60 protein-coding genes (1 of these 60 running past the window's edge) are annotated in these 57,671 nt (G+C 39.6%); 20 read left to right on the top strand and 40 right to left on the bottom strand.

Going from position 1 to position 57,671, the window contains the following annotated elements; translation table 11 throughout:
• From KIT27_06110 to KIT27_06075, 8 genes are all read left to right on the top strand, one after another.
• A protein-coding gene (locus KIT27_06110; protein ID MCW5589222.1) for an ABC transporter ATP-binding protein crosses the window boundary here: on the top strand, positions 1 to 317 show its final stretch. It extends 601 nt beyond the left edge of the window; the window shows 317 of its 918 coding nt (coding positions 602-918); its start codon lies off the left edge, out of view; it ends in the stop codon at positions 315 to 317.
• Positions 307 to 1,089 carry an ABC transporter permease gene (locus KIT27_06105; protein ID MCW5589221.1) on the top strand — a complete coding sequence of 261 codons (783 nt, stop codon included), beginning with the start codon at positions 307 to 309 and terminating at the stop codon, positions 1,087 to 1,089. Before KIT27_06110 ends, KIT27_06105 begins: the two co-directional genes overlap by 11 nt.
• 72 nt (positions 1,090 to 1,161) lie before the next feature.
• Positions 1,162 to 1,491 carry a hypothetical protein gene (locus tag KIT27_06100; protein MCW5589220.1) on the top strand — a complete coding sequence of 110 codons (330 nt, stop codon included), beginning with the start codon at positions 1,162 to 1,164 and terminating at the stop codon, positions 1,489 to 1,491.
• A 123-nt stretch (positions 1,492 to 1,614) separates the two neighbouring features.
• Positions 1,615 to 2,382: a glycosyltransferase family 2 protein gene (locus tag KIT27_06095; GenBank protein MCW5589219.1), complete on the top strand. Its 768-nt coding sequence runs from the start codon at positions 1,615 to 1,617 to the stop codon at positions 2,380 to 2,382.
• 1 nt (position 2,383) lies between these two features.
• On the top strand, positions 2,384 to 3,028 hold the full coding sequence (locus tag KIT27_06090; protein MCW5589218.1) for a 2OG-Fe(II) oxygenase: 645 nt from the start codon (positions 2,384 to 2,386) through the stop codon (positions 3,026 to 3,028).
• On the top strand, positions 3,028 to 4,056 hold the full coding sequence (gene waaC / locus KIT27_06085; GenBank protein ID MCW5589217.1) for a lipopolysaccharide heptosyltransferase I: 1,029 nt from the start codon (positions 3,028 to 3,030) through the stop codon (positions 4,054 to 4,056). Before KIT27_06090 ends, waaC begins: the two co-directional genes overlap by 1 nt.
• A gap of 112 nt (positions 4,057 to 4,168) precedes the next feature.
• Positions 4,169 to 4,402: a DUF1778 domain-containing protein gene (locus KIT27_06080; GenBank protein MCW5589216.1), complete on the top strand. Its 234-nt coding sequence runs from the start codon at positions 4,169 to 4,171 to the stop codon at positions 4,400 to 4,402.
• A gap of 59 nt (positions 4,403 to 4,461) precedes the next feature.
• A complete protein-coding gene (locus tag KIT27_06075; protein ID MCW5589215.1) occupies positions 4,462 to 4,575 on the top strand; it encodes a DUF4277 domain-containing protein in 114 nt (37 codons plus the stop codon).
• Between the two features lie 205 nt (positions 4,576 to 4,780).
• On the opposite strand, the gene KIT27_06070 is transcribed toward KIT27_06075, so the two are convergent.
• From KIT27_06070 to rsfS, 11 genes are all read right to left on the bottom strand, one after another.
• Positions 4,781 to 5,254 (bottom strand): IS1634 family transposase, encoded by a 474-nt coding sequence (locus tag KIT27_06070; protein MCW5589214.1) that lies wholly within the window; start codon positions 5,252 to 5,254, stop codon positions 4,781 to 4,783.
• 15 nt (positions 5,255 to 5,269) lie between these two features.
• Entirely contained in the window at positions 5,270 to 6,478 is a 1,209-nt protein-coding gene (locus KIT27_06065) for an IS1634 family transposase (GenBank protein ID MCW5589213.1), read from the bottom strand.
• Positions 6,479 to 6,841: 363 nt separating this feature from the next.
• Positions 6,842 to 9,886 carry an efflux RND transporter permease subunit gene (locus KIT27_06060; GenBank protein ID MCW5589212.1) on the bottom strand — a complete coding sequence of 1,015 codons (3,045 nt, stop codon included), beginning with the start codon at positions 9,884 to 9,886 and terminating at the stop codon, positions 6,842 to 6,844.
• Positions 9,870 to 10,997 (bottom strand): efflux RND transporter periplasmic adaptor subunit, encoded by a 1,128-nt coding sequence (locus KIT27_06055; protein MCW5589211.1) that lies wholly within the window; start codon positions 10,995 to 10,997, stop codon positions 9,870 to 9,872. Before KIT27_06055 ends, KIT27_06060 begins: the two co-directional genes overlap by 17 nt.
• 73 nt (positions 10,998 to 11,070) lie before the next feature.
• The gene (locus tag KIT27_06050) at positions 11,071 to 11,466 is read right to left on the bottom strand and encodes a DUF2177 family protein (protein ID MCW5589210.1); all 396 of its coding nucleotides are present in this window, start codon (positions 11,464 to 11,466) and stop codon (positions 11,071 to 11,073) included.
• Positions 11,453 to 12,226, bottom strand: coding sequence for a DUF1295 domain-containing protein (locus KIT27_06045; protein MCW5589209.1), 774 nt, complete (start codon positions 12,224 to 12,226; stop codon positions 11,453 to 11,455). Before KIT27_06045 ends, KIT27_06050 begins: the two co-directional genes overlap by 14 nt.
• Positions 12,223 to 13,968, bottom strand: a complete 1,746-nt coding sequence (locus KIT27_06040; GenBank protein MCW5589208.1) for a DegV family EDD domain-containing protein — start codon at positions 13,966 to 13,968, stop codon at positions 12,223 to 12,225. The genes KIT27_06045 and KIT27_06040 overlap by 4 nt, the downstream gene beginning before the upstream one ends.
• A 60-nt stretch (positions 13,969 to 14,028) precedes the next feature.
• Complete coding sequence (glpD, locus tag KIT27_06035) at positions 14,029 to 15,519, bottom strand: glycerol-3-phosphate dehydrogenase (protein MCW5589207.1); 1,491 nt, start codon at positions 15,517 to 15,519, stop codon at positions 14,029 to 14,031.
• Positions 15,520 to 15,835: 316 nt separating this feature from the next.
• On the bottom strand, positions 15,836 to 19,726 hold the full coding sequence (locus tag KIT27_06030) for a hypothetical protein (protein MCW5589206.1): 3,891 nt from the start codon (positions 19,724 to 19,726) through the stop codon (positions 15,836 to 15,838).
• A gap of 308 nt (positions 19,727 to 20,034) precedes the next feature.
• Complete coding sequence (gene rlmH, locus KIT27_06025; protein MCW5589205.1) at positions 20,035 to 20,499, bottom strand: 23S rRNA (pseudouridine(1915)-N(3))-methyltransferase RlmH; 465 nt, start codon at positions 20,497 to 20,499, stop codon at positions 20,035 to 20,037.
• Between the two features lie 3 nt (positions 20,500 to 20,502).
• Positions 20,503 to 20,856 (bottom strand): ribosome silencing factor, encoded by a 354-nt coding sequence (gene rsfS, locus KIT27_06020; GenBank protein MCW5589204.1) that lies wholly within the window; start codon positions 20,854 to 20,856, stop codon positions 20,503 to 20,505.
• 134 nt (positions 20,857 to 20,990) lie between these two features.
• Between rsfS and KIT27_06015 the strand changes: the two genes are divergently transcribed.
• On the top strand, positions 20,991 to 21,173 hold the full coding sequence (locus KIT27_06015; protein MCW5589203.1) for a hypothetical protein: 183 nt from the start codon (positions 20,991 to 20,993) through the stop codon (positions 21,171 to 21,173).
• A 39-nt stretch (positions 21,174 to 21,212) separates the two neighbouring features.
• On the opposite strand, the gene nadD is transcribed toward KIT27_06015, so the two are convergent.
• The 10 genes from nadD to KIT27_05965 form a co-directional block, all read right to left on the bottom strand.
• Positions 21,213 to 21,908: a nicotinate-nucleotide adenylyltransferase gene (nadD, locus tag KIT27_06010; protein MCW5589202.1), complete on the bottom strand. Its 696-nt coding sequence runs from the start codon at positions 21,906 to 21,908 to the stop codon at positions 21,213 to 21,215.
• Positions 21,905 to 22,924, bottom strand: coding sequence for a DNA polymerase III subunit delta (gene holA / locus KIT27_06005; protein ID MCW5589201.1), 1,020 nt, complete (start codon positions 22,922 to 22,924; stop codon positions 21,905 to 21,907). The genes nadD and holA overlap by 4 nt, the downstream gene beginning before the upstream one ends.
• A complete protein-coding gene (locus KIT27_06000; GenBank protein MCW5589200.1) occupies positions 22,921 to 23,469 on the bottom strand; it encodes a hypothetical protein in 549 nt (182 codons plus the stop codon). Before KIT27_06000 ends, holA begins: the two co-directional genes overlap by 4 nt.
• A 2-nt stretch (positions 23,470 to 23,471) precedes the next feature.
• The gene (gene leuS / locus KIT27_05995; protein MCW5589199.1) at positions 23,472 to 26,012 is read right to left on the bottom strand and encodes a leucine--tRNA ligase; all 2,541 of its coding nucleotides are present in this window, start codon (positions 26,010 to 26,012) and stop codon (positions 23,472 to 23,474) included.
• Between the two features lie 204 nt (positions 26,013 to 26,216).
• Entirely contained in the window at positions 26,217 to 27,854 is a 1,638-nt protein-coding gene (gene lnt / locus KIT27_05990) for an apolipoprotein N-acyltransferase (protein ID MCW5589198.1), read from the bottom strand.
• Entirely contained in the window at positions 27,835 to 28,680 is an 846-nt protein-coding gene (locus KIT27_05985) for a CBS domain-containing protein (GenBank protein ID MCW5589197.1), read from the bottom strand. Before KIT27_05985 ends, lnt begins: the two co-directional genes overlap by 20 nt.
• Positions 28,677 to 29,147, bottom strand: a complete 471-nt coding sequence (ybeY, locus tag KIT27_05980; protein MCW5589196.1) for an rRNA maturation RNase YbeY — start codon at positions 29,145 to 29,147, stop codon at positions 28,677 to 28,679. Before ybeY ends, KIT27_05985 begins: the two co-directional genes overlap by 4 nt.
• Positions 29,148 to 30,128, bottom strand: a complete 981-nt coding sequence (locus tag KIT27_05975) for a PhoH family protein (protein MCW5589195.1) — start codon at positions 30,126 to 30,128, stop codon at positions 29,148 to 29,150.
• 98 nt (positions 30,129 to 30,226) lie between these two features.
• Positions 30,227 to 31,555 (bottom strand): tRNA (N6-isopentenyl adenosine(37)-C2)-methylthiotransferase MiaB, encoded by a 1,329-nt coding sequence (miaB, locus tag KIT27_05970; protein MCW5589194.1) that lies wholly within the window; start codon positions 31,553 to 31,555, stop codon positions 30,227 to 30,229.
• Positions 31,556 to 31,764: 209 nt separating this feature from the next.
• On the bottom strand, positions 31,765 to 32,346 hold the full coding sequence (locus tag KIT27_05965) for a hypothetical protein (GenBank protein ID MCW5589193.1): 582 nt from the start codon (positions 32,344 to 32,346) through the stop codon (positions 31,765 to 31,767).
• A 120-nt stretch (positions 32,347 to 32,466) separates the two neighbouring features.
• Here KIT27_05965 and KIT27_05960 point away from each other — a divergent pair, with 120 nt between their 5' ends.
• The 3 genes from KIT27_05960 (at position 32,467) to KIT27_05950 (ending at position 33,796) form a co-directional block, all read left to right on the top strand.
• The gene (locus tag KIT27_05960) at positions 32,467 to 32,661 is read left to right on the top strand and encodes a transposase (protein ID MCW5589192.1); all 195 of its coding nucleotides are present in this window, start codon (positions 32,467 to 32,469) and stop codon (positions 32,659 to 32,661) included.
• Positions 32,662 to 32,726: 65 nt separating this feature from the next.
• On the top strand, positions 32,727 to 33,419 hold the full coding sequence (locus tag KIT27_05955; GenBank protein MCW5589191.1) for a class I SAM-dependent methyltransferase: 693 nt from the start codon (positions 32,727 to 32,729) through the stop codon (positions 33,417 to 33,419).
• 74 nt (positions 33,420 to 33,493) lie between these two features.
• Positions 33,494 to 33,796 carry a GIY-YIG nuclease family protein gene (locus KIT27_05950; GenBank protein ID MCW5589190.1) on the top strand — a complete coding sequence of 101 codons (303 nt, stop codon included), beginning with the start codon at positions 33,494 to 33,496 and terminating at the stop codon, positions 33,794 to 33,796.
• Here the strand turns inward: KIT27_05950 and KIT27_05945 are convergent.
• The 5 genes from KIT27_05945 to gatC form a co-directional block, all read right to left on the bottom strand.
• Entirely contained in the window at positions 33,742 to 35,061 is a 1,320-nt protein-coding gene (locus KIT27_05945) for an MFS transporter (protein MCW5589189.1), read from the bottom strand. The genes KIT27_05950 and KIT27_05945 overlap by 55 nt on opposite strands.
• A 144-nt stretch (positions 35,062 to 35,205) precedes the next feature.
• Positions 35,206 to 36,171 (bottom strand): threonylcarbamoyl-AMP synthase, encoded by a 966-nt coding sequence (locus tag KIT27_05940; protein ID MCW5589188.1) that lies wholly within the window; start codon positions 36,169 to 36,171, stop codon positions 35,206 to 35,208.
• A 4-nt stretch (positions 36,172 to 36,175) separates the two neighbouring features.
• Complete coding sequence (gene gatB, locus KIT27_05935; protein MCW5589187.1) at positions 36,176 to 37,609, bottom strand: Asp-tRNA(Asn)/Glu-tRNA(Gln) amidotransferase subunit GatB; 1,434 nt, start codon at positions 37,607 to 37,609, stop codon at positions 36,176 to 36,178.
• Between the two features lie 8 nt (positions 37,610 to 37,617).
• A complete protein-coding gene (gene gatA, locus KIT27_05930) occupies positions 37,618 to 39,072 on the bottom strand; it encodes an Asp-tRNA(Asn)/Glu-tRNA(Gln) amidotransferase subunit GatA (GenBank protein MCW5589186.1) in 1,455 nt (484 codons plus the stop codon).
• A 1-nt stretch (position 39,073) separates the two neighbouring features.
• The gene (gene gatC / locus KIT27_05925; protein MCW5589185.1) at positions 39,074 to 39,370 is read right to left on the bottom strand and encodes an Asp-tRNA(Asn)/Glu-tRNA(Gln) amidotransferase subunit GatC; all 297 of its coding nucleotides are present in this window, start codon (positions 39,368 to 39,370) and stop codon (positions 39,074 to 39,076) included.
• A gap of 286 nt (positions 39,371 to 39,656) precedes the next feature.
• Between gatC and KIT27_05920 the strand changes: the two genes are divergently transcribed.
• The 7 genes from KIT27_05920 to KIT27_05890 all read left to right on the top strand — a co-directional run bounded on the left by KIT27_05920 (position 39,657) and on the right by KIT27_05890 (position 45,978).
• Entirely contained in the window at positions 39,657 to 40,694 is a 1,038-nt protein-coding gene (locus tag KIT27_05920) for a rod shape-determining protein (GenBank protein ID MCW5589184.1), read from the top strand.
• A gap of 6 nt (positions 40,695 to 40,700) precedes the next feature.
• Positions 40,701 to 41,615 (top strand): rod shape-determining protein MreC, encoded by a 915-nt coding sequence (gene mreC, locus KIT27_05915; GenBank protein ID MCW5589183.1) that lies wholly within the window; start codon positions 40,701 to 40,703, stop codon positions 41,613 to 41,615.
• A complete protein-coding gene (gene mreD, locus KIT27_05910) occupies positions 41,612 to 42,100 on the top strand; it encodes a rod shape-determining protein MreD (protein ID MCW5589182.1) in 489 nt (162 codons plus the stop codon). Before mreC ends, mreD begins: the two co-directional genes overlap by 4 nt.
• A gap of 25 nt (positions 42,101 to 42,125) precedes the next feature.
• Positions 42,126 to 43,280, top strand: coding sequence for a hypothetical protein (locus KIT27_05905; protein MCW5589181.1), 1,155 nt, complete (start codon positions 42,126 to 42,128; stop codon positions 43,278 to 43,280).
• A 60-nt stretch (positions 43,281 to 43,340) separates the two neighbouring features.
• Positions 43,341 to 44,789: a metalloprotease TldD gene (tldD, locus tag KIT27_05900; protein ID MCW5589180.1), complete on the top strand. Its 1,449-nt coding sequence runs from the start codon at positions 43,341 to 43,343 to the stop codon at positions 44,787 to 44,789.
• A gap of 5 nt (positions 44,790 to 44,794) precedes the next feature.
• Positions 44,795 to 45,409: a hypothetical protein gene (locus KIT27_05895; protein MCW5589179.1), complete on the top strand. Its 615-nt coding sequence runs from the start codon at positions 44,795 to 44,797 to the stop codon at positions 45,407 to 45,409.
• 194 nt (positions 45,410 to 45,603) lie between these two features.
• Positions 45,604 to 45,978: a hypothetical protein gene (locus tag KIT27_05890; protein MCW5589178.1), complete on the top strand. Its 375-nt coding sequence runs from the start codon at positions 45,604 to 45,606 to the stop codon at positions 45,976 to 45,978.
• Positions 45,979 to 46,119: 141 nt separating this feature from the next.
• Here the strand turns inward: KIT27_05890 and KIT27_05885 are convergent, their stop codons facing one another.
• From KIT27_05885 to KIT27_05875, 3 genes are all read right to left on the bottom strand, one after another.
• Entirely contained in the window at positions 46,120 to 47,295 is a 1,176-nt protein-coding gene (locus KIT27_05885) for an MFS transporter (protein MCW5589177.1), read from the bottom strand.
• A gap of 9 nt (positions 47,296 to 47,304) precedes the next feature.
• The gene (locus tag KIT27_05880) at positions 47,305 to 47,736 is read right to left on the bottom strand and encodes an SseB family protein (GenBank protein MCW5589176.1); all 432 of its coding nucleotides are present in this window, start codon (positions 47,734 to 47,736) and stop codon (positions 47,305 to 47,307) included.
• Positions 47,737 to 47,953: 217 nt separating this feature from the next.
• Positions 47,954 to 48,208, bottom strand: a complete 255-nt coding sequence (locus KIT27_05875) for a hypothetical protein (GenBank protein MCW5589175.1) — start codon at positions 48,206 to 48,208, stop codon at positions 47,954 to 47,956.
• A gap of 254 nt (positions 48,209 to 48,462) precedes the next feature.
• Between KIT27_05875 and pmbA the strand changes: the two genes are divergently transcribed.
• Positions 48,463 to 49,809: a metalloprotease PmbA gene (gene pmbA / locus KIT27_05870; protein ID MCW5589174.1), complete on the top strand. Its 1,347-nt coding sequence runs from the start codon at positions 48,463 to 48,465 to the stop codon at positions 49,807 to 49,809.
• A 59-nt stretch (positions 49,810 to 49,868) separates the two neighbouring features.
• On the opposite strand, the gene KIT27_05865 is transcribed toward pmbA, so the two are convergent.
• From KIT27_05865 to KIT27_05815, 11 genes are all read right to left on the bottom strand, one after another.
• Positions 49,869 to 50,138 (bottom strand): HPr family phosphocarrier protein, encoded by a 270-nt coding sequence (locus KIT27_05865; GenBank protein ID MCW5589173.1) that lies wholly within the window; start codon positions 50,136 to 50,138, stop codon positions 49,869 to 49,871.
• Between the two features lie 10 nt (positions 50,139 to 50,148).
• Complete coding sequence (locus KIT27_05860) at positions 50,149 to 50,547, bottom strand: hypothetical protein (GenBank protein ID MCW5589172.1); 399 nt, start codon at positions 50,545 to 50,547, stop codon at positions 50,149 to 50,151.
• Positions 50,548 to 50,615: 68 nt separating this feature from the next.
• On the bottom strand, positions 50,616 to 51,164 hold the full coding sequence (locus tag KIT27_05855; GenBank protein ID MCW5589171.1) for a hypothetical protein: 549 nt from the start codon (positions 51,162 to 51,164) through the stop codon (positions 50,616 to 50,618).
• A gap of 84 nt (positions 51,165 to 51,248) precedes the next feature.
• The gene (raiA, locus tag KIT27_05850; protein MCW5589170.1) at positions 51,249 to 51,542 is read right to left on the bottom strand and encodes a ribosome-associated translation inhibitor RaiA; all 294 of its coding nucleotides are present in this window, start codon (positions 51,540 to 51,542) and stop codon (positions 51,249 to 51,251) included.
• A 236-nt stretch (positions 51,543 to 51,778) separates the two neighbouring features.
• Positions 51,779 to 53,155: an RNA polymerase factor sigma-54 gene (locus tag KIT27_05845; GenBank protein ID MCW5589169.1), complete on the bottom strand. Its 1,377-nt coding sequence runs from the start codon at positions 53,153 to 53,155 to the stop codon at positions 51,779 to 51,781.
• 159 nt (positions 53,156 to 53,314) lie between these two features.
• Complete coding sequence (lptB, locus tag KIT27_05840; GenBank protein ID MCW5589168.1) at positions 53,315 to 54,040, bottom strand: LPS export ABC transporter ATP-binding protein; 726 nt, start codon at positions 54,038 to 54,040, stop codon at positions 53,315 to 53,317.
• 17 nt (positions 54,041 to 54,057) lie between these two features.
• On the bottom strand, positions 54,058 to 54,588 hold the full coding sequence (gene lptA / locus KIT27_05835; GenBank protein ID MCW5589167.1) for a lipopolysaccharide transport periplasmic protein LptA: 531 nt from the start codon (positions 54,586 to 54,588) through the stop codon (positions 54,058 to 54,060).
• The gene (lptC, locus tag KIT27_05830) at positions 54,566 to 55,132 is read right to left on the bottom strand and encodes an LPS export ABC transporter periplasmic protein LptC (GenBank protein MCW5589166.1); all 567 of its coding nucleotides are present in this window, start codon (positions 55,130 to 55,132) and stop codon (positions 54,566 to 54,568) included. Before lptC ends, lptA begins: the two co-directional genes overlap by 23 nt.
• The gene (locus KIT27_05825) at positions 55,125 to 55,640 is read right to left on the bottom strand and encodes an HAD-IIIA family hydrolase (protein ID MCW5589165.1); all 516 of its coding nucleotides are present in this window, start codon (positions 55,638 to 55,640) and stop codon (positions 55,125 to 55,127) included. The genes lptC and KIT27_05825 overlap by 8 nt, the downstream gene beginning before the upstream one ends.
• Positions 55,640 to 56,632 (bottom strand): KpsF/GutQ family sugar-phosphate isomerase, encoded by a 993-nt coding sequence (locus KIT27_05820; GenBank protein ID MCW5589164.1) that lies wholly within the window; start codon positions 56,630 to 56,632, stop codon positions 55,640 to 55,642. Before KIT27_05820 ends, KIT27_05825 begins: the two co-directional genes overlap by 1 nt.
• A gap of 100 nt (positions 56,633 to 56,732) precedes the next feature.
• Positions 56,733 to 57,671: hypothetical protein (locus KIT27_05815; GenBank protein MCW5589163.1), on the bottom strand; the 939-nt coding region annotated here is incomplete at its 5' end.

Here is a 57,671-nt window from a genome sequence, read left to right as displayed (position 1 = left end):
TGTGTAAACGTCTTGCGATTATTGATCACGGCGAAATTATCGAGCAGGGTCTTACAAAAGATTTATTGCAAAAATTGAACGTTGAAAGTTTTATTTTTGACGTGGCAAAACCCATTCACACTTTGCCCACTATCCCGCACTGTGAAGTTGAGCTGCCCGATCCTCATACTTTGATTATTACCATGCCCAAAAGCGTCACATTAAATGAAATTTTTGCTTATTTCCAAACGCAACAGGTCGATGTGATTAGCATGCGCAATAAATCAAATCGTTTAGAAGAATTATTCGTGAATTTGGTGAACAAACATGCAGCGTGATTTTTTATTTCGTCAATGGATAGCTTTTTGCACCTTAACCATTGCACAAATCAAACGTATTTTTCGTTTATGGTCGCAAACCGTTTTGCCGCCAGTGGTTACCATGACCTTATATTTTTTAATTTTTGGTCATTTGATCGGTTCACAATTACAATCCATCCAGGGTTACACCTATATGCAATATATCACACCTGGATTATTAATGATGGCTGTTATCACCAATGCCTACGGACATGTCACCGCTGTTGTTTTTAGCGCGCGTTTCCAACACTCAATTGAAGAAATTGTAGTTTCTTCGACCACCAACTTAACGTATTTACTGGCTAATCTGTTCGGTGCGGTATTACGCGGATTATTATCGGGTATTTTAGTGTTTATCGTAGCACTATTCTTTACTCATCTGCCGATTAAACATTATCTTATGGTTTTTTTAATCGCAAGTCTTGCCAGTATTTTACTTGGCCTGCTGGCATTTATTAACGCCTTATACGCGCGCCGTTTTGATGACATTGCCATTGTTCCCACCTTTGTGTTAACCCCGTTAACCTATTTAGGCGGAGTTTTTTATTCCATTCATTTACTGCCATCCTTCTGGCAAAAATTATCGTATTTCAATCCGATTTTATATTTAATCAATGCCTTTCGTTATGCGTTTTTTGGTTTTTCTGATGTGCCAGTTGATATTACCTTACTAGTCATCATCATTTGTATTGTCGTGCTGTTTTGGCTGTGCTGTCATTTGCTGAAAAAAGGCGTTGGTTTACGGAGTTAATATCGCAGCAGAGTAGAATGGTCAACACCGTAATTATCTCGCATCACCCATGTTTCACCATTTCGTCTACTTGTGAGTAAGAATTTTGTTAATCAAACAAATAATTCTGGCTTTACACCTATAAATGCCTGTGCCTTTAATTCGGAACTTGATAAAAATATAAAAAATAGCATTATTAATATGCTGCTTAAGGCAGGGGCAGCCCCAGATATTGTCAATAACAAGGGTTACTCTGCGCGAGATAATTATAAGGATTATTCATGGTCAACAGCATCACAATTGAATAATAATAAAGCTAGACGTTATTCATTATTCCATCAAAACAAGACATGCCACCCACCAACAACATCAACTACTACAATTTCATTTACTAATACTCATGACTCACCACAAGTAAAATGATTACCATCACCAAGTAATCAGTAGTTTAGAGTCAACATTGAAGGGTTTTAACCAGTGCTTAGCGATTGCCTGCTCAGCGCTAACTTGTTAGTATACAGCTCTTAACAACGACGCCTTGCAATCATGGAAACACCACATAAACCGCACTTAAGCGCAATTATCATTACCTATAACGAAGCGCATAATCTTCGCGAGTGCTTACGCTCAATTGCTTTTGTCGATGAAATCATTCTAGTGGATTCTGGTAGCACCGATGATACGCTGCTGATTGCTAAAGAGTTTAATGCGAGTATTTTTGTCATGGATTGGCTGGGTTACGGTGTGCAAAAACAACGTGCGTTAGAAAAAGCGCGAGGTGACTGGGTGTTATCACTCGATGCGGATGAGCGTGTTACTCCAGAACTGGCTCAAGAAATTCAATATACGATCCGCAACACCTCTTGTAGCGCCTATGAAATTCCCTTTCAATCGTATTTTTTACAACAAGCGATTCGTTTTGGCGATTGGGGCGGGGAAACTCATGTGCGCTTGTTTAAACGCGAGCACACGCGTTTTGACCAGGCCATTTTACACGAAAATCTTCAAGTTGATGGAAAAATTGGGCGTTTAACGCAAAAAATTCATCATCATCCCTATCAAGATTTACATGAATTGGTTGATAAAATTAATCGTTACTCCACGGCAGGGGCAAAAAAATTATTCGATCAAGGAAAAAAGGCGAATTTTCTTAAGGCTGAATTAAAAGGAGTCTGGGCATTTTTACGCAACTATCTATGGCGCGGCGGTTTTTTAGATGGCAAAGCTGGATTTATGCTCGCAAAATCGATTGCGGAATACACGTACTATCGTTATTTAAAATTGCAAGAATTACACAACCATTCGGGAAAATAACATGAGTTTAAATTTAATTAATATCGCTGCAATTACTCAAAACCCGGTTATTCAAACTCCGTTTCCTCATTTAATTATCGATCAAATATTTTATTCTGAAAAAGTCGATGCTATTGCTTTAAGTTTTCCTGCCATTCAAGATGGTGGCTCAATCCCTTTAAGCCAAAATCACTATTCACCACTCTTTAATCAATTAATTCAAGAATTAGAAAGTGATGACTTGCGTGAAGTGATTGCTAGACAATTTAAAATAGATTTAACCGATCGTCCGTGCATGACCACGCTTCGCGGTTATTCGCGCGCTAAAGATGGGCGTATTCATACCGACTCAAAAGATAAAAAAATGACGTTGTTAGTGTATTTAAATCAACAATGGCATGGCGATGCCGGTTGTTTGCGAATTTTAAAGAATAATCACGATTTGCATGATTATGTGGCGCAAATTAAACCGACAACGGGTTCATGCCTTATTTTTGAAGTGACCCATAATTGTTGGCATGGTTATTTACCCTTCGAAGGTGCGCGCCATTCTATTCAAATGAATTATATGACCGATAAACAGGCATTGCAAAGTCATAGTAATAAACACAGTTTTAGCGCTAAAATAAAAAATTTAAAAAAGTTGTTTGTAAAAGCGGAATATTAATGCGTGTACTCTTAGTCAAATTAACTTCCATGGGTGATTTAATTCATGCGCTGCCAGCATTAACCGATGCTAAAAATGCAATCCCGACGATCGAATTTGATTGGGTGATTGACGAGGGATTTCAAGATGTTGCTAAATGGCATCCTGCGATAAATAAAATTATACCCAGCGCGCACCGACGCTGGCGTAAAAGCTGGTTGAAAAGTATCAGCAATGGCGAAATAAAAAAATTCATCAACAATGTAAGAGAGCACAATTACGATTTAGTCATCGATGGTCAAAACAATTTAAAAAGCGCAATTATTACAGCATTCTCCCGTGGCACCCGCTGTGGTTTGGATAAACATAGCGCGCGCGAATTTGGTGCGCAGTGGTTTTATCAAAAAAAATATCAGGTCGATAAAAATTTGCATGCCATTACACGTTTGCGCCAATTATTTTCGCAAATATTAAATTATCCGTTGCCAACCCAGCAACCTGACTTTGGCATTGAGCGGACTCGCTTACCACAAATTACATTTACATTACCCGATCATTATTTATTATTTATTCATAATGCTAGCTGGGAAACCAAATGGTGGCCAGAATCTTATTGGCAAGAATTATTAAATTTCGCAGGTATTCAACAACAAACCGTATTATTAACTTGGGGAAATCGTCTTGAGCAAGAGCGCGCGCAACGCTTAGCAAATTTATTTCCTCACGCGCACGTATTACCTTTTTTAGGTGTCGCAGAAATGGCGAGTGTCATCGCCAAAGCAACTGCAGCCGTGTGTGTGGATACGGGATTAAGTCATTTAACCGCAGCGTTAAATATTCCGGCAGTAGTAATTTATGGCTCCACTGATTCAGGATTAATTGGATCAACAGGCGATCAACAAATTCACTTACAAGCCAATTTTCCCTGCGCGCCTTGTTATCGTCAACACTGTAATTACCCTGAAATAACCAGCGTTTCTCCAGCCTGTTACACCGATATTCCCCCGCAACGTGTGTGGGAAGTATTAACCCAACTTTTAAATGGCTGAATGATTTTGAGCTATTATCAAATAATATCGGATTTGTGGCTATTTTGTCGTAAAAATTTTAAAAAAATAATTGCTGGTTAACTATTTAATTTTACCAAAGGAGCGCCTATAAATGCCTCAAATACCCGTAGAAACCAATGGCCGAATGTCATTGCGTATCGCGTCAAATGAAAAAGCCCTACTGATACGCGCAACTACTTTGCAGCATACTAATTTGACAGAGTTTGTCATACGAAACGTTGTATCAGCAGCGCAAAAGGTGATTGACGAAAACGAACATATAGCGTTGTCTGAAAATGATAGTCCCCACATTGAGCTACCCCCCACCCATAAAAAATGGATTTAATTTTGTGAAAAGATAGCCTAATCAATACGGCATTTAAGTGAGTAGAGTAAGCTGAGGGGATGGAAATCAAGCGAGTGGATCATTTAGGAGTGTTAGCGGGAGTTATTAAAGACTTGCGGCTCGTTGAAACCATCGATGAAAGGCTTAAGAAAGAACCAAGTGAACAGAAATAAGGCGAGCGAGAAAAACTAGACCCAATTTATAATAAATTAAGATACAAAATATCACCTAATTACTGTTAAAATTTGGACGCGGAACAACCCGGGAAAGCGATAGCGGGAATGAGATAGAATGTGCAGGGTTTTTCAGATAGTTCGCGGAGTTTAATGCTGAGTTTTTTGAAAAAACATTAAAAATCATTCGCGCCATCCAATAGGTTTAATGACTTAATTTCTTAATTGTTTCAAGCGAGTAAACGTTTTCAATGTGGCATTCTAATAATGTGTTGTTTTGTACAAAGCCATAAATAGTGGCAACCGACTCTCCCATCAATAGAATAATTTTTTTCTTTAAATCGGTCATTCCGTGTATCATTATTTTTGTTACTCCCTCTATTTTTATTTTTACATAATCAATCCCATCCAGCATCTGAAAGATCCAGCGCATGGTGGGATTCTTAATGGGTTGATTAATTTGATTCGGTAGCGTTTCATTATTTTCTTCTAAACTATTTCTTATTCTCCGTTGAGCAATAGAATAAACTAAAAGCGATAATGTCATCACCATTAATAATCCCATTATTCTACTTGGCTTTTTCAAAAATAATGAACTGGCAAAAAAAATTGGATCTTTTAAAAATCGAAAACCCAAATTTTCAATACTTCCATTTTGGCGTTTGTACCCAGCAATCACTTCAGACGCAGTTAATTACTCGCTATTAATATTTGTTCCAATCACAAAACAGGAACGTTGTTCTAAGAGCGATTGTATTGTCTGCGTATCTTCAATCACACTCGCTGTGACCAAATATTCAATTGTACTCGGCTCGCTACCCTTTTTCGGCCTACCTAACCCATGATATTTCAACTTCTGATTGATGGTCGTTTTATCAATTTTATGATAACGAAATTTCTGACTCATTTTCGTTAACGCCTTCTCCGCATCTTCTACACAGTGATAAGCCTGATTTGAAAAATGCCATAATTCTTTTTCTATTTTCTCATACTCTTTCTTAATCGCTTTTTCTAACGTCTTTCTAGCCCGTTGCTCAGCTTCACTTGACCTGACCACAATCCAACGCTGTGCCATATTATAATGAATGATATCCTTGACAAAGTATTTGTTTTTCTTATCCAGCACCGTCCACTGATTACAGGCAATGGCTTCTGTTATCGCACGGCCTTCCTCGGCAATATTCCCTGGTATGCGCGTTATAAACGATAATCGAATTAAATTAATTGCATTAGACTCCGTATATAATTTAGAGTCCGCAATTAAGTAGTGCGGTAAATCCGATTTTTTAAATAGTTCTATCAACATTTCTGCTCGCTGCTGAAAAATCATATTATCTGAGGCATTCCCATCCCAGCTTTTCATCATCAATGGAACTCCTCCATCCTGACTCACTAATAACTCTTGTATAACCTGTTTTAAATCCGGTCGACAATCTTTTGAATACCCATGCGTTATTTTAATCGTATGTTCATCACTCCCTTCTGTGTATTCTCCATCCAATGAAAATGACGTCGTATCTAAACTGGTATACGTCAAATCAAGTTTTTCTTGAATGCAACACCTCGATGCTAATTCAATATAGAGTTGCTCACACCCATAATCATGTGCGCTATCCAATACCTTACCCAACTTGTGACGATTAAAATAGGAAGCTTCTACTCCAGGGCGAAATAATAGTTCTAATGCTTTGGTTTCAAAAAAATTTGGCGTTAAGCTCAGGGGTTTATCCGAAAACCCAAGACCATTCAAAATCATGCCCGCTATCGCTTCACCTGCCGTAATATTTTCCTGCTCGTTCAAGTCTTTCTTAAGCCTCTCATCGATGGCTTCAACGAGCCGCAAGTCTTTAATAACTCCCGCTAACACTCCTAAATGATCCACTCGCTTGATTTCCATCTCCACGGCTTACTCTCCTCACTTAAATGCCGTATAGATTAGGCTATCTTTTCACAAAATTAAATCCATTTTTTATGGGTGGGGGGTAGCTCAATGTGGGATAGTCTGCATGTCTTGGAGCTTTTAGATAATCCACCTGCACCTAATAAAAAACTGATGGCAGCAGCCTTTGCATTACCAAAGCAATCATGAGCTTACCCATTTGGCGTGAAGAGGCTATTAACAAACGTCACGATTCAAGGAAAAGGACTTGGTGGTCAATTACTGCTTACAGCAGGAAAACGCTCGCTAAACCCTTTATTTTGAATCAAAGCGCCTTGAATGTTCGTATTCACAAGGACGTGTAACAAAACGCGTTGTTTGGTGATCTCACCCTTTTTCGACAACATGCCGATTGGCTAAAAAAGTATAGACGGTAGGAACAACAAATAAAGTGAATAAAGTACCAATTAACATACCGGTGGAAATCACTAAACCAATATCAAAGCGACTGACAGCGCCTGCGCCTTTGGCGAGTAATAAGGGCAGTCCGCCTAAAATCATTGCCGCCGTGGTCATGAGAATGGGGCGCAGGCGAATGCTGGCGGCTTTTTCAATGGCGTCGCGGATGGATAAACCTTCATCGCGTTGCAACTCGTTGGCAAATTGCACCATGAGAATCCCATGTTTGCAGATTAAGCCAATTAATGTAATTAATCCAACTTGAGTATAAATATTAATACTGGCTAAACCTAAGTTTAAGGGAATGAGCGCGCCACAAATGGACATGGGCACACTGATTAAAATAATTAACGGATCACGGAAACTTTCAAATTGTGCGCTTAACACTAAGAAAATTACGATAATCGCAAAAATAAAGGCACTGACTAAGGTATTGCCTTCGGTAACATACGATCGTGATTCGCCCGCAAAATTATAGGTCATGCCTTTGGGTAAAATTTCTTGTGCTTGTTGTTGTAACCATTCTAACACATCGCCCATGGATAAGCCGAGCATTGGCAAGCCCTGAATCGTCGCAGAATTTAATTGTTGGAAATGACTTAAGGTGTTAGGTTGTACCGTAAAATTTAATTTTATTAATGTCGAGAGCGGAATTAATTGTTTATTTTGAGTGGTAATATAGACTTGGTTTAATTGTTGCGGATTTAAACGATATTGGCGCGCTAATTGCGGAATTACTTTATAACTGCGTCCTTCTAAGCTGAAATAATTTAAATAATTGCCACCCAGTAAGGTTGCTAAACTATTGCCAATATCTTGCATATTAATTCCCAGATCACCCGCTTTATCGCGATTAATCGTGAGATTTAATTCGGGTTTATCGAATTGCAAAGTGCTTTGCACAAATAAAAATCGTCCACTTTGTTGCGCGCGTGCTAATAATTTTTCGGTGATTTGGTATAACAGGCTATAGCTGCCGGTGGTGGTTATCACAAATTGCACAGGCAAACCATTACTTCCCGTGGGCAGGGAGGGCAGGGGAAATACGCCAACTTGGACACCAGCAATAGAATTAATTTGTTTTTGAATGGCGGCTGAAACTTGTTTTTGTGATTCTTTGCGTTCATCCCAGGGTTTTAAAATCATTCCCGCAAAAAAACTATTCACTCCTTGCATGCCATTAATCACAAAATAATCTTGCATGGCGGATATTTTTTTAAACAAAGGATTTAATTGCGAAGTAAATGCTTTGACATAATCGCTATTAGCATATTCCGGTGCGGTCCCGCCCATGAATAATACGCTTTGATCTTCTTCGGGAGCTAATTCTTTTTGCGTATGCGTGTATAAAAATACAATACTAAAAAATACCACAACACAAAGTACTACTATCACAGATCGATTATCCAAAGTATTGTGTAAGCGTGCTTGATAAAATACGCGCAAGCGATCAAATTTTTGATCGATGTATTGAACAAATTTCCCATTATTTTGTTCTTTGTTTAATAATTTTGCGCAAAGCATGGGTGATAGGGTGAGAGCAACCACGCCGGAAATGATCACAGTACCTGCTAGAGTAAATGCGAATTCTTTAAAGAGTGCGCCTGTTAAACCGCTGGTAAATCCAATGGGTAAATAAACTGCGGCTAAGGTAATTGACATGGCGATAACGGGTAGCGCAATTTCGCGCGCGCCATGCAGTGCTGCTTGTAAGGGCGATTCGCCATGTTCAATATGGCGATGAATATTTTCTACCACCACAATGGCATCATCCACCACCATGCCAATCGCTAATACCATCGCTAGCAAGGTTAATAAATTAATGGAGTAACCCATGAATAACATGAAAGTGCAAACACCGACTAAAGATAAAGGAATGGTGACCACAGGAATAATGACTGATCGCAATGATCCTAAAAATAAAAAAATCACTAAAATTACGATGATCGTGGCTTCTAAAATCGTCGTGATCACTTCATGAATGGAACTGCTAATATATTTTGTCGCATCATAAACAATTTTGACGTGCAGCGAGGGTGGAAAAGATTTGGCAATTTCTGGTAACGTTGCGCGAACTTGATTAATCACCGTCAGTGGATTGGATTCAGGTGTGCCTTGAATGCCAATAAAAATGGCTTGTTTGCCATTAAAAGTTACGTTCGATTCATAATCTTCAGAACCCAAGGAAATGGTTGCGATATCTTTTAAACGAATCAGGGAATTATTCGTTTCACGCACTACAATATTTCCAAATTCTTTTTCCGTGGTTAAATTAGTTTGGGCATTAATGCTATAAGCAATTAATTGCGCTTTTGTGCTGCCGGCTGCAGATTGGAAATTATTATTAAGTAGCGCATTACTGACATCGCTTGCAGTCACATTGAGTGCGGCCATTTGTTTGGGGTTCAACCAAATACGCATGGCAAAGGTTTTTCCGCCTAAGATCTGCGCCTCAGCCACGCCTGGAATCGTTTCAATTTCTGGTTGCACCACGCGAGAAATGTAGTCGGTGATTTGCATGGCAGACATTTGATCGCTATTAAAACTCACATACATTAACGCCACTTGCGATCCCGTGTCTTTGCTGATGACGGGATCTTGCGCTTCGCGCGGTAAGATATTTTTAACTTGCGCGACTTTACTCATAATTTCGGTAAAGGCTTGGTTCGGATCAGCATTTAAACGAATATAGGCTTTAATCGTGCTGATGCCTTGATCGCTATCGGAGGTAATGTAGTCGACACCATTGGCACTGGCGACGGATTTTTCAATTGGGGTGGTAATGAACCCTTGGATTAATTTGGCATCCGCACCAGGATACGCGGTGGTAATGGTAATCACCGTATTTTCGACTTGCGGAAATTGCCGCAAGGTTAAACTATCCATAGCGCGTAAGCCAAATAAAAAAATTAATAAACTGACGACGCAGGCAAGAACAGGACGTTCGATATACAAATCAGTAAAGCGTTTCATGGAATTTTAAAGTCTCGGGGTTAACAGAATTATTAATGGTGACGGGCGTGCCGTTGGCTAATTTTAATTGTCCTGAGGTCACAACTTCATCGCCTGCTTTAATGCCTTCTGTAATCACGACGCGATTATCACGTTCATCACCCGTGGAAACATAAACTTGTTCTGCAATTTTTTGTTTTTCTTGCGTTTTAGGATCGACTTTTTCTTTAATTACATAGACAGAGCTGCCATATAAACTATAGGTGACCGCGGTTTGTGGAATGGTGATGACATTATTTTGGGTGGGCAACACCACATTTACGTTGGCAAACATGCCTGGATATAATAAATTATCGTCGTTGGCAATTTCGCCGCGAATTAAAATATTGCGCGTATTAATATCCACCTGCGAATTGATGGCGGTGATTTTACCGGTAAATATTTTATTAGGATAAGCATCGCTAACGACTTTAATCGCTTGACCGGTGTGAATATTTCTTAAGGCTTGTTCGGGTAAATTAAAGTCGACAAATAAGGGATTAAGCGATTGCAAGGAAATTAACGTTTCTCCTGCAGTAACATATTGCCCTAAATTAACATGGCGTATTCCCACTTTTCCCGCAAACGGGGCTTTAATATTTTTATAATTAATTAAGATTTGCGTTTTATCGACTTGCGCTTGCGCTTGTTTTAATTGCGAACTCGCCTGATCGAGATCGGATTTTGAAGAAGCATTTTTGTAAACCAAGGTTTTTAGGCGATCAAAACTAATTTTGGCGAGTTGTAATTGTGCTTGAAAATTATTGAGTGTTTGCACATCTTCGCTATCGTCGAGTTGAATGAGCGATTGTCCAGCAGTCACTACATCGCCAGAATGAAAATGAATGGCAGTGACTTGTCCTGCGGCTTGCGAGCTAACATCGACACCGTTTACCGCCAGCAGCGTGCCGACAGCCGGAATTTCATGTGGCCAATCTTGAACTTTGGCCACACTCGCAGAAATACTCACAGCAGGCATTTTCATCGTCGCAAAAAAATGTTTAATCATGGCGGAGCGAATAAAGTTGTAGGCGACTATTCCGCCGAAAACAATCACTAGAACAATGATCATAATAGTCATGCGTTTTGACATAGCGATGAACTTTCGTTTGGTAAACCAACCGGCATTATCCCATATCAATTTATGAATGCAAATAGTATTATTATTATCGAGTTAAGGCATAGCAGACACCACTGGTAACTGCGCAAATAGTCATACCCCACAGCACATCAATGATAGAAATTTTTAGTGGCCAGTTGGAGAGTACGGCAAGATTCGTAAAATCATAGGTGGCATAAGTGACAAAGCCAAATAATGCACCCCATAACAATGCAAAAGGGATGCTGGTGGATTTCGGTAAAACAAAAATCACTAGGCCTGCAATCAATGCAATATAAACCACTAATGCACCCAACCAATCCGGTTTAATCGAACCATTTTCTAAACGTAATAAATGCCCTATCGAATCGATATAGAGTTGTTTGGCCACAAAACCTAACCAAATTCCATCGAGTAATAAAAAAACTATGGTAGCAATGAGTATCGTTTTAAGATCTTTCATGTTCTTTCCTTTTAAATGGATTAGGTAGCATACAAGACGTGCTGCGTTTATAACGCTGGAATTCTATATTATGCTGATATTTTTGTTCTAGCAAGGGCACACCCGATACAAATCGTAAAAGCACAGTGATAATGATGGGGCTTAACAAACTTAAATACCAATAGTCATTGCTTAAATTCATGATGCCGATCCCCCACCAAAAACAGGCTTCCCCAAAATAATTCGGATGTCTTGAATATGCCCATAAACCTGTGGTGATAATTTTTTGCGTAGTTTTGTTGTGGCGTTTAAACATGACGAGTTGATAATCGGCTAATGCTTCGTAAATTAAACCGATTACACTGAGTGTTATTCCAAACCCAGCGCTTAAGGTGAGTGATTGCGGGAATAAATAGCTAACCGTACAAGGCAGCGCAATAAAAAACAGAATGAACATTTGCAACATAAAAATTTTTAAATACGTTTTTAATTTAAAAAAATGTTGCCATTGTTTTCGCCATTCTTGGTAGCGAAAATCTTCCCCCTGACCGCGCTTGCGCCACAAAATATGCAGGGATAATCGCATGCCCCATAGTCCAATTAATACGGTGATAGTGAGTAATGTTGGATTGGGTGTGTCGCTTTGCCAATACAATACGCTTGAAAATAGAATGAAGCCCAATCCCCAGGCAATATCGGCAATACTATTATCCTGGAGTTTGAGCGCTAAAAAAAATACTACATGAAAAAATAATACCACGGAAAAAATGGCAATAATCATACACCTTCCTCAATTAAACCCACGGCAATACAACCGGGGCCTGCATGAATGCCGATGGCACTGGATACGGGCATGATGTATTCCGGTGGCTGATTTAATGAGTGAGTTAATTCCATAGCTAATTGTTGAGCTGCGGAATCGTTGTTCGCATGAACAATAGCATAGCGTTGCGGTTTGGATTGGATGGCAATTTTTTTTATTTTATTAAAAGCGCGTTTAAAGCCAATCGCTTTTCCATAAACCCTGCCGTTACCTTCGGGAGATAAACTAATAATTGGTTTTAACCGCAATAAATTAATTATCTTACCAGCCGTATGACTGATACGACCGAGTTGTATCATATAATTAATATCTTCGACTGCAACATAAATACGGGTTTTTTTAATTAAAGTTTCAAGCTGTTTAAGAATAGTGGGCAGTGGTTGTTGTTGTGCTATCCATTCCGCCGCTTTTAATACTAATAATCCTTGGGCAATGGAACTTAAGCGACTATCGACAATATGATAATTTAAGCCCAAATTCTCGGCAACGCCTTTAATGCGATCGTACGTGCCACTTAATTGTTTGGCGATGGGAATAATTAAAATTTGTTCATAATGTTTAGCCAGTAAGCTTAATTGTTTTTCAATCACCAGAGTACTTGGGCTTGAGGTTTGTAAACGTTTTTTTTGCAGTAATGCTTGATATACCCGATCGCTTTGTAAGGTGAGACGATCTAAATAGGCTTGATCGTCAATAAATACTTCTAAGGGTAATACATGAATATGATATTTATCGAGTAATTCGCGGGGAATATCGGCATTGGAGTCGGTAACGAGCGCAATTTTTTGTGGAGGCATTGTTTGCAATTCAAATTGCTTGAGCATGTCGTCGACTTTTTGCTGTTTAATATCTGCATGATTCTCGAGTATTTCTATGAATACATGAGGATCGTTGGTGTGAAAATGAAAACGCGCTTGCTGAGAATCGCCAGCGATCGCCAATGAATCGCCAAACGGGCGTAACAGAGTTTTTATTTCATCGATGGAGCAAGTTAAATGATTTACGATCACTTCACTGCAATAACGAAATTGAGGTTTTGTCGTGACTTCATGAAGTTTTTCACTGACTTGGTATTGTTGTGCTTGGCTTTTTTGAAAATAAAAATTTTGATTAAAATAATCGGTGATCCCTTGAATAAAAAATACGATGCCTTGCGCGCCAGCATCTACCACACCAGCACGAGATAAAATATCCAGTTGATATTGAGTATTGTTTAGTGCTTTTTGGACTAAATCCATGGTGTGATTAAAAAAATCTTGGAAATTTTTACAATGGCGTAATTTTTGTTTACAACCGTTAGCCCAGGCATCAAAAATACTGAGCATGGTACCATCGGTTGGATTTTCTATGGCTTGTCTTGCAGATTGAGCGGCATTAATTACGCTATCACAAAATTCAGTAATGCTAATCACCGCAGGTTTTTGTTGAGGATTAAGTAAGCCAAAATAAAATTGGCAGAGCAGGGTGCCAGAATTGCCGCGAGCGCCAATTAACGCCGCTTTAGCCAGCGATTCCGCCGTGAGATAAAACGATTCATTGGCCTGCCCATAATCTAAGAGGCTACGCATCAGCGATTGTAAATTATTTCCAGTATCGCCATCGGCAATGGGAAATATATTAATTTTATTTAGATATTCAATATGATCACAAAGATTCATTGCGCCTTGACAAACGGCGCTATACCATGTGTGCCCATTCATTACTAAAGTTACTACCTTACTAATTAACAAAGCGCTAGTTATACGCTACCAATTTTGATTTTACAAGTTTGCCAAGTAGTTTTGTAATTGTGCTTTTTGCTCTGGGGTATAATGCAAACCGAGTTTGGTACGGCGCCATAAAATATCCTCAGCGGTTTGTGCCCATTCGTGCTGGATTAAATAGTCAATTTCTTGCGCGCATAACGAGTGGCCAAAATCACGGCCTAAATCTTTTAATTGTGTAGCCTTCTTTAACACAGTTGAAATATTTGTACCATACTGCTGCAAGAGGCGCAGGATAAAATGCGGTGGAAATGCGGAGTAAGTTTTAAGACACGACTGAATAAACCCTTGGCGATCGAAGTAATTAAATTCTCCACCAGGCAACGGAAGATTTTCGGAAGAGGTTAGCTTGGCTTCGGGAAAAAAAGTGTGAATTTTATGGAAAGCTTCTTCAGCAAGTCGACGATACGTCGTGATTTTTCCGCCCAATACCGATAATAAAGGTGCTTGTTCGGTATTAAGCTCTAAGGCATATTCCCGAGTTAATTGCGCTAAATTTTCTGCTTGATTTTGCAGGAGTGGGCGTACTCCCGCATAGCTAAAACGCACATCTTGTGATGTTAAGCGTGTCCGTAAATATTGATTGGTGATCGCACATAAATAATCAATTTCGTCTGGAGTGATCGCAGCGTTGCGTGGATCACCCGTATAAGCCACGTCGGTCGTGCCAATCAGAGTAAAATGCTGTTGATAAGGGATCACAAAGACAATGCGCTTATCGTCATGTTGTAAAATAAAAGCAAACTCTTCGTTAAATAATTTATTAACGATAATATGACTGCCTTTACTCAGTGTCGTGGTATGGTGAGTGGGTAAATGCAATAAATCGTGTTGTACCTGAGAAATCCAGGGACCACTGGCATTAATTAATAGTTTTGCCGAATATTGGGTGCGTACTTGCTGGGATGAAACACAGGTGAGTTGCCAATGATGGTTAAAGCGTTCGATCTTTTCAAACTGTGTGTAGGTGTGAATGGAAGCGCCTAAATCGCGCGCTTGCATGGCATTCGCAATCACTAATCTCGCATCATCCACCCAGCAATCCGTATATTGAAAAGCGCTGGTAAAGCTTGGCTGCAATAAAGTTCCTGCAGGATGATGTTTTAGCGAAAGCATGGCACTTTTATTTAAAAATTTGCGCTTACCCAGATGATCATATAAAAATAAACCCGCGCGAATCAGCCATTTCGATCGTAAATGCTGGGCATGCGGTAAAATAAAGGTTAATGGGTAAATTAAATGGGGCGCTTTACGTAATAAAACTTCACGCTCGCTGAGGGCTTCGCGCACTAAACGAAATTCATAGTGTTCTAAATAGCGCAAACCACCATGAATTAATTTCGTACTCGCTGAAGAAGTGCCACTGGCTAAATCGCTTTGCTCACATAACAATACCGATAATCCCCGCAAAGCCGCTTCCACCGCTATCCCCGTACCATTAATGCCACCACCGATAATGGCAATATCGAATTGAGGTTTGGTTGTCATGACTTAACCTGTGACAGGATGAGATTGGTGAAAATTGTAATGGGTTGGAAGGGTTTTGCCAACGAGAAGATGAGGCATTTTTACTTTTTGTGGTGATAGCGTCTTCAAGCATGTTGAGTATCACGTTGCTTAATCTATACTCTTCACGCTTGAATTTTAGGCTTTGTTGCCGAGTTAAAGCTACGGAGGGATTGTATTCAGTATACACTTCTTCGTATCTTTAACTCGGCGCCTCGCCTAAAATCCAATCGTTTTGAGTATAACCTACAATTTATTACTGCTTCCAACTTCAATTCATGGGTGTTAAAGTGTAAGTTTATTTTCTGAATTGCTTTATTAAACGATGTTCATTGCAATAACTTTGAGTGTTAGGAGTATCGGAAGGAGGCGCTGAGATATTGGCGTTGCTCCATGAGTTGCATAAGAAGTTGCGATGATAAATCTGTAAGGAAGAACTTTTTAAACAAAATTCATATTGTTCGCGGATCAGTGCTATTAGTTGTTCATTTTGATTCAATGGGGATTTGAAAAAATAGCTAAGCTGAAATATATATTTTTTAATAATATGATCTTTTGTACTATTTAGGGAGTGAGAGTTGGGGTTTTGATTAATGTGTTCCTGAATGGATGCGGTAATTTTTTCTCGCACATTGATACATGTTATGTTAATTGATTTATTCAGTATTTCCTCTGAAAAAATATGGAAAGTAGTATTTGGTTTCAGTGATACAAGATAATATGTATCGGTAGTTTTTAGATGATCAGCATTTTTTCTGAGGGTTAATCCACCTCCCACTTTATCATTAAGAGTAGTAGTGATTTCAGTGGAATACGCATTTAAATCACCGTTGTTCCAACCATAGGTTAATTTATTCATATAAAAATTTTTAATTTTGGGATTATCCTTTAAATATTGTTCGGTAAACTTTAATAAACCATCTAAAATCCCCAAGCGTAATGATTTTTTACTTCCATATTTGGCATTGACCTCAAAAAAATTAGCCACTAAAACGATTTGATTATTAGAGGTAGTAGCAAGATAAAGCCAAATGAGTGCACATGGCTTTTGAGTGCCTAGGTCGATAACGACATGAAATAACATCGCATCATCCATTCTACGTTGTATCATAGCTGGGAATTGCGGGGCGTCAGTCGCAAGACAGCATCCAACATAGTCACCCAGGAATAATGTATCAGGATCGGATTTTTTCCATTGTAATGCTCTAAAATAATGAAAATTTGTCGAGTTTCTGTTTTTTTTAGAGGTGGTTGTATGTTGAAAATTTTCCTCCATAAGAATTATTTGCTGGTTATAATGCTGCATGAACTCACGTAGAGATGTTGTGGGATTTTCCTCTAAAAAACCAGTTATTTTTTTATTGGCTTTTATTAATAATTGCTTATTATTTTCCCTAGTAAGTGTCGAGAAAATGTGTTCGCTAGTTGGTGTTACTCCAGAGTGCTGAGAAGAAATCTGTTTAGACAGGCTCTGATAATATTCTTGTATTTTTTTAAGTATTTTGTCATTTTTTTGTCCTGATAATTGACTTTGATTATTGCTTAAGCTCTGTGAAATAGCTAAATCAATTTGTCTAAAATAATTCCATAATACTATCCATGGCGTTTTTTGATTATCTTCATTTTCAAGACTGCTAGTTGGAGCTTCAGAAACAATGAATTCAAAACATGGTTCATAATTTAAAGCAACTGTGGGATCGATGTCGTTTTCAAGAAGTATTTTTCTGATATTTTCATTATGCTGCTGTAAGGTTATCATTGCTTGAGATTGAGGAATATCTTGAGCTTGGTGAACACTATTTCCCAGCAAATCGCGCTTTAAGAAGCTAAAAAAAACATCACGAAATTGATCGTTTTGCATTTTTTGTGAAGCTGAAAATAGTTTAACCAATCTTTTTTCATCGATATTTTCAAATATTTGGGTGATTTGAACATCAGTTAAATTTTCTTCTGGAAGTAAAATCGTGATTATGTCTCTCATTAAATTTTGACTAAAATGTTTGAGACTGGAACTGTTCTCCGCTAGCTCAAGTAAGTATGTTTTTAATATTATGCTGCTGGGTGGATAGCCTGCTGAGGATGTATATAATAGTAACAAACGATACAAGCTCAAAAATTCGGATAATATTTTATTATGATCTGTAGATTCCATAATTTTTGCCATTATGTTTTTTAATACTGTGTCTAAAGAGTTATTTAAAAAATAAATTGTAAAACGGATATGTTTAAAATATCTCTCTAAAGGCAATAAAGAATGTGTCCCGCGCTCGTTACTTAATAAACTAATGGCTTTTTGGATATCTTTAACACCGTGTTTAATGGTTAATAACTTGCTGATGAAAAGAATTTTCCACAAGCTGTTTTCAAAAAATATTATGAAGTTGGTTCGATTATGAGGCTCTGTTTCTTGATTAATCATGTAACATTCATTATAGAATTGAATTATTTTTATGCGATCATTTGTGTCATTATCTATTGTGCTCATGCCCATATGGCGTATAATTATTTCTTCCATTAGCATGTCAGTAAATTGGTTCTTATTAGGCACGTCAGCAAGAGAAACTAAATTTTTCAATAAAGACTCTTGATCGTAATCGATATTTTTTAGATATAAATGCAATAAGGAAAATATGTGCAAGATATCATTTAATAACTCATCGCCGTTTAAATTATTTAATATATTTTGAATAGTGGCTTTTAGGCTGGGTGTTAAAGAGTCTTGAAAAACTGGAAGATGACTTAAATATATATTTAAAGATAACAGATTGTCTTTTAATTTTTTATTCAAGCAATAAATAGCATTTTCATCACCCAATAAATCCATGATAAAACAAATTTTTCTGTAGTTTTCTATAAAAAAATAGTCTACATCAATTTTCTGGTAATCTTCTACTTGTTGATTGATTTTCCCACATTGATAATAAAATTCAATTATTTCTTTAGGGTTTGATCTAAGCAGTATTAGTGAAAAAATACTTGACGGAATTGACTCTGGCGCAAGAGAATTGAGTGTTTTAATAAGTGATTTATTTAGATTGATAAACTGTTTACCCAAAAATTTAGATGAAAATATAATATCATTTGGCTCATGGATCATACCATCAGTTTTATTTAAACTTGGCAATTCAAAGCTTTTATCACAGGTAATACGTAATAAATAATAGGATAATTTAATGTCTGGCACTTGGTTTTCGATACAGAACAATTCTATATCTATGGTGCTCATGATGGTGTTAAAGTCATTTATACTGATATTTGGCGATATTAAATTCAGTAGTTTAAAGGTGATATCAAAGAGAACTATCATTGAGTTTGGTAGCTGGTTCCAATTGGTTTCCGATAGTTTTTCTTTATAAGTTTTCACAAAAGAAGAAAAATAATCAGTTAATAGTTTTTTAAAAGATTCTTTTTTATCGGTCGAATTGGCAATATTTTTTTGTATAATTAAAAATAGAATATGCTGTATAATTAAATGAGTTTCACTATCGTTTTTGGAGATAAGTATTTTTAGAAGTTCGGTAATTTGCTCTTCATCTATTTCTATACTGTGGTTAGAGCTTTCAAGTAGAGGTTGTATCCAAGTGAGTGTAGATAGTTGAGTTATTTCATGTATATGTTTAATTAAACATTCAAAATAGTTTGGATTATTTAAATCATAGGACATTTTTAGAAAAGTTTTGTGGTGATTTATTGCTTGTGAAAGTTCATTTCGATGGGAGGGGTTTTTTATAGAAAGTAAACTTGGCGCCAGCCTGTATTCTATGTGATAGTCATTAGGAATGTTCTGATGAATAAGGGTAGCTATTTTAGCAAGATAGTAATCTTTATTGCTCGGATCCACATTAAGTAAGTGAATGAAAGCAGTAATCAGCAATAAATAATGATCAAACGTTGTTCTGGCGATTTCTTCTTGTGGAATGAGGTTGCTTACTTCTTCAAGAAACTTTTTCATTAAATTGAGATATTGGATTGGAGGTGTATCACCTTTCTCTGTAAAGGCATCGATAATTCCTTCTAAAATCATTAAAGATATTTTTATCTCAAAATATTTAAACCACCTTATCAATTGATTTTCTTGCTCAGGCAAAATCTCTTCATCATAGGCAAAATTTTCTTTGATATTGAGAAGGTAAAAAATAAATGCTTTATGGTAGTTATTCAAAGATTGGTAAAATTCTTCTAAATTCATAATAGGGCTTTTATTGAAGTTGAAAAAGAAAATGTCACAGTGATTTTTTTATTATTGTTGTTCTGTTGTTGTTATTTTATTGTTTTTGTTATTTTCAATAATTTATTGTTATTATCTTTAAATCACTGTGACAGTTCCTACTATACCAAACGAAGCTTAAGAGAAACTTAAGCCAAGCCTTAAATTGAAAAAAAATTTTACAATGTGAATTTTTGGGGTGTTTCCCCTATTCACAGGCAACTCTACCGAATGCATTTCAAGATCCAAAGCGCTGCTTTAAGTGCGTTGGTATATTCAAGATCAATAGGTTAAGCTCGGTGATAGGGATGATTCGAGAGAATCGACCAGGCGCGGTAGAGTTGTTCGACAAGCACCAAACGGGCAAGGGGATGTGGGAGGGTGAGGTTCGACAGCGATAACTGTTCATTGGCGCGTGCAAGGCTTTGTGGGTGTAATCCTTCTGGCCCGCCAATTAAAAACACCAGTTCATGATACTGCCAATGTTGAAGTTTGTGTGCAAATTCTTCGGTAGAATATTGTCTGCCTTCCACACATAATGCCACCACCTGATCGCTGGGTTTAATGTGTTTCAGCATATGCTGGGTTTCGCGCTCCATTTGTTGAGTAATTTGTTGCTTGTCTTGGCGCTTTTGTAAGGGAATTTCAATCAGTTCGACAGGGTAATCCCGTGGCATGCGCTTGGCGTAGTCGTTAAACCCTTGATTTACCCAATCTGGCATGCGATTGCCAATGGCGATAATTTTTAATTTCATGATTTATACGGCAGATTCTTGTTGCGACGATAATTCTGGCGCGCCCCATAATTTTTCTAAATTATAAAATTCACGGGTGTCGGGCAACATGATATGAACCACCACATCGCCTAAATCGACTAATACCCATTGCGCATTGTCTTGGCCTTCGGTGCCTAGTGGGCTAAATCCTTGTTCTTTGGCATTGCGGATCACTTCATCACTTAAGGCTTTAACATGGCGCGTCGAGGTGCCACTGCAAATCACCATGGTATCGGTGATGGTGGTGAGCTTAGCAACATTGAGTTTAATAATATCATTGGCTTTGAGATCGTCTAATGATTGCATCACAATATCAATTAAAAGCGGGGTGGTCATGGGTGTCCTCTGGGATAAATTTTGCGGGTAGTGTAACCAGATTATCCCAAGATGTCATTATAACTTTTAGTGGACTGAGTTAAGCGGTCTGCTAACGTATTAATAAATATTAAGTACTAAATTAAGGTTTAGTGATGACAACTTCAATTAAACTCGATAGTGAAGTAAAAAGAGCAAGCTTTAAACAAGAAGCCTTACGATCTTGGGAATCTTATCAAGCAACAGGGCTGCATGTGACCAATCATGATCTTAGCACTTGGCTGCGAACTTGGGGTAAAGAGAGCAAAAAAGGTATTCTACCGAAATGTTACAAGTGATTATTTTCGACATCAAAAAGAATCTGGCTACGCCTAAAATTATTTTTGTAGTTGCTCTCGATCCAAACCATCAATTACCGACCGTGGTAGATAAGCCGCTAAAGTTGTTTTTTCTTCAGCAGATAGATATGAGTGTTGAACTGCAGTATTTTTTTTGGCAAGCGCAAGCTTAGCCAAGCACTGACGGATTTCTGTGGAAGAAATGGTCATTTGTGGACAATCGAGAAAAAAAATAGCGCCTGCTGGTTGCTGAATTAGATAGTGAGGATCAGCAATGATTCTCGGTTTTAATGGCGGTTGTTTTTCAAGAGCATCGCTAAAATTATAACTCATACGAGGGATAATAATTAAATGCGCTAGGCTTAAAATGGTTTCCCATTCATGCCAGCGAGAAAAATCAGCAAAAGCATCACTCCCTAAAATAAAAGCAAGACTTTGTTCAACGCCGATTTCGTGGCGAATTTCTTTTAAGGTGAGCACGGTATACGAAGGTGTCGCACGCTGTAATTCGCGTTCATCGATTTTGCAGTAAGGAAAATCATGCAGGGCGAGTTGCAGTAGGGTTAGCCGTTGCTCTGGGCTAAACTGCGCTGGGGATTTTAATACCGGAATTTTACAGGGAATGAAACGAATTTCTTCAATAGGGAGCTGTTGATAAACTTGTTGTGCCATGTGTAAATGACCTAAATGAACAGGATCAAATGTACCCCCTAAAATAGCAATAATTTTTTTCATGCGTGATTCACCCACAATTTTTTTCCTGCTAAGCGCAAACTCACATCGGTTAAAGCGATCCAGACATTTTCTTGTAACATTCCTTTGCAAAGTTGATCGATGCGCGCGCATTCGCTCAATAACGCTAAACAGCTAGCTAAGTTATGGCGTCGTAAAGCGGCTTGAAAATAAGGACGTCGTTGTGGCCAAAGGCTAAGCTGCGTGCAAAGACGCGTAAATTCAGCAGCAGAATGCTGGTGAAGCGTAACGCATTTACGAATATCTTGCGTCAGCGCCCAAAGACATAAAATAGGCTCTACTTGAAGTTGTTGGAGGGTTTCCATAATGTGGATGACACGTTCCACTTCACCTGCAATCGCAGCATCGCTTAAGGCAAAAATATCAAATTGAGCTTGATGTTGAATAATGGTATTAAGCATGGGCAGAGTAATAGTTTGTTGGCTGTATAATAATTTTAAGTGTTGTAAACACTGATCGAGCGCTAATAAATTGCCCTCAAACGTATAAGCCAGTTTTTCTAGACCAGCTGCTGCAATATTTAATTGATAATGTTGAGTTTGGTTAGCAATAAAATACGGCCATTGTTTCGGGGTAAGCGGCCAAATTTGAATAATAACACCGTGCTTTTCCAATTGTTTAATCCAAGCGCTACGAGACGTGGCGCTATCGAGTTTGCTCAATACGATGACGATAATTTTATTGGGGTTAGGGTGTAACGCATAATTTTTTAAAAAATCTGCTCCTGCTGTTCCGGGTTTATTGTTTGGCATGCGGATTTCAATCAGTGATCGCGGGTTAAATAAGGAAGCATGGGCGACACTATTTTCTAAATGCGACCAATTAAAATGAGCATCAATAAAAAAGACTTCGCGCTCACTGAACCCTTGCGCAGATGCCGCACCGCGAAGTTGTTCTAGAGTTTGTTCAACAAAAAAAATTTCATCACCCGTGATGCAGTACACGGGTGAGAGTGTGCGTGTGAGTGTGCTTGTTAACTCCTCACATTTTATTTTCATGAGGATGGTGTGGTTGTGGCGTTGGATTTTTCTAATTGTGCAATGGTATTTTTTGCCATAAGTTGGTTAATAATTTGATTACAAATATCACGGACTAATTCTGCTTTAATGGTGCGTTCTTGCTCGTTTGATCCTAACACTTGATTGGCGTTAGCAGTGAAGGTTTGAGAGGCTGAAACTTGACGCACAGGAATAATTTCTTTATCGCGATAATCGGTGACCCGGAACGTGGCGTAATAGGTGCCGGTGATGGAACTCGTTTGGCTGGGCGAATTAAAGGCGATAGAGGGTTGTGATTTAACATAGTATTCGGATAATACGGTTAACGTCACGCGGGATTGTTGCGGTAAATCGACTAATTGAATGCCTGAGCCTAATAAGGTTTGGCGTAATTCTTTGGTGACATCGCCTATAGGGCTGCGCGAGGTTAAATAGATGCGTTGCAAGGGCGCAGCTAATTGCGATTTTTCGCGTAATTGAAAATCACAGCCGGATAACATGACTAAGTTTGACACTAAAAAAAGACTTAAAATAAATTTTTTCATGGTTATTTCACTACTATGTTAATTAATTTTCCAGGGACGATAATCACTTTTTCACAGTGTTTACCACTTACAAAGCGTTGCACATTTTCTTCGGATAGGGCTAATTTTTCAATATTGGTATTATCCATATCGGTTGGCACACTGATTTTAGCGCGCAATTTGCCATTGACTTGCACGATCATATCGACTTCTTCTGATTTTAACGCGCTTTTAATAATTTTGGGCCAACTGGCTTTTAAAATATCGCTACCGTAATCGAGTTCTTGCCATAAGGTATGAGTGATGTGTGGGGTAATTGGATGCAATAATCGCAATAAAATACTCATGCCACCAGCAATTAAACGGTTATACAAGGCGCTATACGCATCACTGCTCTGACCATTGGCACCATCTGAATTTGGAATATCGTTTAAGATATTTAATAATTTCATGGCAGCCGATACCACGGTATTAAATTGACAAATTTCCATGTCATAACAGGCTTTTTTTAATATAGCGTGCGTTTCTTTGTGAATATTACGCAAGGTTTTTAACGTGGTGTCATTGATTTGTTGAGTGAGAGCAATCTCATCCCAATCAATGGGATTAAATTTACCTTTGTATTGATCATTATATTGCTGAATTAAAGTTTGATATTTATAGGCAAATTGCCATAACCGTTTTAAAAAGCGGTAAGAACCCTCAACGCCACTGTCTGACCATTCTAAAGATTGTTCAGGAGGTGCTGCAAACATCATGAATAAACGTAAGGTATCGGCACCATAACGATCAATTAATTCTTGGGGGTCAACCGTATTGCCTTTGGATTTTGACATTTTGGCACCATCTTTTAAGACCATGCCTTGAGTTAATAAACGTTTAAAGGGTTCATCGGAATTTAATAAATTTTCATCACGTAAGACTTTATGAATAAAGCGGGAATAAAGTAAATGCATGACAGCGTGTTCAATGCCACCAATATAATGATCAACCGGTACCCAATAATTAGCTCTGGCATCCAGCATGGCTTTATCTTGATTAAAACTGGCGTAGCGCGCGTAATACCAGGAGGATTCCATGAAAGTATCGAAGGTGTCGGTTTCCCTTCGCGCATTATTACCACATTCGGGGCAAATGGTTTGGTAAAATTCGGGCATGTTGTTTAAGGGAGATATTGCGCCAGTAAAAGAAACATTTTCTGGGAGTAATACCGGTAAATCTTTTTCCGAGACAGGAACATCACCACAATTATTACAGTGGATCATGGGGATTGGTGTGCCCCAATAGCGTTGGCGCGAGATACCCCAATCGCGTAAACGATAAGTAATTTTTTTGCGACCTTGTTTGTGTTGGTTGAGTTTTTCGGTAATAGCTTCACAGGCTTCAGTAAAATTAAGGCCATTGAATTCACCAGAATTAATCGTGCGACCTTTGTGAGTAAAAGCTTCTTCTTCTAAAATAATGGGAGAGTTATCGATGGGTTCAATGACTTGTTGAATCGGTAACTGATATTTTTGGGCAAATTCATAATCTCGTTGATCATGCGCAGGCACACACATCACTGCACCACTGCCATAATCCATCACCACAAAATTGGCGATCCAAATGGGCAATTTTTTTTGAGTGAGCGGATGGATAGCGTTAAAGGGAGTGACGATACCCCGTTTTTCCAGCGTCGCCATATCGGCTTCCGCGACTTTGATTTTATTACACTCATCGATAAATTGTTCTATGGCAGGATTATTTTTGGCTGCTAATTTTGCTAGAGGATGTTGAGCGGCAATCGCTAAATAGGTGGCGCCCATGAAGGTATCGGGGCGCGTAGTAAATACTTCTAGTGTTTGATCAGAATTTTCAACTTGAAAAATAATTTCAGTGCCTTCAGAGCGTCCAATCCAATTACGTTGCATGGTGCGAACTTGCTCTGGCCATTCGGTTAAATCGTCTAAACCTTTTAATAATTCTTCGGCGTAATCGGTGATTTTTAAAAACCACTGCGAAATTTCACGGCGTTCAATTAACGCGCCCGAGCGCCAACCACGACCATTCACCACTTGTTCATTGGCGAGCACCGTATTATCGACAGGGTCCCAATTGACAAACGAATTTTTGCGATAGACTAAACCTTTTTTGAATAATTGAATAAACAGCCATTGTTCCCATTGATAATAGTCTGGTTTGCATGTGGTAATTTCGCGCGACCAATCGTAACCAAAACCGAGACGTTGAAATTGAGTGCGCATTTTATGGATATTATCGTATGTCCACTGCGCCGGCGGAACGTTATGCTTAATGGCCGCATTTTCGGCCGGCAATCCAAATGCATCCCAGCCCATGGGTTGCAAGACATTTTTGCCTAGCATAAGTTGATAGCGAGTGATCACATCGCCTAAGGTGTAATTGCGGGTATGACCCACGTGTAAATGCCCGCTGGGATAAGGGAACATGCACAGGCAATAGAATTTTTCTTTACTTAAATCTTCTTTAACGGTAAACGTTTGTTTTTGTTGCCAATAGTCCTGGACACGTGTTTCCACTTCGGCTGGGTTATAGTGTTCTTCCATTGTGCTCATCTTCTTCATTTTACAGAAAGTAGCTAGGATACCGCAGTGGCTGAATTGTGCAATGGGTTTTTTGGGACGAGCTGTAAGTTTTGCAGGATTTTCGCACAAGTGCGAAAATCTTATTTTGTTAAATTTGGCTGATGGGGAAAACGAAACTACTATGACAGGGCGTAAAGCACCATTGAATGGTGAGTGATATAAAGCTCACCACGACTTATCTTTTTCTAATCCATCTTGCAAAGTAATATCCCATTTTTTCATTTCCTCCTGGAGTGATGGATCATGTTCAACGGCAAGCGCACAATCGTATAATATTTTTTCACTCTTTTTAACTTTTTGTTTAAAGAAGCATCTCAAACAATAACCACCAAAAAGAAACCATAATAAAAGCAGCACGCCATTCGGGGTGAGGTGAGTGATCGGGGTGGTGCCCTTCATGGCATAGACATGGCTTTGTAACACTGCTGGTTGAAATAGAGGGAGTGCGCTGATGACATTGCCTTTGGCATTGATAATGGCAGTGACACCACTATTGCTGGTGGCAATCACAAAGCGTCCTATCTCTAAGGCCCGAAAACGCGCCATTTGAAATTGTTGAATCGCCGCAAAGGATTTGCCAAACCAACTGTCATCGCTGATGTTAACAATGAGATCGGCATGATTAAATGTACTGATCACTTCATTGGGATAGGCAATTTCATAACATAAATAAGCAGCAATATTAAGATTCGCTAATTTAATTAAGGGTTGATGAAATTTTCCTGCGGTAAAATTTGACATGGGTAAATTAAAAATACCCGCAAAGGGACGTAAATAGTTTTCAAACGGAACGAATTCTCCAAAGGGTACTAAATGACGTTTAAAATAAATGCCATGTGCCGTGCCCACCGCTATTAAGGCATTATGATAATCAGGGCTATTAGGAATAGCAGTGGCAATGCCGGTTAATAAGGTTGAGTGATTTTTTAAGGCTAATTCTCGTAAATTATTTAAATATTCAGTTGCCGCGGTGTCGACCAAGGGAATAGCACCTTCAGGCCAAATAATCATGCGATCGTGCCAATAGGGCAGGCTTAATGAAAAATAGGTATTTAAAATATGAAAAACGCGCGATGCTTGCCATTTTACCGATTGTGGAATATTGCCTTGCACTAATGCCACTGAAATGGCTGAGGAATTTGGGCGAGTCCATGCAATGCGATTAAGCAATCCGCCACTTACAAAAATACCCATAAAAATAATTAATATCAACAGCGATCGTTTTAAAGCAGAATGCCATAAAAGATTGAGTAGCCCCGCGCAAAACACGCATAAAAAACTTAAGCCATAGACGCCGATCACAGGAATAAATCCACGCAAGCTCGAATTAATTTGACTATAGCCCAATAATAACCAGGGAAAACCGGTGAAAATCCAACTGCGCAACCACTCAACACTTACCCACAGCATAGGAAATAATAATAAATGATTGCTCAGCGCGTTGGCTTGACGGAAGCGCGCAAACAGACTTGAGATTATGGCAAAGAAGAGCGCAAGCACAACAATAAATAACACGGTTAATAAAAAAGATAAAAAAAATCCCGAGCCACTAAAACGATAAATGCTGATAAATACCCATGAGCAGCCTACAGCAAAGACACCACAACCAAATAAAAATCCTCGCCAAAAAAATCTGCGGGGAGACTGTGTGAGAATAAATAATAATAGGGCAGGGCTTAAAATGGCCAGAAAGCTTAAATAAAATGGTGCAAAGGCCAAAGGTAATATTGCCCCACTGAGTAAAGCAACCCCATCGCATTTTAATTGTGTGAGTGAGTGAATCCTAAGCAGTGATTTTTTCATGAATGATCATTTTTAATAAATGGACGCGACGTTTATCGGCATGAATGACTTCAAAATCAAAATCACCAATGCGCACGGTTTCACCTCGGCGCGGCAAGTGTCCTAAGGAGTTAATCACTAACCCGCCAATGGTATCAAATTCTTCATCTGAAAATTGTGTGGAAAAATATTCATTGAAATTTTCAATCGGCGTGCGAGCTTTGATAATAAATTCACTGTCATTATGACGTTTAATAAAGCTGTCTTTGTCTACATCGAACTCATCTTCAATATCACCGACAATTTGTTCTAAGACATCTTCAATAGTGACACATCCTGCGACTCCACCATATTCATCCACCACAATTGCCATGTGATGATAATTTTGGCGGAATTCTTTCAGCATGGCATCTAAGCGTTTACTTTCTGGAACAAAAATGGTGGGACGGATGATTTCTTCTAATTCAAAATCTTCACTCGGCTGAAAGGCGTAAGCTAATAAATCTTTGGCGAGCAAAATCCCAATCACATCATTACGATCGTCGCCCATCACCGGAAAACGCGAGTGTTTAGATTGAATAATAATGGGTAAAAAAGTTGCGGGTTCTGCATCGCTATCGATCGTAACCATCTCATGTCGCGGGATCATAATGTCGCGGACTTGCATTTCAGAAACTTGTAAAACGCCTTCAATCATACCAAGAGTATCGGCATCGAGTAATTGGCGATCTTCGGCATCACGTAATAAATTAACTAATTGTTCACGATCTTTAGGTTCGCGTAATAAGGCTTTGCTTAAGCGTTCGAGCCACGATCGTTCGGAGGAAGTTGGCGAGTCAGTTTTCATAGCGATGATATTTCTCCATACGGATTGGGGAATCCTAATTCTTTTAAGCAATCAATTTCAATCCCTTCCATGATAACGGCATCCGCTTTTTTAATGTGATCATAACCAATTAAATGTAAACAACCGTGGATCACTATATGGCACCAATGCGCAATGAGAGGTTTGCCTTGCATTTTTGCTTCGTGTTCGATGACGGCGGGACAGAGGATCAAATCTCCCAGCAGTGGCGTATCGAAAGGAAGGTTATGTGGAATATCAGCGGGAAACGATAAGACGTTGGTAGGTTTGTTTTTATGGCGATAATGAAAATTTAAGGCGGCGATTTCTTGAGTATCCACCAAACGAATACACACTTCACCTTTTTCGCAACGAGAAAGATAAGCCCTATCCACCCATAATTGCAGTTGCGATAATGTGGGTAATTCTAAAGCGTGAGACTCATTTTGCAATTCAATAATAATCGACATTTACATATCCGCATTTTTTTCGTGTTTATCATACGCGCGCACAATATCTTGCACGAGGGGATGGCGGACAATATCGCTAGGAGCAAATTGGGTAAAGCTAATGCCTTTGATATTATTTAAAATTGACATGGCTTGAATTAATCCCGATTGCACACCACGAGGTAAATCGATTTGGCTAATATCGCCAGTGATCACGGCTCGTGATCCAAAGCCAATACGCGTTAAAAACATTTTCATTTGTTCTACCGTGGTATTTTGGCTTTCGTCTAGAATGATGAAGGAATCGTTTAACGTACGTCCCCGCATATAAGCCAGCGGAGCAATTTCAATGATGTGGCGTTCCATTAATTTAGTGACTTTTTCAGCTCCCAGCATTTCGTAAAGTGCATCGTAGAGTGGTTTTAAATAGGGATCGACTTTTTGGGCTAAATCGCCGGGTAAAAACCCTAAACGTTCACCTGCCTCCACCGCCGGTCGAACCAAGACGAGACGTCGCACACTGTCTTGTTCTAAGGCGTCAATCGCACAAGCAACCGCTAAATACGTTTTACCCGTACCCGCAGGTCCAATGCCAAAATTAATATCGTATTTCATGATATTTTGTAAATAAGCGCGTTGATTTTTGCTGCGCGCTTTGACTAAACCTTTTTTGGTGGGAATGGTGATTTCTTCGGGTGGGGTTTTGCCATTACCACGTTTGGGACTGGTTTTAAATTCTTGCAAAATTAAGTGAATTTTATCCGGCGTTAGCGCTTCTGCGCTGGCAGTTTCGTTATACAGTTTGACGAGAATATCGCTGGCTGTTTTTACTGAACTTTCGCTGCCGGTGATTTGAAAAATATTGCCACGATTGTGGATTTGTATGCCAAGTTGGCGTTCTAATTGTCTTAAGTGCTCATCGCATTGGCCACAGAGACTGGCTAAGCGGCGGTTATCGATTGGGGTTAGGCTCACATTCTTCGATTGGATGATGGTACTCAAGTTATGTCATTCGCTCCGTTATTTCATTACCTCATATTATAAGGATAGACGAAACTAAGTAAAATAGTTTTTCTGGGTAGGAAAAAATTGTCGTGTCATCAGGCTAAGAGCATCTCGCCACGTAATGAGTTAGGCAACGCTTCGGTAATCTTGACGTCAACAAACTGACCTATCAAACGAGGTTGTCCCGTGAAGTTAACGATGCGATTATTTTCAGTGCGTCCTGAGAGTACGCGATCACTTTTACGAGAAGTTCCGGTGACTAAAATTTTCTGGGTAGTTCCGACCATGCTATCACTAATGGCTTGAGCTTGCGCTTTTAATACCGATTGTAAATGCGCTAAGCGTTCTTTTTTGACGTCCATCGAAATAGGATCATCTAATTCAGCCGCCGGTGTTCCGGGTCTTGGGCTGAAAATAAAGCTGAAAGAATGATCGAATTTGACGTCTTCAATTAATTTCATGGTTGCTGCAAAATCGGCATCGGTTTCGCCAGGAAAACCGACGATAAAATCCGAGGAAATGCTGATAGTCGGACGTACGCGACGCAGCGCGCGCAGACGTGATTTATATTCCAGTGCAGTATAGTTACGTTTCATTAACGCTAAAATGCGATCCGATCCGCTTTGTACGGGTAAATGCAAATGATTAGCAAGCTCAGGAATTTCGGCGTATGCCGTAATCAAGGCATCTGAAAAGGCAATCGGATGTGAAGTGGTAAAGCGCAAACGATCGATGCCATCGATAGCACTGCTGAGTTGGATTAGGGTCGCCAAATCGGCAATACCGCCTTCATGCGTGGCACCACGATAATCATTGACATTTTGACCTAAAAAAGTAATTTCGCGTACGCCTTGAGCGGCAAGTTGCGCTACTTCGTAAATAACATCGTCTAAAGGGCGAGAAATTTCTTCACCGCGAGTATAAGGAACGACGCAATAACTGCAATATTTGCTGCATCCTTCCATAATCGAGACAAAGGCACTTGGACCTTCCGCGCGAGGCTCAGGTAATTTATCGAATTTTTCAATTTCAGGAAAACTAATATCAACGACACCTTTTTTATTACCCCGTGCTTGATTCACTAATTCGGGTAAACGATGCAAGGTTTGTGGGCCAAAGACCACATCCACATAAGGCGCGCGTTTGAGAATATTATCGCCTTCTTGACTGGCCACACAGCCGCCGACACCAATAATCATATCAGGCTTTTTATTTTTTAAATGCCGCCAGCGCCCTAATTCCGAAAATACTTTTTCTTGCGCTTTCTCGCGAATAGAGCAGGTGTTGAGTAATAACACATCAGCTTGCGCAGGATCATCTGTAGGTTCACACGCATAGGCTTCTCGCATGACATCCAGCATTTTGCTCGAGTCATATTCATTCATTTGGCAACCTTGAGTTTTAATGTATATTTTTGTGGTCATGAATTCATACTTTCCATTGGCCTTTTTCAAAGGCGTACAGTTTACTGATTTTGCCGTCTTAAAGAAAGAGAATTCTAGCACTGAGTAAGGATGCGAAGTGGGTATTTTAAAATGAGTTTCATGTTTTCTGGCAAGATAGAAACCCCTATCGCGCTGAGTGGCACCTCAAGATGCTTACCGTATCTTGAGGTGCATTGGGCATAGATGACCTATTTTTTAAACGTTAGTATTTTCTGTGGTTTGGGTTCCTCATTAAGTCGTTGCTCGAATTGAGTGTGTGTGCCAAGACCAACAATGTCTTGCAGTTCGGTAGAAAGTGCGCCTAACTGTATTGATTTTTTCCAAGAGCTATACACTTGATCCAACAATCCGTCGCGATTGGGGTGAGGTTTACCGCCGTTATGTTTGGCATAATTATCAATGGTTTCTCGTAATGATCGCATATTTGTTTTAGCATCTTGCAAAATTTTCAATGTGGCTTCATCGTAATCCGGTAAGGGTTGATAGGGATATTCCATAGCCTCCTCAGATTCGTCATCACTAACTATTTGACCATTCATACCGTGAGATGAAGAATGAGCTTGCTTCAATTGAGCTTCGTCTTTTGCTGAAACTTGAGTATTAACCGTGGTATTTGAATTACTGATGGGAACATTATCAGGCAAAGCTTGATAAGCATCCCCAACGCTGGAAGCGCTACTGTTAGGACTAACAAAATTTACTAGGGAAGAAAAAGTAGAGCTGTTTGAAGTAGAACGGTTTGAATTATTTTTTTCATTTGGATTTGGCATGATATTTTCCTCTTATTGTTATCTATCATTGTAACTATAGATCGTGTTCAAAATTTGTCCAGTATTGATGCGATAAATTTAACGCGGTTTTTCACTTTTTGAGAGAGGAAAGCTAGGCTGGTGTGTTACTTAAGGCTAAGTAATAGTGATGGTGCAAAACATGTGTGGGCAATTTTATCGTTGATAACAACACGACTGAGAAAATCATGGCCTGATGTTAAGATTATATTAAGATCTGATAGTGGATTTTGTCGTGTTCGGATGTTGCGTGGGTGTGAACGAAATAAGGTGATTTATATCATGGTCAAATTGTGAGTATAGTTTAAAAAAAATGAATTGGGTAAACTCATCATTATAGAATTACTAACCAAGTGAACATTATGACAGCAGACTATGACCTCATCGCGAAATCATATATACAAACCGTAGATGCAAAACCAATCCATATCTACTACGAACGACCCAATCTATTATCTTTACTACCAGCGAATTTAGAAAACCTCAATATTCTCGACTTAGGATGTGGTTCAGGTTGGTATACTGAAACCCTCTTAAACCAAGGCGCAAAAGTGACTGCGATCGATAATTGTGAAGAGATGGTGACATTTACAAGAAAACGTGTAAAAAGTCAGGCGCGATGTATTCAAGCAGATTTATCAAAACCCTTATTGGATCTAGACGATAACAGTTTTGATATTTTAGTCGCACCACTAGTTATACATTATATCGAGAATTGGTATAGCTTATTTGCAGAATTGAATCGCGTGTTAAAACCCGGTGGCCAATTTATATTTTCAACTCACCAACCACAAGCCGAAGGGTTTTTGTTTAATCTGGAGAGTTACTATACTAAACAAATCTTAACAGATACCTGGGATAATATTGGTGAGGTCAAATGGTACCATCATACCTTGGAAGAATTGATTAATGCGCTGTGTGATAATCACTTTATTATAGAAAAGCTACTAGAGCCTCAGCCATTGGCTGAAATGGAAATTGCAAACAAAACCATGTTTGATAATATTTGCAAGCACCCCTGGTTTTTATTTATGCGAGCTCGTAAATCGGCATAACTGAGAGAGAACGTAGAAGCAAAAATTGTAATGTCAGAAGAAACAACTTTTATACTGTAACAAGAGTGAAGGCCGTGCTAAAGCGTTACTACGTGTATCTACTAGAATGCGAACACAATCGTTTTTATACCGGGATCACCACCGACCCCGAGAGGCGTTGGCAACAGCACGTCTCTGGGCGCGGTGCTAAATTTACGCGGGCATTTAAACCGTTAAAAATGGTGAGAGTATGGGACGTTGGCGAATCACGTGCGCTGGCACAGAAAATAGAATACCAAATTAAACAATTATCACACCAAGAAAAAAAAATCTTAGGAGCAGATTATCCTGCCATAAGTTGCGCAGGTTTTTTATTACCACACGATTTATCGTCATGAATAATCGGCGCAGCAGGCACCGATTGGCAAAACGTTTCGCGAATAAAGGGTAATAAGAAAAATGAAAGTCCAAAACAAATTGGAATAATACTCAACGCAAATTGATAATCATGCAAGCTATAAATGCGCACGTGATGATGCAAGGTGCCTTGCCAATAACTGTCGAGCACATATCCAATCACGGCTTGTAAAATAGCTGTGCCTAACATCGTTGACATGTTGGCAAAGCCAAGGGCAGTGGCTGCGGATTTGGCTGTCGATAATTCACGGACGATAGCAAATACTAATAAAAAACTACTAGAACTAAAACCAAATAAAAATAAATTTAATCCTAATAATGCCGGTGAGGCCGTTAAATAAATAATCATTAGCGCGTTAACAAAACTCACACTGGCACCAATAACCAGAGGTAAACGTCGACGGCCTAATAAATTAGAAAATAAACTCCATAAAGGTGAGCCTATGGCCGCACCTAAATAAATTAATGAAATATAACCGGCCGCTATCGGGCGAGTGAAATGATAACACGTGGTTAAAAAGGGTACGCCCCATAACGCAGCAAGAGCGGGTGTCGGTGCAAATACTAATCCGGTGTAGACGGTGGCTAAACGGATATGCTGATTTTTAATGACAGTATGTAAATTTTTCCACAAACTGTCGTGAGGTTTTTTTAAGGAAGGTGTGGAAGCATCGCGAACAACGCTGAATAATACTACTGCTATGACACTGCCAATGATTCCTAGCACAATCATGGTCTCACGCCACCCGCAGGTATCGACCAAAAATGCTAAAGGTGCTTGTCCTCCTGTCGCACCTAACATACCTAACATTACGGTTAAACCCGCCACAATAGCAAAACGATTTACCGGAAACCAAATGGCTGCAATTTTTAAACAACCAATGGCCGCGAAAGATGAACCGATGCCAATCAATAAACGTCCACATGCCGCCGAGGCAATGTGAGACGCCAAAGAAAAAATAAGACAACCCAGACCACACAATAAAGCGGCAACACCGAGTAAACGCCGTGGACCAAAACGATCTAACAGCATGCCAACCGGAATTTGCATTAAGGCATAAGCATAAAAATAAATCGAGGCCAGATAACCTAAACCTTCTGCGTGAATATGAAAATCTCGCATTAAATTCTGACCCATTACGCTGGGTGATACTTGTAATAGACATTCGTAAAAATAAAATAAGGCGGCGGTTAACCACATTATCCATAAAAACCGCGACGAGTAAGAGTGGTTAAAATTTTGCATAATATTAATCCTGGCATCCTGTCAATTGAGTGAGATAGTAAATTAGATACTTGTTAAATGATGAGCGATTTTAACCCTATGTTGTTATGGTCATTCTCTTAAGTTGTGTTAATTTGCTGTGAATAAATAGGGTATAAGTTATTTTTATGACCAATCTGTGCTGGCTTTGAGAATGCGATCACAAATTCCAGCCCATTGATTTTCTGAAGGTGGCATTTCTATCGCAATCGCGCGCAGACCTGCGTTATCGGCTTGAGTGAGTTGATAATATAATTCGTAAGCGGCTGGTCTGGGTTGTGCTGGCATTGTGTAGTGTTGAATGTGGGGAGGCAGTGGCTCGGTTAAGGTAAATGAAATTACGTAGAGTTGATCCGCGTAACGTTTTTTGAGCTGTGCTAATTCTTGGGAATTTCTAAAAATGAATAATGGCGTGCGCGGTTGATAATGCGTTTTTAAAACGCCTGGCGCGCGAACGGTAATATTTTTTTCCAGTGCAATAGGCAACGCGATAGTGTGTTCTATTTGCGCTGCTGAAATCATGCCATGACGTAGGATTCGCCATTCATTTTTTAATCGCGCATCGACGATAGTTGATTCAATGCCAACACTGGAACGACCGCCATCTAAAATGGTTAAATGAGCATCGGGAAAATGCGCATCGACATGGTGAGCGGTAGTGGGGCTTAATTGTCCAAACGGGTTAGCAGAAGGCGCAACCACGGCACTGTTTAATTTTTCTAATAAGCTTTGCGTTAATGGATGATTAGGGCAACGCACGGCCACACTTTCTTGTCCACCGGTGATGAGATCACTGACCGAAGATTTTTTGGGCAAAATTAAAGTTAATGGACCTGGCCAAAAGGCGTGAATTAACGGCTCCACATAATCAGGAATAGAGTGAGCAATTGCTGATAAAAAACTAGCATTGGCAATATGAACAATTAACGGATGATGCAAAGGACGATTTTTTAACGCAAATACTTTTTTCACGGCATTTTCTTGGCGAAAATCGGCGGCTAATCCGTAAACAGTTTCAGTGGGTATCGCCACTAAATTACCTTGCTTTAGTTCTTTTACAGCAAGTTCAATATCGCGAGTTATTAAATTCATGTGCTTAGCCTAATTTTTTTAAGAGTAATGCATTGACGGTATCGGGGTTGGCATTGCCTTTGGTGAGCTTCATGACTTGCCCAACAAAAAAGGCCAATAATTTTGTTTTACCTCCGCGATATTGCGCAACCTGATTGGGATTTTGGTGGATAATTTCATCAATCATTTTTTCTAATTCACTGCTATCGTTTAATTGCACCAGCCCTTTTTCACGGATGATAGCGTCAATCGATTGCTGAGTATTCAATTCAGCAAAAATAATTTTCGCTGCTTTGGCTGAAATGGTATCGTCATGAATGCGCAGCAATAAATCGGCAAATTGCTGCGGTTGAAAAGGCAATTGTGTGAATTCAAGTTGATGTTTATTTAAATAGTAAGACATGTCACCCATTAACCAATTTACGATTAATTTAGCGGGGAGTGTGGGGTTAATGGCTAAAATCGTTTCGAAATAATTAGCGAAATGAATATTGCTAATTAAAAATCCTGCATCTTCTTGAGATAAGGAGTAATCACATTGATAGCGTTGCAGTTTTATTTCGGGTAATTCGGGCATGGTTTTTTTAATATCAGCGATAATTTTTTCGTCGATGATTAAGGGTAATAAATCAGGATCGGGGAAATAACGATAGTCGTTAGCATGCTCTTTTTCACGCATGGAACGCGTGCAATTTAATTCTGAATCGTAGAGTCGCGTTTCTTGAATAACCTTGCTTCCGTGTTTAATAAGATCAGTTTGCCGCTCAATTTCATAATTAATGGCTTTTTCAACAAAACGAAAGGAATTAATATTTTTAATTTCGGCACGAGTGCCTAAAATAGAGCTGCCTTTGGGACGCACCGAAACATTGGCATCACAACGAAAAGAGCCTTCTTGTAAATTACCATCACAAATATCTAAATAGCAGACTAACGCGTGTAATGCTTTCATGTAAGCAACGGCTTCTTTGGCAGAGTGTAATTCAGGTTCAGATACTACTTCAATTAATGGTGTGCCAGCACGATTTAAATCAATGCCCGTTTTATGAGGCCGTACTTGGTGAATAGACTTTCCGGCATCTTCTTCTAAATGCGCACGCGTAATATGAATGATTTTTGCAGAGCCATCGTCTAAATAAATGGGTAATTTTCCGTGGCTGATAATGGGTAATTCCAATTGACTGATTTGATACCCCTTGGGTAAATCGGGATAAAAATAATTTTTACGGGCAAAAACACAACGTTTAGCAATTTCACCTTGAATGGCTAATCCAAGCTTAATCGCTTTGCGCACGGCCTCTTGATTTAAAACCGGTAATACACCCGGTAAACCTAAATCAATTGCGCAGGCTTGATGATTGGGTTTTGCGCCATACTGCGTGGATGCTCCAGAAAAAATTTTACTCTGGGTATTTAACTGAACGTGAATTTCTAAACCAATAACTGCTTCGTATTCCATGATTTTTCTCACTTGATTAAATCTGGGGTGCGCAAATGCCAATCGCTAACTTGTTGGTATTGATGAGCGGCATTTAACAAGAGGGTTTCACTAAAATGATTACCGATTAATTGCATACCTAATGGCATGTTATCAGAAAAACCAACTGGAAAAGCAATCGAGGGAATGCCGGCTAAATTAACGCCGATACCATAGTTATCGGCTAAATACATGCTGAGTGGATCTTGTTTTTTTTCGCCTAATTTAAATGCGGTATTCGCGACGGTGGGTGATAAGATAAAATCGACCTGTTGAAATGCCTTAGCAAAATCTTGGCTGATTAAACGACGAATTTTTTGCGCTTTTAAATAAAATGCATCGTAATATCCCGCTGATAAAGCATACGTACCAATCATAATTCGGCGTTTCACTTCATCACCAAAACCTTCACTGCGGGTGCGTTTATAAAGATCGTCTAAATTACGGGGATTTTTACAACGGTAGCCATAACGTACGCCATCATAGCGTGCTAAATTAGAAGATGCTTCAGCCGGAGCGATAATGTAGTAGGCGGCTATTGCGGCGTGATGATGAGGTAAATCCACTTCAACAAAATTAACGCCCATTTTTTTGAATTCAGCAATTGCATTGTCGAAAACGTGACTAAGGGTTGCAGATAAATTAGGGTTAAAAAATTGTTTAGGTAATCCGATGGTTTTATTTTTTAAAGAATGTGTTAATTGCGCTGTGTAATCGGGTGTTGGAATTTCGACACTGGTAGAATCGTTGGGATCAAAACCGGCTAATACATTCATCCATAAGGCCGCACATTCTGCGCTGCGCGTCATCGGGCCTGCTTGGTCTAAACTGGAGGCAAACGCTATCATGCCATAACGCGATACTAAGCCATAAGTAGGTTTTAATCCCGTGAGTCCGCAAAATGCTGCGGGTTGACGAATTGAACCACCAGTATCACTGCCACTGGCGGCAGCGCATAAACCGGCGGCTACCGCTGCAGCAGAACCTCCAGAAGAGCCACCGGGGACAGTCGTTAAATCCCAAGGGTTTTTAACCGCGCCGTAATAACTATTTTCATTGGATGAGCCCATGGCAAATTCATCCATATTGGTTTTACCAAGCATCACGCAGCCGGCATCTTGGCAATTTTTAATGATAGTAGCATCGTAGGGTGCGATAAAATTATCGAGCATTTTAGAACCACAGGTGGTTCTAATGTCTTGAGTGCAAAAAATATCTTTATGAGCCACGGGAATTCCACACAGAGGATGTGCTTGTTGTTTGGCAATCAATTCATCTGCTTTTTTGGCTTGATTTAACGCTGTTTCTTCGCACACCGTGATATACGCATTCAGCAGTGGATTTAATGCAGCAATTTGATTTAAATAAGCACTCGTGAGTTCGAGGCTAGAAATTTTTTTTTGTTGAAGCTGCTTGCTTAATTCACGCAGCGTTTGAGTGAGCATATTATTTTCCTTCTTCAATCACTTCAGGCACTAAAAATAAACTGTCGGTGATTTCTGGTGCTAATGCCAGAAAAGTAGCATGTTGATCGGATTCGGTGATGATGTCTGCGCGAAGACGTTGGGAAAGATCAAGGGGATGTGTCATCGGTTCCACATGGTCGGTGTTAATAGTATCTAATTCTGAAACTAAATTCAGAATGTTATTGAATTGTTCGATATATTTTTCTACCACATCAGAATCCAAAGATAGGCGTGCAAGATGAGCCATGTGCTGTAAGGTTGTGTTATCAATTGACATGAAAAAAGTGCTCCGTAAATGCAATAGGCGGCATTATAGCAAAATGCTTTTAAATTGGGATATTTAAAAGGAGATATTGCAGTCTTCTTTTATCCCGCAACTTAGCTGGCAAGCGGTATAAATCCCTTCCACGTGCAAGCAATTTGGGGTAGAGTATGCCGCGGCATCTGGGTTCTTGCTGGCAGGTGTCACTCATGTTGAGAAATTTAGCAAACACTGGGGCGTTTTAACCATTCGCTATAGAATTGGCAATACGTCCTATATTAGTAGAGGCGAAAGGATAGCAATGTTTAAAAAATTACGTGGCATGTTTTCCAACGATTTATCAATCGATTTAGGTACAGCGAATACCTTAATTTATGTTCGCGGTAAAGGTATCGTCTTAAACGAACCTTCAGTAGTGGCCATTCGTCAAGATGGCGCGGGTCGTAAAGTGGCAGCGGTTGGCATTGAAGCAAAAGCGATGTTAGGTCGTACCCCAGGTAACATTACGGCAATTCGTCCGTTAAAAGATGGGGTGATTGCGGATTTTTTTGTGACTGAAAAAATGCTGCAGCATTTTATTCATAAAGTCCACGAAAATCGTTTTTTACGCCCATCCCCGCGGGTCTTAGTGTGTGTTCCTTGTGGTTCTACTCAAGTGGAACGCCGAGCCATTCGTGAATCGGCCTTGGGTGCAGGTGCGCGTGAAGTTTATTTAATCGAAGAACCCATGGCGGCTGCTATCGGTGCTGGGTTACCCGTCGAAGAAGCCAGTGGTTCTATGGTGGTGGATATTGGTGGAGGCACGACGGAAGTGGCGATCATTTCCTTAAGCGGAATTGTTTATGCCTCTTCTGTGCGAATTGGGGGCGATCGTTTCGATGAAGCCATCATTAACTATGTGCGCCGCAATTACGGTAATTTAATTGGTGAAACCACGGCAGAACGCATTAAAACCGAAATTGGCACCGCCTATCCTAATAACGAAGCAAAAGAATATGAAGTTCGTGGACGTAATTTAGCCGAAGGCGTGCCACGGAGTTTTATGCTCAATAACAGTGAAATTTTGGAAGCGATTCAAGAGCCTCTTTCTGGAATTGTTGGCGCGGTGCGTGGTGCATTAGAACAAGCTCCACCCGAATTAGCCGGTGATATCGCCGAGCGCGGCATGGTTTTAACGGGCGGTGGCGCGTTACTTCGCGATCTCGATCAACTGTTAATGGAAGAAACAGGATTACCGGTCATCGTTGCCGAAGAACCATTAACCTGTGTCGCGCGCGGAGGTGGTCGGGCACTCGAAATGATGGAAATGATGGGCGGTGATTTTCTCTCAACGGAGTAATTAGCCATTAAATTAATTTTTAAACGGGGTCCCTTACTCGGACTACGTCTAGCATGTTTAATAATCGCTGCGATGATCTTAATTTTTTTAGATCATCGTAGTGCTGTTATTTCGCCGCTGCGCCGTTCTTTAGAGATTGCCCTCACGCCGCTGCAATTCCTCGTCAATTCTCCGGCAAATGTCTTTGATGAATTGCATTCCAGTTTACGTACTCGTCAACAATTAGAACGTGAAAATGCCAAATTGCATGCTCAAGCATTATTACTAGAAGCACGCGTGCAAAAATTATTAGCGATTGAAGAAGAAAATTCACAGTTAAAAAAATTGGTTAACTCGGCGCAAAAGGACAATACACGATTATTAGTTGCCGAATTATTAGCCGTTGCGACTAACCCTTTTGCGGAAGAAGCGGTGCTCGATAAAGGCAGTATGCAAGGTGTTTTTGTGGGACAACCCGTACTCGATGCCTATGGTGTGATGGGACAAATTATTGCGGTGAATCCATTCACCAGTCGGATGATGTTAATTTCCGATCCGCGCAGTGGGGTTCCTGTCGTCGACTCGCGCTCTGGATTACGCGCTATTGCTAAAGGTGCGGGATCGTCCACTCGTTTAAATTTAATCGATGTACCCGAAACCGCCGATATTACCTTAGGTGATGTCTTCACGACTTCAGGATTAGCGCAACGTTATCCGTATGGCTATCCAGTCGGAGTGGTAACGAATATCCAGCACAATCAAGATGATTTATTTGCCACGATTACCTTAAAACCTTTTGCCCGAGTGAGTCGCTCACGCGAAGTTATTTTAATTTGGCCAACTCATGCAGTTCCCGAAAATGCCTTAGCGAAACAATTAATGGCTATGGATAAAGATCAAGAAATCGCAGCACACAATCAACAACGAGTGGTTACACCATGACTAAAAGCGGTTTGAATTTATTACTGATTATTAGCGCAAGTATTATTACGGCCTTTATTTTAATTGCACTCCCATTGCCCGAATGGTTTGAACCGTTAAGGCCGGCGTGGGTTGCTCTTGTTGTTATCTATTGGACCATGGCACTTCCCCATCGTTTTAGTATTGGTTGGGCGTGGATAACCGGAATATTACTCGATATTTTGCAAGGAACTTTATTAGGCAGTCATGCTTTGGCGCTCGCCGTGGTTGCGTATATTGTGGCAAAATGGTACGTGCGTTTGCGCTTATTTTCATTACTTCAACAATCATTATTTGTTTTATTATTTTTATTGCTGTATCAACTATTATTATATTGGCCTCAAGCGGCACTCAAGCATGAATCCGTACCCTGGTTATTTTGGTGTTCTCCGTTATTAGGCATGGCGTTATGGCCATGGGTTTATCATACTTTGCGTGGTGCACGGAGGCGTTTTCGCTTAGTATAAATTTCTCTTATGGATAAGTTTAAAAATGGGTAAATCTCATCATCGCAGAAAGGGAAAATTTTGCACTTCCAAAAAATTGGGTAGTGATCATCGTTGGCGATTTTTTATTGAAAATAATCAGAAGCCTCGCACTGCATCTCAGCAAATGCGTCCACCCATAAACTCTAAGCCCAATCAAAATAATTTAAGCAGATTTTTTTTCTTATTGTTGCTGTTGTCAGGAACCGTGAGCACCTGTGCGTTAGCCATTAATCATTGTAACGCCAGTGGAAAATGTGGAACCAATGAAAATGAAACTCGGGATAATTCTCTTGCAAGAGATCAACACAAACCAGTTGATCCTGAACAATTCTGTGAATCATTGCGTAATCCTGCTTTAAAGGCTTCGGCGAGTAATGTGCCCGAAAATACACAAATCGTGCCATTTCCGGTTGAATATACGGATGAGTCTTATCAAAAACAGCGAGCGCATGCCTTGTTAGCAGTGAAAGATCAACAACCCTATAGATTGACTGAGCATGATATTAGTAAAATAAATCAATATAACAAAGCGAAGGATCAAAGAATTACTGCGATTAGAGATTTTTTAGATAAGCAGCTAGCAAACTATCTAATAGATAACGCTCAGCAAATTTCAGATGATATCGCTGAAAAAATTCATTTGCTGATGTTTATTTTTACCCATGGTGGAGCGTATAGGGTCAAGAATTCCAATAGTTGCTCAGAGCATGCCGGTCATTATGTGATGAGTTTATTGAATACAGTAATGGATAAACCAGTGACCTATAAAATTCTGCTAACAATAGTAGGCAAAACCGTAAAATATCGTGATTCTGCGGCATTTTTATTATTTGAACATGTTTATGTTGCTACTGTTCATCGTAAAATACACTTACCGACGCTCAAAGATACCCGAGAATTAGCGCAATTTATTAAAAAAAACCAAGGAAAATTCTGTGATAATTGGTGGCCTTATTTACAGGCACCCAAAGATAATCCATTTTTCGATGAATATCAGGCCTATCCTCTGCCTATTACAAACATTATTGAAATCGATCCGCAAGATTTTCAAACGGGTTTATTAAAAGACATTACATGTTTGTTGCAAAAAGAGCTTAAGCGTTATCACGAATCCGCGGGTGATCAGAATGTCCGCATAAAAGCACAAATCAGAAGTTAGCGTTTATCCTAAGCTTTGTTCATGTTAGAGTAAACTATCTGTTTTTATCAGGATCACACGATGTCAAACCAGTCACTTATCGAAGTTAAACGCACCTTATTAGAACCCGCTGGATTAACCGAGCAACATTTACAACGCATTTTAGGGAATATGTTAGGGAATGTCGTGGATGCTGCCGATTTATATTTTCAAGCGATTCGCCATGAATCTTGGGTATTAGAAAATAGTATTATTAAAGAAGGCAGTCATAATATCGATCGCGGTGTCGGTGTGCGTGCAATGAGTGGGGAAAAAACGGGTTTTGCTTATTCAGATGATATTATTTTACCCGCGCTAGAATCAGCAGCGCTTGCTGCCAAAAGCATCGCTAAAGTGGGAGGTAATCAACGCGTACAAGCCTGGAAAACTTCACCGGGGTTGGTACTCTATCCCGCTCTCGATCCCATTGATAGCTTAAGTGAACAACAAAAAGTTGCACTCTTGCAACGTGCCGATCGATTGGCGCGTCAAACCGATCCGCGAATTAAAGAAGTGACAGTTTCGTTATCGGGTGTTCATGACGTGGTGTTAATTGTGGCGAGTGATGGTACGTTTAATTCCGATATTCGTCCTCTAGTACGTTTTAATGTGACTGTCATCGCGGAAGAAAATGGCCGTCGTGAACAAGGCTTTGCAGGAGGTGGCGGTCGCTACAGTTATCAAACGATTATCGATGAAAACTTAGTTGAAAAATTTACTCAAGATGCGGTACGTCAAGCGTTAATTAATCTTGATGCTATCGATGCGCCGGCAGGCAGTATGCCGGTCGTGTTAGGGTCTGGTTGGCCTGGGGTTTTATTGCACGAAGCGATTGGACATGGTTTAGAAGGCGATTTTAATCGCAAAGGCAGTTCCGCTTTTTCTGGAAGAATTGGCGAACGTGTTGCAGCACCGGAATGCACTGTCGTGGATGATGGGACCTTAAGTGGGCGCAGAGGTTCTCTTAATATCGATGATGAAGGCGTTCCCACGCAATGCACGGTATTGATAGAAAATGGTATTTTAAAAAATTATATGCAAGATAAATTAAACGCACGCTTAATGAATATGGCACCCACTGGTAATGGTCGACGAGAATCGTTCGCGTGTTTACCCATGCCACGCATGACTAACACCTATATGTTAGCGGGTAAACATAATCCTGCAGAAATTATCGCCACGGTAAAAAAAGGCATTTACGCAGTCAATTTTGGCGGTGGACAAGTCGATATTACTTCTGGAAAATTTGTTTTTGCGGCGAGCGAAGCCTATTTAATTGAAAATGGAAAAATTGGTGCACCCATTAAAGGCGCTACTTTAATTGGTAATGGCCCCGATGTATTAACTCGTGTTTCGATGGTGGGAAATGATTTAGCGCTGGACACCGGTGTGGGAGTCTGTGGCAAGGAAGGGCAATCCGTTCCGGTGGGAGTGGGTCAACCAACATTACTCGTAGAAGGATTAACCGTGGGTGGAACTCAACAAGGATGATGTTAATGCGTTATTATCGGCAATTTATCGTCAATATTTTTCTGATTATTTTATTAAGTGCCTGTAGTCACTCGCCAAAATTACACCCTTTACCCAAAGATGGCGTGATTTTAGCGTTTGGCGATAGTTTAACGTTCGGTACGGGCACGAGTTCCGTCAACAGCTATCCCAATGTCTTATCGCGTTTAACAAAATATAAAGTGATTAATGCTGGCGTACCAGGCGATACTACCGCCGATGGTTTAAAACGCTTACCGGAAGCGTTAGAAAAAAATAAACCCGCGTTAGTCATTTTATGTTTAGGCGGTAACGATATGCTACGCAAAGTTCCCGCTATCCAAATTTCCGATAATTTATTTAAACTCATTAGCCTGATTAAAAATGCTCATGCCCAAGTCGTGGTATTGGCCGTGCCTCAACCTAAAATTTCCATGGATCCACCTGATTTTTACGCCGAGATTGCGAAAGAGCAACAGGTTCCCGTGTTAGAAGATTTAATTTCCAACTTATTCAAACAACGCCATTTAAAATCCGATACTATTCATTTAAATGCCGAAGGTTATCGTTTATTAGCGGAGGGGTTGTTTGTTGAGTTGCGAAAGTTGGGGGCGTTGGGTTAGGGGGCATTTTGTGGAAAAAGCTTAAAAGGGACAACTAGTGGTTTAGACAAAATTATAATGGGTTATGAATATTTCAAGCAAGACTGTTATTAATGTCATTTATTTTCTCATTTAACGCTTTGCTTTATTTTCAAGCAAAATAAAAGTTTCGTACTAGACTAATATTAATAGCAACAATATCTGGAGATATCATAATGAAAAAACTCATTGTAGCCCTCTCAATATTAAGTGTTTCAGTAGTCTCTTATGCTGGTAATATGCAAACTCAAGGCAGCTCTGTTGCTACAATATACACATGCCCAACAATATCTAGCACAATAGCAATCGGGGAAGAGTTGGACGGGCGATGGATTATTAAGAGTGATAGCCTTAAATTCGGTTATGTAATTTATGGTTGGCTTAAAATTACACAAGAAGATATAGATGTTATCTCTTGGCGGGGTTCTAATACTGTTCAGTGTTCATACTCAATCAAGTATGGCGCGTCTAAGTTTCAGTTAGTATATAACGGAAGTGTGAAAAATTGTACGAAAAAAAGCAAAAATACCCTATCTTGCTTCCCTGGATAAATAGTTACGGGGAATATAATGTCACGATGAAATAATGGCTCTTTTTATAATTTGATACGTAAAAAAATAATGCGTATTAACCAAATCGAAAGAGCCATTATGAAAGCTAATTAAAAAACTAAAATCATACGAATGCAGATTTCATCGTTGAATAATCTTACTATCCCTAATCACCCAATACTGAGTCAACAGCGTTAAACTAATTAACATTATCAAAATAATTCCCAGACTTTGAAACGATCCTTGATAAAAATAACCCGCGATTTGCAAACTCAATGCAGAAATCACTAAGCTTGCCCCTTGAGTGAGCGCCGATATTTTTGCTTTCGCGTGGGGAATATAATTTAAACACAGTGGGTATAAAATCGTACTGGGAATAATTTGCGCAATCACAAAGATTAACATGCTAGAGGTAATAATCATTGGGCTTGCGCTATTAATAAAAGAAATCCAAATAATGCTTAATAGGGCCATCATAAAAAATAGTAAACCCACATAGAGCCAATTCTTTGGTGAGCATAATTTAAGAATAAAGCCAAATAAAATACTGCCTAAGGCAAAAAATAACGCTAAACTGCCTTGATAAATGCCAAAAGCCGGAAAGCTCACATGTAAATTTTTAATATATAATAAGGGTGAAATGCCAGAAAAAACCCAATAAGGTGTGAACATAATTGCGAGTGTAGCAATCAGTAATAATAGCGAAGGTGTATGAAATAATTCCGTATACCCGCTCGGCTCTCGTTGAGATTTGGATTCTTGGGGAAGAAAAAATAGTGTCATCATGAATGCTATTAACCCTAACACTAAGAGTGCAATGAAACTGCCTTGCCATTGAAAATAGAGTGCAATATAACTTCCCACTACCGGCGCTATGCCAGCGGCAGTATTATAAGAACCGTTTAGCATCGCCATCCAAAATTGTTGTTGGGTTAATGAATATCGATCGGCAATAATAAGAAAACTTAAAATCGCAGGAGCAGCAATACCAAAACCTTGTAAAAATCGACCTATTAAAATAATTAAATAGAAAAATTTAATTAAGCATAAACCACTGCCGATAATAAACAGCACCAACCCCCAAATAATAATTGGTTTACGACCGAAGCGGTCGGATAACTCTCCAACTAAAAATAAACTGATACAATAGCCGATAAAATTAATAGTTACGGCAGCTTCTGCCCAAAACGGCGATAAATGGAAATAATGTTGTAGTTGTGAAAGACTAGGCACGAATAAATCAAACTCCATACCGGTCAGAATATCAATAAAAATGATAGTAATAATAATAACGATATGAGTGAGTTTTTTCTTCATCACAATTCACTACTCTTTTAATGTTGGATTATCTATTTTGACGTGGCGTTTTAATAAAGTTTCTGTTTTGGCAATAATATTTTTTATATGATCAATTTCATCCGGTGCAAATTCTTTGTAAAATTCCGTAGTGGGATTTAAAAATAAAAAAACATTTTCACCGAGCGCTTTAAATAAATGTGCGCCGGTAATTTGCGTATAAGTGAGATGAGGGAATTCATTGCCTGCCCAGTGTTGTAAACGCTCTAAGGAACTAAATACTAAGATTAAAAAACAATCTGCGCGCTCGCTGATCAGTGGTCGAAAAGGCTCTTCTGGTGTTTCAATATGGTTAGGATCAGTCGGTAGCCATAAATTAGCTTTTAATAATTCTAAATAAAACTGATTTTGGTGCGTTGGATTCGGGTTTTGGTAAACGGTTAATAAAGCGTCATCAAGCATGGGTATTCGATTCCTTATAAAAAAATTCCCGCTGGGAGGCGGGAATTGGTATTGTAACGCAAAGTTTAAACGAGACAAATACTCTTCATGCTTGAATGTTAGGCTGTGTTACCGAGCTAAAGCTACTCAGTTCTGTATTAGGTAAAACTCCTTCATATCTTTAATCCGGCGCCATGCCTAAAATCCAATAGTATGGAGTATATTATTTTTTTACGAGTTACTTAGTGGGGGAGAGATCGTTAATAAAAATATTATTATCACGTAAGCGTCTGGTGAGCGCTAAGGCGCTTATCCCAAGCGCTTGCGCCGCTTTAGCCAAATTACCATTGGCGTGAACTAACACGGCTTTGAGGGTAATCGCTTCGCGTTCGTGATGAGAGAGTGTATGAAAATGATGTGGCCTAAAACGTCTGTGTTTTGCCATTTCCATGATTGTGCCTCCAAAATTTTCTATCGCTATCGTCTTTGACATGATGTCAAAATCCACTCGGTTTAAGCAATACCGAAAAGCCCTATCTTCTTTGTGGGGAATATCTGCCTCTGCTGTGAGAAATAAACCATAGAAGAAACCATTTGACTTGAATTGCTACCTTTACAACATGAATGATTTAATTTTTTAAGAATAAGAGCATCAAGGATAATGGTTAAACATTCAGAAATGCTTTTGGTCACGCTGAATTTCAGCTAACATGTGATATCACCGATAAATTCCCTAAGGGTTTGATTATGAATAAAATGCTTGCTGCTAATCCGCTCGATAATAGTGATCTCATTGAGCTATCTCACCACATCTTAACCGTAGCCAAACAATACGGTGCCAGCATGGCGGATGTGGGTGCCTCGGTTAGCGATGGTTATAGTACCACTGTGCGCTTAGGGGAGGTGGATACGGTAGAATATAACCGCGATAAAGGATTCAGTTTGACGGTTTATTTTGATAAACGCAAAGGATCGGCCTCAAGTTCCGATATTAGCGAAGAGTCCATCGAAAAAACCGTAGCAGCAGCCTGTAATATTGCCAAATACACGCATGAAGATGCGTGTAACGGTTTAGCTGACCCCGAATTAATGGCTTATGAATACCCACAACTAGATTTATATTTTCCTTGGGATTTGCCAGTTGATAAAGCGATTACCTTGGCAAAAGAATGCGAAGCCAAAGCGATGGCGCTGGATAAACGCATTGAGAATGCCGAAGGTACCACGGTGGCAACAGCACGTACCTATCGAGTTTATGCCAATAGCCACGGCTTTACCGGCGCCTATGCGACTTCTTCCCACAGTATTGCCTGTGGTTTAGTCGCACGTGATCAGCAACAAATGGAAGCCGATAGTGGTTATACGTGGGCGCGCGATCCCTTATTACTGCATTCAATTCAAGAAGTCGCCACAGAAGCTGCTTTGCGAGTGACCCGACGATTAAACGCCCGCAAAATTAAAACCTGTGAAGTTCCCGTTATTTTTGAAGCTCCCATTGCCTGCGGAATTTTGCGTTCCTTTTTATCGGCCATCAGCGGTGGAAATTTGTATCGTCAAGCTTCTTTTATGTTAAATCAATTAGGCAAAGTTGCTTTTCCGAGTTGGGTAACGATTGAAGAAAAACCCTTTATTGCTAAAGGTCTTGCAAGCTCACCCTTTGATGCGGAAGGGGTAAAACTCCACGATCGTTTTATTGTTAAAAATGGCATTATTGAATCGTATATTTTAGGCAGTTATTCTGCGCGAAAATTAGGGCTGCAAACCACCGGCAATGCCGGCGGCACGCATAATATTTTTATCAGAACGCATAATAAAACCCTCGGACAGTTGATCAAAGAAATGGATCGCGGGGTATTAGTCACGGATGTCATGGGGCAGGGCGTTAATATTGTGACAGGAGATTATTCCCAAGGCGCCACCGGTTTTTGGATTGAGCACGGTGAAATCCAATATCCTATTAACGAATTTACGATTGCAGGAAAATTACCCGAGATGTATCAACAGATTATTGCGATTAGCAATGATATTTATCCCAACAGCAGCCTCGCTACAGGGTCGATATTAATTGAAAAAATGATGGTGGCGGGAGAGTGAGATGGATTATTGTGTTAGTGCGGAAAACAAGGATTTCACATTACTCAGTTACCAAAAAATTATTCCAACTCATCAAACCGCTGATTAATTAAATTTTCTAGGGCTGCTAAGGCTTGAGTTTCGTCGTTGCCTTCAATACGCAGAGTAATTTCGCTGCCTTGTTTGGCAGCAAGCATCATGACTCCCATAATACTTTTGCCATTAACGGTATGTTGATTGCGGGTTACTTCAATATGGGCATTAAAACGTGAAGCGTGGGCGACGAATTTGGCGGCGGCGCGGGCGTGGAGGCCAAGTTTATTAATAATCGTAATTTTTTTTTCTAGCATAATGAGTTTCCTAGGGTGTGTTATTATCGCAATTGATTATTCCTTCTTTACCACCAGAAATGGCTTTTTCTGCCAGTTGGGCCAGTGATAAATGCGGATAATTCATGATGCGAATTAACATCGGTAAATTTAATCCGGTGATGAGTCGGCTCTGTGCCGGATCGTGCAACGCCTCGGCGATATTACTGGGGGTTGAGCCAAACATGTCGGTGAGGATTAAGAGTTCATGCGTAGATTTCAATTGAGTCACCCGGGGTTGCAGTTTATGAATAATCGTTTGTGGGTTGTCTTGTAAATCAACATGAATAGCTTCCGTGGGTAGGGGAAGTTCTCCGAAAGTCGCTTTTACGGCTCTGAGGATAGCTTCTCCGATAACATCATGAGTAATTATTAAAATATAAACGCTCATTTTAAATTAATCAGGCATCCAAAAATGAAAAATTATAACAAAAATTTACCCTAGCGGTAGGGTTAATTTTATGCAGAGTTGTTTTGGTTTAATTGTTGTTGGCGCTGTATAAATTCCTCAGCAGCATCATAGCCTGTCATTTTAAGCACTTCGTTACGCACGGCACATTCTACTAGTACGGCTAAATTTCGTCCTGGCGCGACAGGAAGTGTGATTTCAGGGATCACGGTGTCAAGCAAGGGTTGTTGGCAATAAATGCCATATAGGCGATCGATGTTGTGTAACTGCTCTTGCGCGAAGCGAGCAATTTTAATGATGAGCTGTAATTGCTTTTTATCTTTGATGGCGGTATCGCCAAACATGACGCGGATATTTAAAATCCCTAAACCGCGCACTTCTAAAAAATCTTGCAAGAGGGGTGGGCAGGTACCGACTAATTCTAGGGTTGGCTGTTGAGTGAAAATGACGGCATCATCGGCAATCATTCGATGCCCGCGATTTAATAAACCCAACGCTAACTCACTTTTACCGATGCCACTTTCTCCCGTTAACAATATTCCAAGACCCAACACATCCATAAAAACACCATGAAGAGTGAGCTGCCGCGGTTGAGTCATAATCATTGCTCTGTTTTTAACCATAAACAAAGATGCTGAGTGATGATTGCTTATAACAATTTGCACTCAGCATCTCAACGTTAATTAGGAATGATGGTTGCTACCTTTTTCTTTAATTTTTACTAATTGCCGATCAAGCTTATCGATTAATTTATCGATAGCACTATACATGTCTTTGCATTCCGCACGAGCATTGATTTTTCCACCGGCAACTGCAATATGCGCTTCGGCAATTTGGCGCAATTTTTCAACTTCAAATTTCACATCGATGCTGGTGATGCGATCGGCAAAACGTTCGAGACGATCGAATTTTCCTTCGGTAAATTCGCGGAGGGCGGGGGTAACATCCACGTGATGCCCAGTAAAATTAATTTGCATAAAAACACTCCTTCTTTGTCAATTGTGAAAGTTTATCATCTAGTGATAAACTCATGAAATAATTAAATTGAAGCTATACTCTTCACACTTGAATTTTAGGCTTTGTTGTCGAGTTAAAGCTACTCAGTTATGTATTCAGTATACACTCCTTCGTATATTTAACTCGACGCCTCGCCTAAAATCCAATTAAAATCCAATTGTTTTGAGTATATTATAAAAACTTTCTCCTTTTTAAGTTACAGACATTTACGTTCGTTTGAGGGTGGAATAACCATTGCTTCACGGTATTTTGCCACGGTTCTGCGCGCAACGTGAATGCCTTGTCTTGCTAATATTTGGGTGATACGGTTATCACTCAAGGGTTTGTGTGAATTTTCTTCTGCAATTAATTTTTTAATCATGGCACGAATAGCCGTTGAGGAACACTCTTCGTGATTATTTGTCGTAAGATGACTAGAGAAAAAGTATTTTAATTCAAATAATCCGCGTGGCGTTAAAATATATTTGTGGGTTGTAACTCGCGAGACTGTAGATTCATGTAAGCCTAAATCATCAGCAACTGTTTGCAAAATGAGAGGCTTCATGTGTTCAGCACCATGCTCAAAAAAATCTTGTTGATGACGGACAATATTTTGCGCGACCCGCAATAAGGTATCGTGGCGACTGTGAATACTTTTTAAAAACCAACGTGCTTCTTGCAAATGATGATGCAAAAATTCATATTCTGCCTGATGACTTTGCTTATCGAGCAAATGATCATAATCTTGATTCATTTGTACTTTGGGTAACGATTCATCATTAATTCGTACTTGCCAATCGTTTTGATATTTTTCAATAATTAAATCGGGAATAATATATTCAGCAGAAGGAGACGCAATACTCGCACCAGGTTTGGGATTGAGACTTTTAATCAAACGGATAATTTCTTGTAAACATGATTCTTTAAATTTATATTTTTTGAGTAATTGACGATAATCGTGATGTGCGAGTAAGTCGAGATCATATTGAATAATGGTTTGTGCTTCTAAGAGTAACGGTGTCTCACTCGGAAAAGTATTTAATTGGATTAATAAACATTCTTTTAAATCCCGCGCGCCAACACCCGTGGGATCAAAATGTTGAATGCGTCGCAGCACCATCGCAATTTCATCGTCATCTACTTCCATTTTGCCAAGACACACGCGAATATCATTGAGTGAACACGTTAAAAATCCATCGTCATTAATTGCATCAATAATGGCAGTGGCGATAGCCGTATCGATTTCGCTAAAATGAGATAAACGCATTTGCCAGAGTAAATGATCGCGTAAGCTTGTGGTGGTGGCTCCTTGAATTTCATATTCAGCAATGGCATAAGGATCGCGTTTAAGTTTGAGAGACTGTTCATTCCAACGCAAGGAGTGTTCTGCGTGGTTAATATCGTCAAACTTGGGTGTTTCTTCTGCTGGTGAGGAATTATCATCTTGATATTCTAATAGTGGATTGGCTTCCACGGCCTGCTCAATTTCATGTCGCAATTCTAAGCTTGATAATTGCAATAGACGAATGGCCTGCTGTAGTTGCGGGGTAAGGGTTAAATGCTGAGTTAATTTCGTTTGCAGTGTTTGTTTCATAAGATGAATAGGTTGCCTTTCCTTTATCCATGCTCTTTAAAGTTTAACTCCTTCTTGCGATATTAGAGAATAATTTTAGTAAAAAGTTTCATTCCCACGCCATTTTTTCTTTAAATTCTTCAGTTTAAGTACTTTATGCTTATTTGTGAACAGTCAGGACTAGAGACAAAACTCTTCGCCCAGATAAACATCACGTACCATTTGATTGGCTAATATATCACTGGGTTTGCCAGCAGCGATTAATTGTCCTTGATTTAAAATATAGGCGCGGTGACAAATATCGAGTGTTTCACGGACATTATGATCGGTGATTAAAACACCAATGCCGCGATTACTTAAATGGGTGATAATTTGCTTGATATCGATAACCGAAATGGGATCGATGCCGGCAAAAGGCTCATCCAGTAAAATAAATTTAGGTTCAATCGCGAGAGCACGCGCAATTTCAACGCGTCGTCGTTCGCCACCCGATAAACTCATTCCTCGACTCTCGCGAATGTGCTCAATACGAAATTCTTTTAAGAGTTCAGTTAATAAATGACGACGTTGTGATGAATTTAAATCGCTGCGTAATTCTAAAATTCCCATAATATTATCGGCAACAGATAGTTTGCGAAATACCGATGCTTCTTGCGGTAAATAGCCAATTCCAAGTTGAGCGCGTTGATGCATGGGTAAGGCGGTAATATTGTTATCGTCTAAAAACACATAGCCCTCATCTGCTTGAATTAAGCCGACAATCATGTAAAAACACGTGGTTTTTCCAGCACCATTGGGGCCTAGCAAACCGACAATTTCACTGTTTTCGATGGCCACAGAAACTTTATCGACGACTTGGCGTTCCTTGTAACCTTTTTGTAATTCCTGTGCGCGTAAAATTGCCATTTTGTTTCCAATTGTGGTTAAAAATTCAGTTTATTTGCAGAAGAGTTGGATTCGGGTTTGATAATAATTGTGGTATGTTGTTGGGCTTTAGCCTTTGAGACCACGGTTTTTGCAACGGTGTCGTAAATAATTTGTGGGGCGCTAAATTGATTGGCTCCTTGGATCACGAGTGCCTTACCTTGCAAAATAATATGATGTTGTACGGTAGAATACGTCATTTTCGAAGCATTGGCTACCAGAGGAGGATGATTTAACTCATTTAAAGTACGATAAATAGCGGGATTTCCTTCGGCAATGGCTTTAATTAATTGATGAGAAGAATTCATATATACAGTTAATTTATCGGCATCTATTTGCGTGGTTCCTTGCACCAGGTGGACATGGCCACGAAAAAATCCATGATTATCTTGCCGATAAAATTGCGCGAAATCTGCTTGAATGTTCAGTGGTTGTTGATGATCGCTGGGTAAAGCAAACACCGCAGGTGCAATAGTATAAAACAATATAATAAATAAATTACTGAGATTACATTTTTTCTTGGGTATCATAATTCGCCACAACTTGTGCTAGAAATTCAATCCAATCTTTTTTTAAATCGGCACGCATGCCTTGTCCTTGAATGCGATTACCATCTCGCGTGATGGTGACTATTTCTTGAGTTTGCGCTAAATCTTGATGGGGATACAGCGTGATTTTTTCGGTAGTGCCGTGGGTTGCGCCATGCTCGGCAGTTTTTGCTTGATCTAAAATGACATGATGGTAGAGATCGATAGTATTAAATTTTGCACTGGCCATGCCTTCGCGAGCTTGCAAAATCCAGGGTGGATTATTAGGCGAAAATAAGGTGACGATAGGTTGAATAAAATAGGTTTTATCTTGTTGTTGAAAAAATTGAATTTGACGAGATTGCAGTTGATACTGTGGAGAGCCTAACATATTCATACGTACGGCTTTGACATCGGTCATGAGCAGCGTGGGTTTTTGCAGTGGAGGAAAATTCAGTGACAAACTATGCGTGCGATGCCACCACAACCAACCGGTGATGAAAGCAAGTAATAATAAAATAATATTGATCGGTTGCGTTTTAATCATCGATGAGTGCCGCCAATTTACCTTGCGCTTCGAGTAATAGATCGCATACTTCACGCACGGCTTTATTACCGCCAGCCTGTTGAGTGACATAATGGGCAAATTCTTTAACTAACGGATGTCCATCGGCAACGGTGATCCCCAAACCGCAGTGTTTAATAATTTTTAAATCCAACAAATCATCTCCAATATACGCGCACTGTTCTGCACTTAACTGCGTTTTGGCGAGTAAATCTTGAAAGTCAGCAAATTTATTACGATTACCCATGTAAAGATGCTGAATGCCTAAATCGCTGAAGCGTTTGCGGGTTAATGGCGATTTACAGGTGGTAATGATGGCAACGTCAATGCCATGCTGCTGACATAATTGCAAACCTAAACCATCTTGCACGTGAAACGCTTTGTGGGCAATGCCGTGTTCGTTATAATACAATTTACCGTCGGTTAATACGCCATCGACATCGCAAATTAATAAACGGATTTTTGCAAATTTATCTAAAAGTTCTTGCATTACATCACTCCTGCGTGCAATAAATCGTGAATGTGTAATACCCCGACCACGCGTTGTTCCTCATCAGTCACCATTAATGCCGTAATTTTATGTTCTTTCATAATATTAAATGCATCAATTGCCAACATATTGCTACGAATGGTTTTAGGATGGCGGCTCATGCAAGTATCGATGGTGATAGTGTGAACATCGACACCTTTATCCATGCTGCGCCGTAAATCGCCATCGGTGTATACGCCTAATAAACGATTGCCATTATCGACAACCGAAGTCATGCCCAAACCTTTTTGGGAAATTTCTACCAGCGCTTGGCTTAAAATGGTTTGGGTTTTCACTCGTGGAATTTTATCGCCCGTACGCATGACATCGCTAGCATGTAATAATAATCGTTTACCGAGTGTGCCACCCGGATGAGAAAAAGCAAAATCTTTTTCAGTAAAACCACGCGCTTCCAATAAAGCAATCGCTAAGGCATCGCCCATGACTAAAGCTGTGGTGGTACTTGACGTGGGGGCGAGTCCTAAAGGACAAGCTTCTTTATCAACACTGACATCTAGACTAATTGTAGAGGCTTCTGCCAGCGGTGAATTTAAATCACCAATTAAACTGATTAAAGGAATATTTAAGCGTTTGATTAAAGGCAACAGGGTGATAATTTCAGGGGTACGTCCTGAGTTTGAGAGAGCAACAACGACATCGTTAGACGTTATCATGCCAAAATCCCCATGACAGGCTTCACCCGGATGAACGTAAAAAGCCGGTGTGCCGGTACTCGCGAGGGTGGCGGCAAGTTTATTGGCAATATGCCCCGATTTTCCCATGCCAGTGACGACTACCCGTCCCCGACATTGCAATAAAAATTCACACGCTTGTTCAAAAGCGTTACCGACGCGTTCGAGCAATTTATTCACCGCGTCGAGTTCGGTTCTAATAACGGCTAATCCCAACTCACGAAAGCGATGCTGGGTTTTGGATGCGATAACCTGTGCCATGTCTACTAATCGTTCCAAGCTACAAATGGGCTAATTGTGACAAATCGCGCGAAGGGTTGCAATCTTCGCGCAGGGTTTGGGTGGAATTTAGGGGGTAGGTTCACTTTTTTGCTCGTTTGCGTGAGCCAGGTTGGGTTGGTGTTGGTTTAAGTGTGGAGTTTGATTGAGTAGTGGAACTCACATGAGTGTTTGAATCAACGCTTGAGGTTGCGATGTTAGAAAAATCACGTTTGCTTCTTATTGGTTTTGCGTTTTCTGCTGACGCGCTAGAATTCACTTTTTGTTTTAATCGGTCACTTCTTCGCAGTGTTGTATTGGTGGTTGAAGAAGTTGGGACGCAGTTATTTGATGCTGGTTGGTGTGTAGAGGTTGCTGTTGCTGCTATTGCAGTTAATTTACTAGTAGCCGCGATGTTTATTAATCTTTGACTTCTTCTTAGAGGCATTTGGCTATCATCAGCAGCTGAGTTGTCTAAGCGCTGTAATATGTTGTTAGTAGAAGGCAGATTAGTAGTAGGATTGGAAGATGCCTTGTTTAGTACGTCAGCTTGCTTGGCTATCTTCAATTTCTTTTCAGGTTCAATACGTTCTAATAATGAATTAAGACTGTAAACATTCTTGGAGCTATTATTATTCGCATCTTTATTTAGCTTGGGTCTATCGTAAAAATTACAAGGTTTCACCCCAAGTTCTTCAAATAGTTCTTGATTTATATCCCCAGTTCCATCTTGGGAGTCTTTTGGGGAATATAAAATCAACCCTATATCGCTAAAAGAAGTTAAACTGTCGTTGCAGGGTGATTTTAGGAATCTGTTTCTAATCTCCTCGTTAAGGACATTTTTAATGATGAAGGCAAGAGTCTCTAAACGTTCTAGTCGAGTTTCCTCAGAATTTATATTATCAATATGGCAATCTAGAATGCAAATAATTCCATTCTCAATATCCACTTCTAGTTGAGTATATAACTTAAGTTTTGATTTATCATCATCATCATCTTCAAAATATCGATCAAAAGTAGTTTGATTGGTGATATAAAAATC

This window comes from Legionellales bacterium (genome assembly GCA_026125385.1).
In the GTDB taxonomy this organism is placed as follows: Bacteria; Pseudomonadota; Gammaproteobacteria; order JAHCLG01; family JAHCLG01; genus JAHCLG01.
The sequence above is the reverse complement of the archived record's forward strand: the minus strand, read 5'-3'. Positions and strand labels throughout refer to the sequence as shown.

Bases quoted from the DNA above. Each gene is read 5' to 3' on its own strand.
- lnt (MCW5589198.1), bottom strand. From the start codon at position 27,854: ATGAAAAAATCACTGCTTAGGATTCACTCACTCACACAATTAAAATGC.
- holA (MCW5589201.1), bottom strand. From the start codon at position 22,924: ATGAAAATAAAATGTGAGGAGTTAACAAGCACACTCACACGCACACTC.
- KIT27_06055 (MCW5589211.1), bottom strand. From the start codon at position 10,997: ATGTCAAAACGCATGACTATTATGATCATTGTTCTAGTGATTGTTTTC.
- KIT27_05940 (MCW5589188.1), bottom strand. From the start codon at position 36,171: ATGAATTTAATAACTCGCGATATTGAACTTGCTGTAAAAGAACTAAAG.
- pmbA (MCW5589174.1), top strand. From the start codon at position 48,463: ATGAATAAAATGCTTGCTGCTAATCCGCTCGATAATAGTGATCTCATT.
- rlmH (MCW5589205.1), bottom strand. From the start codon at position 20,499: ATGAAATTAAAAATTATCGCCATTGGCAATCGCATGCCAGATTGGGTA.
- KIT27_06050 (MCW5589210.1), bottom strand. From the start codon at position 11,466: ATGAAAGATCTTAAAACGATACTCATTGCTACCATAGTTTTTTTATTA.
- leuS (MCW5589199.1), bottom strand. From the start codon at position 26,012: ATGGAAGAACACTATAACCCAGCCGAAGTGGAAACACGTGTCCAGGAC.
- KIT27_05955 (MCW5589191.1), top strand. From the start codon at position 32,727: ATGACAGCAGACTATGACCTCATCGCGAAATCATATATACAAACCGTA.
- waaC (MCW5589217.1), top strand. From the start codon at position 3,028: ATGCGTGTACTCTTAGTCAAATTAACTTCCATGGGTGATTTAATTCAT.
- lptA (MCW5589167.1), bottom strand. From the start codon at position 54,588: ATGATACCCAAGAAAAAATGTAATCTCAGTAATTTATTTATTATATTG.
- KIT27_06060 (MCW5589212.1), bottom strand. From the start codon at position 9,886: ATGAAACGCTTTACTGATTTGTATATCGAACGTCCTGTTCTTGCCTGC.
- ybeY (MCW5589196.1), bottom strand. From the start codon at position 29,147: ATGTCGATTATTATTGAATTGCAAAATGAGTCTCACGCTTTAGAATTA.
- KIT27_06080 (MCW5589216.1), top strand. From the start codon at position 4,169: ATGCCTCAAATACCCGTAGAAACCAATGGCCGAATGTCATTGCGTATC.
- KIT27_05895 (MCW5589179.1), top strand. From the start codon at position 44,795: ATGCGTTATTATCGGCAATTTATCGTCAATATTTTTCTGATTATTTTA.
- KIT27_06040 (MCW5589208.1), bottom strand. From the start codon at position 13,968: ATGAATGGGCACACATGGTATAGCGCCGTTTGTCAAGGCGCAATGAAT.
- gatA (MCW5589186.1), bottom strand. From the start codon at position 39,072: ATGCTCACTCAAACGCTGCGTGAATTAAGCAAGCAGCTTCAACAAAAA.
- KIT27_06015 (MCW5589203.1), top strand. From the start codon at position 20,991: ATGACAACTTCAATTAAACTCGATAGTGAAGTAAAAAGAGCAAGCTTT.
- KIT27_05945 (MCW5589189.1), bottom strand. From the start codon at position 35,061: ATGCAAAATTTTAACCACTCTTACTCGTCGCGGTTTTTATGGATAATG.
- KIT27_06045 (MCW5589209.1), bottom strand. From the start codon at position 12,226: ATGATTATTGCCATTTTTTCCGTGGTATTATTTTTTCATGTAGTATTT.
- mreD (MCW5589182.1), top strand. From the start codon at position 41,612: ATGACTAAAAGCGGTTTGAATTTATTACTGATTATTAGCGCAAGTATT.
- KIT27_06095 (MCW5589219.1), top strand. From the start codon at position 1,615: ATGGAAACACCACATAAACCGCACTTAAGCGCAATTATCATTACCTAT.
- rsfS (MCW5589204.1), bottom strand. From the start codon at position 20,856: ATGACCACCCCGCTTTTAATTGATATTGTGATGCAATCATTAGACGAT.
- lptC (MCW5589166.1), bottom strand. From the start codon at position 55,132: ATGATTAAAACGCAACCGATCAATATTATTTTATTATTACTTGCTTTC.
- miaB (MCW5589194.1), bottom strand. From the start codon at position 31,555: ATGACCACAAAAATATACATTAAAACTCAAGGTTGCCAAATGAATGAA.
- KIT27_05890 (MCW5589178.1), top strand. From the start codon at position 45,604: ATGAAAAAACTCATTGTAGCCCTCTCAATATTAAGTGTTTCAGTAGTC.
- KIT27_05880 (MCW5589176.1), bottom strand. From the start codon at position 47,736: ATGCTTGATGACGCTTTATTAACCGTTTACCAAAACCCGAATCCAACG.
- KIT27_05825 (MCW5589165.1), bottom strand. From the start codon at position 55,640: ATGCAAGAACTTTTAGATAAATTTGCAAAAATCCGTTTATTAATTTGC.
- KIT27_06075 (MCW5589215.1), top strand. From the start codon at position 4,462: ATGGAAATCAAGCGAGTGGATCATTTAGGAGTGTTAGCGGGAGTTATT.
- gatB (MCW5589187.1), bottom strand. From the start codon at position 37,609: ATGGAATACGAAGCAGTTATTGGTTTAGAAATTCACGTTCAGTTAAAT.
- KIT27_06105 (MCW5589221.1), top strand. From the start codon at position 307: ATGCAGCGTGATTTTTTATTTCGTCAATGGATAGCTTTTTGCACCTTA.
- glpD (MCW5589207.1), bottom strand. From the start codon at position 15,519: ATGACAACCAAACCTCAATTCGATATTGCCATTATCGGTGGTGGCATT.
- nadD (MCW5589202.1), bottom strand. From the start codon at position 21,908: ATGAAAAAAATTATTGCTATTTTAGGGGGTACATTTGATCCTGTTCAT.
- KIT27_05985 (MCW5589197.1), bottom strand. From the start codon at position 28,680: ATGAAAACTGACTCGCCAACTTCCTCCGAACGATCGTGGCTCGAACGC.
- KIT27_05845 (MCW5589169.1), bottom strand. From the start codon at position 53,155: ATGAAACAAACACTGCAAACGAAATTAACTCAGCATTTAACCCTTACC.
- KIT27_05860 (MCW5589172.1), bottom strand. From the start codon at position 50,547: ATGAGCGTTTATATTTTAATAATTACTCATGATGTTATCGGAGAAGCT.
- KIT27_05965 (MCW5589193.1), bottom strand. From the start codon at position 32,346: ATGCCAAATCCAAATGAAAAAAATAATTCAAACCGTTCTACTTCAAAC.
- KIT27_06090 (MCW5589218.1), top strand. From the start codon at position 2,384: ATGAGTTTAAATTTAATTAATATCGCTGCAATTACTCAAAACCCGGTT.
- lptB (MCW5589168.1), bottom strand. From the start codon at position 54,040: ATGGCAATTTTACGCGCACAGGAATTACAAAAAGGTTACAAGGAACGC.
- KIT27_05885 (MCW5589177.1), bottom strand. From the start codon at position 47,295: ATGAAGAAAAAACTCACTCATATCGTTATTATTATTACTATCATTTTT.
- KIT27_06000 (MCW5589200.1), bottom strand. From the start codon at position 23,469: ATGAAAAAATTTATTTTAAGTCTTTTTTTAGTGTCAAACTTAGTCATG.
- KIT27_05820 (MCW5589164.1), bottom strand. From the start codon at position 56,632: ATGGCACAGGTTATCGCATCCAAAACCCAGCATCGCTTTCGTGAGTTG.
- KIT27_06030 (MCW5589206.1), bottom strand. From the start codon at position 19,726: ATGAATTTAGAAGAATTTTACCAATCTTTGAATAACTACCATAAAGCA.
- gatC (MCW5589185.1), bottom strand. From the start codon at position 39,370: ATGTCAATTGATAACACAACCTTACAGCACATGGCTCATCTTGCACGC.
- raiA (MCW5589170.1), bottom strand. From the start codon at position 51,542: ATGCAAATTAATTTTACTGGGCATCACGTGGATGTTACCCCCGCCCTC.
- tldD (MCW5589180.1), top strand. From the start codon at position 43,341: ATGTCAAACCAGTCACTTATCGAAGTTAAACGCACCTTATTAGAACCC.
- KIT27_05905 (MCW5589181.1), top strand. From the start codon at position 42,126: ATGGGTAAATCTCATCATCGCAGAAAGGGAAAATTTTGCACTTCCAAA.
- KIT27_05865 (MCW5589173.1), bottom strand. From the start codon at position 50,138: ATGCTAGAAAAAAAAATTACGATTATTAATAAACTTGGCCTCCACGCC.
- KIT27_05920 (MCW5589184.1), top strand. From the start codon at position 39,657: ATGTTTAAAAAATTACGTGGCATGTTTTCCAACGATTTATCAATCGAT.
- KIT27_05875 (MCW5589175.1), bottom strand. From the start codon at position 48,208: ATGTCAAAGACGATAGCGATAGAAAATTTTGGAGGCACAATCATGGAA.
- KIT27_05855 (MCW5589171.1), bottom strand. From the start codon at position 51,164: ATGACTCAACCGCGGCAGCTCACTCTTCATGGTGTTTTTATGGATGTG.